This window comes from Epilithonimonas caeni DSM 17710, from assembly GCF_000426465.1.
GTDB classification, from domain to species: domain Bacteria; phylum Bacteroidota; class Bacteroidia; order Flavobacteriales; family Weeksellaceae; genus Epilithonimonas; species Epilithonimonas caeni.
The window spans coordinates 115,343-173,013 of the sequence record NZ_KE384527.1 but is presented as its reverse complement, the minus strand read 5'-3'; the positions used below and the strand labels follow the sequence as shown (position 1 = coordinate 173,013).

Genomic DNA, 57,671 nt, shown 5'->3' with positions numbered 1-57,671 from the left:
TTTTCTGTCTTCAAATCACAAAAATGTTATGATCTGAAAACGGTTCTGAAAGTAGAACCAACCGAACTATATAAACCTCATTTATTAGCTGCTCAAAATTTCGGGGTCAATATCTTGGAAAACACCAAAGCAGTGGACAAATATATTGCTAAAGGAAAATTTGTAAAAGTAAAAAAGAAATCCCGAGGTTACCGTCTGCAGCCTTTGGAATACAGCCGGCCTTATTTGGTGAAAAAAGCAAGAACAACACTGGAAAATATGGCAAATAAATTTGCAACCGAGACCAAGAGTTTCTTCGTTGTGTCATCTGTTACAAGAACTTTGGAAGACCAATGCCGATTAAGAAAAGTTAATGCCAATGCATCATTAGGGATAAGTTCTCATAATTACGGAGCTGCCTTTGATATTTCATATGTTCGATTTGACCATAAACTGAAGGTCAATACAAAACTTGAAAAAGAACTGGAGAAGATTCTTGAATATTACAAAAATCTTGGACGCATATTTTACATCAAAGAAAAGCAACAAAGCTGTTACCACGTTACGGTTCGGAAATATTAGAACATATCAGGGATGTTGAAAATAGAAGAACTTGTTCACAATTTTGTTAATGTCAATTGCGATTTTGATAAAGAGATCGTTTTGACCAATTTTTTCCATTCCGATTGGGAAGCTGATATTCTACTGATTGATAACTTAGGTTTCAGTCACGAGATAGAGATCAAATTATCCAGATCTGATTTTAAAAATGATTTTAAAAAGTTCTATACTAATCAAACAACTGGAGAGAAGTTTCTAAAGCATGATAAGATCGGTTGCGGAGATTATATCTGTAATTCGTTCAGCTTTCTTTTACCAATGGGAATGATTGATCACAATGTTATTCCCAAACACTGTGGAATCATAGAATTTTACCATAATGAGGATAATTGGGAAACAACTTTTTACAAGATCAGAGAACCTAAAACCATTCATGAAGATTCTTATTGGGCATTGTGTGATAAAGAACTTTTTATAAGGAATCTCGCTCGGAATCTCCTGGTTAAAAAATTTGAATTGAAAGGAAAACAAGAGGAATTAATATTCAAAAATAATTTCAATTCTAAAAAATAAAAACCTCGAAATGTATTTTTTCGAGGTTTTGTATTATTAATGTAAATATTATTATGCTACTTCAGCATCATTTCTTTGTAATAAGAATTTGTAGATCAGACCACCGGTGATTCCCCCTAAAATTGGAGCTACCCAAAATAACCAAACTTGTGATAGAGCAAAACTTCCTGCAAAAATAGCCTGAGAAAGGGATCTCGCTGGATTTACGGAAGTATTGGTGATTGGAATAGAGATCAAGTGTATCAAAGTTAAACCAAGACCAATAGCAATTCCTGCAAATTTTCCGTTGGCAAATTTATCTGTTGCTCCCAGGATAATAATCAAAAAGAATGTTGTCAAAAGAAACTCTGTCAAAAACGCAGCTCCCAAAGAATAACTTTTCCCAAAATATACTGCTTCTCCATAAAAATTAGAGGCAAAGGCACCTGCACTTCCGTCACCAGAACCACCGTTGATGAAACTTAAGGCTGCTGCTGCTGCAATAGCGCCAACACATTGTGCCACAATGTAAGGAAGTAAATCTTTTCCAGGAAATCTGCCACCGGCCAAAAGGCCAAAAGATACAGCCGGATTAAAATGCCCACCTGAAATATGCCCTACGGCATAAGCCATGGTAAGAACCGTAAGTCCGAATGCCAAAGCGACACCTAATAAAAGAATTCCCAATTGTCCATTAGAAGCTGGAGCGATCTGTGAAGCGAAGATCGCACTTCCGCAACCTCCGAAAACCAACCAAAATGTGCCGAAAAATTCAGCAAATAGTTTTTTAATCATTATGTTTTATTTTTTAATTGTTATATCAAATATAATATTTTAATTCTATTGTAACCATTTTTTTAATGAAATATGTTTTGGTTTAACTTTGTATGACCTATAAAGAAAAAAATATGGCTTTAAAATATTCAGTTCTGGATCTGGCAACTATTGTTAAAGGAGATGATATAAATAAAACGTTTCAAAAATCCGTTCAATCTGCACAATTGGCTGAAAAACTTGGGTTTACAAGATATTGGTTCTCAGAGCATCATAACTTTCCGAATGTTGCAAGTGCTTCAACTTCGATTTTAATTGGACACATTGCATCGCAAACGGAAACTTTGAGAGTTGGATCCGGTGGAATAATGCTCCCGAACCATTCAACCTTATCAGTTGCTGAACAGTTTGGAACACTGGACGGATTATTTCCGGGAAGAGTAGATCTTGGATTAGGAAGAGCTCCCGGAACTGATATGTTGACGGCTACGGCTTTGCGGGGAAATAATTTCAATCCCAATTATAATTTTGAATTTCATATCAAGGAACTTCAAAAATACATGTCCAAAGAAAATTCTGGATCTAAAGTAAGAGCGATTCCTGGAGAAGGTGCTGATGTTCCACTTTATATCTTGGGAAGCTCCACTGATTCGGCTTTTTTGGCGGCTAAATTAGGGTTGCCTTATGCATTTGCAGCACATTTTGCACCGTCACAGTTGGAGGTTGCTTTGGAAATTTACAGAGAACATTTTCAACCTTCAGAGTTTTTGGACAAACCTTATGTGATGGTTTGTATCAATATTATTGGCGCAGATTCTGTGGATGAGGCGCATTATTTATCAACATCACATTTTCAGGCCTTTGTTAATATTTTGACAGATCAAAGACAACCACTCTTGCCGCCAGAAGAAACAGAGTTGGCAGATATTTCTGATGAGGTTGCGCTTCATCTCAACAGAATGGCCGCCAAAACTTTTGTAGGAGATAAAGAAAGTCTGAAAGAGAAATTAAGCAAATTTGTAAAAGATCACAGACCTGATGAGATCATAGTTTCCGGAAATATTTATGATTTTGATAAGAAATTGAAATCCTACGAGATAGCTTCGGAAGTTATCAAATCACTATAATTAGAAAGCACAAACTTACGTTTGTGCTTTTGTTTTATTTTAGAACTTCAACTTCGATTGAACTGCTGTTGAAAACTTTGATATTTGCTTTTGTATAATCTTCCTTTGTTGCTTTATAAGGATTTTCAAGAAACTTTTGAGGATTGATCGCCATCAAAGGAAACCATGTACTTTGAACCTGCACCTGGATTTTATGTCCTTTTTTGAAAGTGTGTAAAACATCTTGTAATTTAACATTCACATTGGTTTCTTGATCAGGGACAAGAGCTTCCGGTTTTTCAAAACTATTACGGAATCTGGCAGGCATTATTTCGCTTCTTACCATCTGATGATAATTTCCATAAATAACATTAGGTTTGTCTGGATTTGCTTTTTCATCAGAAGGATATACATCTATTAATTTTACAACAAAATCCGCATCGGTAGATGTAGAAGCTATTTTCAATTTAGCCAAAATTTCTCCGGCCAATGTCAAATCATTTTCTAATACCTCGGTTGTAAATGTAAGCACATCTGGTCTGTAACTAGCAAAACGTTGGTCTTCACTCATATAATTCCTTGGTGTGAAAGCATTCATATCTTTATAGTTTTCACTACTTAAAACAGGTTTGTTAGGGTCAGAAGTGTATTCTGAAAAAGCAACCTGGTTTAAGATGTTTTTGGCTAAAGCTCCCGAGTTGTCAAGATAAAATGATACTTTCTGAGTCTGTTTCGGAGGCCAGTTTTCAAATTGTTCCCATTGTTTTTTTCCTGTGTCAAACATGTAAGCTTCCGGAAGTTTTGCTGCAGTTTTGGAATCTTCTTTCAAGTAATGATGAAAGAAAGGCTGCTCAATATTTTTCTGATAAAAAGTTGTAATGCTGTCTCCAAAGTAGATGTCATTATGAAAATGTTTTCCGTCTTCTCTGTTCCAACCACCGTGAGAGAAAGGCCCCATTACAATTGTATTTTTAGCTTTTGGACTTGTTTTTTCTATTGTTTTATAAATTTCTAATGGACCGCGTAAGTCTTCTGCATCAAACCAGCCACCGACGGTCATTACCGCATGATCGATATTTTTGAGATGAGGTAAAAGATCTCTTTTTTGCCAGAATTCATCATAGTTTGGATGTTCAACAACTTCCTGCATAAAGAAGTTGTCTTTGTAATACTTGTCAACACCATCTTTCAGGGTTCCCATATCTTTATAGAAAAGATAGCCATCATCAGAAGTTGGTTTGATCATTTTATCAGCGAACCAGCTTTTGTCTTCAGCTTTAGTTTTCTGAACTCCAAATACTGGAAATGTTTTGAAATAACTCATCAAAAAAGCTCCGTTATGATGGAAGTCATCAAACCAGAAATCTGAAATTGGTGCTTGAGGTGAAGATGCCACCAATGCCGGATGATTGGCCAAAGCCCCAACAGCAGTGTAAAATCCAGGATAAGATGTTCCGTATTGTCCTACTTTTCCATTGTTGTATTGTACATTTTTCACCAACCAGTCAACTGTATCATAAGTATCGATGCTTTCGTCCACTCCTTTCTTTGTTTTAGAGTCAACTTGTGGTGTCATATTCGTGAAAGTACCCTCGCTCATATATCTTCCCCGAACGTCCTGAAATACGAAAATATATTTTTCTTTTTCAATGAAAGGATTTGGGCTTAATTTTTTCCTGAAATTAGTTTCTCCATAAGGTGCAACACTGTAACAAGTCCTGTTCATAATGACAGGATATTTTTTGCTTTTTGAAATGTCCTTTGGTGTGTAAATAATGGTGAACAATTTGGTTCCATCTCGCATCGGGATATAAACTTCTTTTTTTGTGAAATTTTCTTCGACCGAATTGATCTGAGCAAAACTGAAACTAACTGTTATAATATAGAAAAACACTAAGAACTTTTTCATTGAAAATAAATATTTGAATAAAATTAGGTTTTTTGTACGAATTAATGATAATTCTATGGGATGTATATGAACCGATTATCTACAAATTAGAAACTTGATTTAATTTTCGAATGAATTCATCAAGGAGAGTTTATCAATTCATCGAGGAGAATTTATTAATTCATCAAGATGATAAATTTATATTATAATAATCAACATAAAAAAACCTGGCTCGATCTGAACCAGGTTTGTATTTTATATCATTTATTTTTTACAATCCAAAGATTTTAGCAAAAATATCAGGAACAATTCCCATTGAAACCAAAGCTAAAATGATAGCAACGGAAACAATATTGTAGGTAATGCTTGCTTTTTCTGTATTATGGAAGTTATCTTCTTTGTAGAAAAACATAGCGATGATCAACCTTAGATAATAAGCGATACTCAACGCTGAACCCAATACTGCAATCAAAACCAAGAATTCATAATGTCCTGCAATTGCCTGATTGAAAATTCCTAATTTCCCAATGAAACCGGCAGTCAAAGGAATTCCTGCCATTGATAACATAGAGATTGTAGAAACTACAGCCAATAGAGGTTCTTTTTTTCCAAGTCCGTTAAACGCTGCAAATGATGTTTCTTTTTTGATTTTCTCCACCCAGATCAAACTGATGAAAACTCCAACTGTTGCCAAAGAATATGCAAATAAATAGTATCCTAAGATATAGGTCGAAAAATTATTGATTCCGAAGAATATCAATGAGATATATCCAGCGTGGGAAACAGAAGAGTAGGCGAGCATTCTTTTCGCATTGGTCTGAACCAATCCCATTACGTTTGCCAAAAGCAAAGTCAGAATGATGAAAACACCTAATATATTGATCCAGTCTCCTGCAATTCCGCCGAAAGCAATCGTCATTAACTTGAACAAGGCAAAGAAGCCGGAGATCTTTACGACAGATGCCATGAAAGCAGTGATCAATGAAGGAGAACCTTGATAAACATCAGGACTCCACATATGGAACGGTGCTAATGATACTTTGAAAGCTAAGGCTGCCAACATCAAAATAGCTCCCATGATCAGCATCAAGTTCTTAGGATTGTTGTAAGCAAAATCGTGGATGGCATAAAGGTCAAAACTTCCAGCACTTCCATAAACCAAAGCTACACCAAACAAAAGAAATCCTGTTGCGAATGCTCCCATCAAGAAGTATTTCATAGAAGCTTCCGTAGAACGAAGGTCGGTTTTATTAGCTCCAGCCATTACATACAAAGGAATTGACAAAATTTCTATTCCGATGAATAATGTTACCAAGTTTTGGAATCCAAATAATACGATTCCTCCACAAAGTGCAAACAACATCAATGCATACAATTCTGACTGATGACTTCTGTGGTTACTGAATGCAAATCCTCCTAAAAAGAATAGAAGAGTAGTAACAACAATCGATACTTTTGTGAACAGAGCTGCGTTGTAACTGTAGTCATACATCGATTTGTACTGAGCGAAGAACTCACATTCTGGAAAGAAACTGACTACTAGGCCAACGACTAATCCTAAGATTCCGATGTATCTTGCATATTTGCCTTTCTCAAAAACACCGGAAAATAATACCAGAATTGCCGTAAGGAATAAAACTATTAAAACACTCATTTCTTTATTTATTTCGCCGGAAATCGGAAGACCGATATCCGTTTTGAATTTTATTATTTATTTTGAAACACTTCGACAAGCTCAGTGTGACACGTTTAATTTTTGTAAGGCTGAGCCTGTAGAAGCCTCTATTAATTCAGCATAGAAGAGTAGATGAATCTTACAGAACTTGTTACCATTTCTATAACGGGTTGTGGATAAACTCCCAAAACAATTACAAAAACTGCTAAGCTTGCCAATACTGTGAACTCCACTGAACTGATATCTTTCGTTGTTGCCAAAACACCTTCGTCTCCTTTTCCAAACATTGTTTTTCCGTAGAATCTCAACATATAAGCTGCAGCAAGAATCAATGTCAAACCTGCTAAAACTGTCATGATTAGATTGTATGAGAAAATAGATTTCAATAAGATAAATTCTCCAATGAATCCGTTGGTCAAAGGAACTCCTGTCGCACCAAGCAAGATGATCATAAACAAGATGGCGAATTTGGGAGCTACTTTTGCCAAACCTCCCATCTGACGGATGTCCCTGGTCTTGAATCTTTTATAAAGAATATCTGCACAGTAGAACAATCCTACAACGTTGATACCGTGAGCAAAACTTTGGATCATCGCACCTTGGGCACCTTCGAAGTCCAGTCCAACACGCATTGTTACAACAGCCGATGCAAATATTCCAGCAACTATTAGCCCAACGTGAGAAAGGGAAGAATAGGCGATCAATCGTTTGCTATCATTAGAGATCAATGCGATCAAAGCTCCATAAATAATTCCGATTACAGAAAGGATAATTACAATTTCCCCGGAAATTCCCCCAATTGCCAGAGGCGTGATAGGAAGTAAATATCTCATTACTCCGTAAACCGCCATTTTCAGCATAATTCCTGATAGCAACATTGACCCTTGCGTTGGAGAATAAGTATAAGTGTCAGGCTGCCAAGTATGGAAAGGAAATACCGGTAATTTAACTGCAAAAGCAAAGAAAATAAACCAGAATATTACTGTTTGTTCATTTACATTTAGGTTAGCATTGTATAAATCTGTCAAAGCGAATGATGCTGCGTGATTATAAACATAGATCAACCCGATCAGCATAAACAACGATCCTACGAATGTGTAAACGAAGAATTTAGTTGTAAATTTGATTCTTTTATCTTCTTGTCCCCAGATTCCGGCAATCAGCCAGATCGGAATCAATGTTACTTCCCAGAAAATATAGAATAGCAATCCGTCCAAAGAAGTGAAAACACCTAACAATCCGAATTGCATTAACAAAATCAGTGCATAGAAAGAATTAGGGTAGCCTTTTGACTCGTTGAAAGAAGATAAGGTAATGATTGGAACCAGGATGTTAGTCAATAGGACCATTAGCATACTCATCCCATCAATCCCGAAGTTGAAGCTGCTTTTTATATAGCTTGACCAAGGATAGGTGATCTCATATTGCAATGGCGCATCTACTGTTGGATTGAAATCGAAATTTCCCAACATATAAAATGCGACGAACATCTCTGCAAGAGCAAAAGCCAATGCGATATATTTACTGGAAGGATTCTTCCAGAAAAATAGTAAACCCGAACCTACGAGAGGTAAAAGTAATAATGTTAATAGTAAACAGGACATTATTATTTCAATATAAAGTTAACAATCAATACAATTCCTATCGCCAATGACATAATCAGCACATAGTTTTCCACGTTTCCGTTTTGGAGACGTTTGGCCGCTCTTCCAGAATCCTGTGCTCCTAAACCAATGAAATTTACAATCGGATCAAGAACTGCTTTATCGAACATAGCCGCCGCTTTTCCAGCTTCTTCAATTGGTCTTACGATACAGGCATTATAAATTTCATCCACGAACAACTTCTTGGCGGATAATTTTTCCCATCCAGAATATTGTTCTTCCGGAAGTGCTTTTTTCTGTTTCTTAACGTAAGTATTCTTAACAAAAAACCAAACTGTGAAGAACATCAATATCGTAGCACCCAAAAGAATCATTTCTGTGTTGAAATTAACTCCGGAAAGAGTTGCTTCCATTTCACTGAAACTCTGCTCTGTCAATACTGGTTTCAACCATTCCAATAATTTTGCATAATGACCATGTCCTATGAAGTGAGGAAGATTAATTAAACCTCCAATAACCGAAAGTACAGCCAAAACGATCAATGGCAAGGTCATATTCACAGGACTTTCGTGCAAGTGATGTTTTTGTTCTTCTGTGCCTCTGAACTGCCCGTGGAAAGTCAAATAGTACAATCTGAACATATAAGTTGCGGTAATAGCAGCTAGAATGAATAACATTACCCAATAGATAGGGTTTTTAGCATAAGCTGCAACCAAAATCTCGTCTTTGGAAATCATCCCGGATAATAACGGAAAACCAGATATTGCCAATGTTCCGATAAGAAAAGTAGCATGTGTGATAGGAATGTATTTTTTCAGACCACCCATAAAACGCATATCCTGTTCGTTGCTCATTGCGTGGATCACAGAACCTGCTCCTAAGAATAACAATGCTTTGAAGAAAGCGTGTGTCATTACGTGGAACATTGCTGTTGTATAAGCACCTAATCCTAAAGCGATGAACATAAATCCAAGTTGAGAAACCGTAGAATATGCCAGGACTTTTTTGATATCGTTTTGACGAAGTGCATAGAAGCCTGCTAAAGCTGCAGTCAAGAATCCGATTAATAAAATTCCGTCCTGAACAGTTGGTGCTAAAGTGAATAAGAAATTACTTCTAACAACTAAATAAATACCAGCTGTAACCATCGTTGCTGCGTGAATCAATGCGGAAACCGGGGTTGGTCCGGCCATTGCATCCGGTAACCAAGTGTATAAAGGAACCTGGGCAGATTTACCAGTTGCTCCGATGAACAAACTTGCTGTGATGAATATAATTGTTGTTCCGTCTAATTCAAAGCTTGAAGCATTTTGAGCGACAGAAAGATAATCGATAGCATTAACATTGGCAGCGATTGCGAAAATACCAATCAGCAATCCAAGGTCACCAATACGGTTCATAATGAAAGCCTTTCTTGCTGCTTTTCCGTAATCTTCGTTGGTGTACCAGAATCCAATCAATAGATAGGAACAAAGTCCTACACCTTCCCAACCGATGAAAAGAATCAGATAATTGCTTCCTAAAACCAAAAGCAGCATCGAGAAAATAAACAGGTTAAGGTATGTGAAGAATTTGTAGAAACCCTTATCGTGGCTCATATAGCCAATAGAGTAGAGGTGGATCAATGACCCGATCCCGGTAATAATCATTACCATCATCAATGACAATTGGTCAACTTGGAAACCAAAATTAACCTGAATCCCATTCACTCTAAACCATTCAAAAGCTTTTACGATAACTGGAGCGCTATCACTTTTAAATCCTAAAAATATACTTACGGTGATAACAAACGAAGCGAAAACTACCAATGTTGCTAAACCTCCAACCAATATTTTAGGAAGATTTTTCCCAAAAAGTCCATTGATGATGAATCCAATTAAAGGTAAAAGTACGATCGCATAAACTAAATTTTCCATTCCTTTTATTATCCTCTTAATTTATTAAAAATACTTACGTCCACGGATCTGGTATTTCTGTACATCATTGCGATGATTGCCAATCCTACAGCTACTTCTGCCGCTGCAACCACCATTATGAAGAAAACCAAAAGCTGACCGTTGCCATCTCCTTTGTAAGCAGAAAAAGCTGCTAATAAAAGATTCACAGAATTAAGCATCAATTCTACACATCCTAATATGACGATGGCGTTTTTGCGGATCAAAACTCCTAAAACACCAAGGCAGAACAAAACTGTACTCAGAATAATAAAATATTCTAAAGGTATCTGCTGTATAAATGTATTTACATCTCCTCCCATAATCTTATAAATCTTTTTTACCGATAAGAACCGCGCCTACAATCCCTGCTAAAATAAGGATAGAGGCCAATTCGAATGGTAATACATATTCGTTAAATAATAATCTTCCCAGATTTTTGGTCAAACCAACCGAATGGTCGATATTATCCGCCACAGTCGTTTTTCCGGAAAGACCTCTGTAAGCTCCCAGCATTCCTACAAATAAGATACAAACCGAGATAATCCCGATGAACTTCGGAAGGTTGGCCTTCTTACTTTCATCTTCTTTATTGAGGTTAAGCATCATCAGGATATAAAGGAACAATACCATAATGGCTCCCGTGTAAACGATAATCTGAACGATACCTAAAAACTGTGCATTAAGAAGTATGTACATTCCAGCAATGGAGAACATCGTCACGATCAAAGAAAGAATTGCATATAAAGGATTTCTCGCAAATACAAAGTAAACAGCACTTGCAATGGCGATAAACGCTACAATAAAGAATAAAATCTGGTCCATTATTTTACTGCCTTTTTTTGTTTCTCAGATTGTCTTTCTGTGATGTCAATCCTTGCATTAATTTTTTCAACCAATTTATCTTTTCCATAGATGAAAGAATTTCTATTTTGTTCCACATCTACCAATCTGTCCGTAAGATAGATTGCAGATTTTGGACAAGCTTCTTCACACATTCCACAGAAGATACATCTTAGCATATTGATCTCATAGATTTCAGCATATTTCTCTTCTCTGTAAAGATGCTTCTCGTCTTTGGTTCTTTCAGCGGCTGTCATTGTTATTGCTTCTGCAGGACAAGCTACGGCACAAAGTCCACAAGCCGTACATCTTTCTCTACCTTCCTCGTCTCTTTTCAAAACGTGCTGACCTCTCCAGATTTCGGCTCTTGGTTTCTGAACCTCAGGATAAGAATAAACTGCAGGTGCTCCTTTCATCACGGTTCTTACGGCGTGCTTAAAAGTGATTCCCATTCCTTTGAAGATCGCCGGAAGGTAGATCTTTTCCGCAATGGTCATTTCTTTATTCGAAACAACTTTTGATCTGTTAGTAAGTTTCATTTAATATAAGTTAGATGTTAGAAGTCAGATGTTAGATATTAGATTTTGAACCATATTATCACATCACCTCATTATCAAATTTTCAATTTTTTAATTTCCAAATGCTAAAATCACAGCACCTGTTACAATTAGATTTACCAATGCCAATGGAATCAAAGTTTTCCATCCAAGGTGCATTAGTTGGTCATATCTGAATCTCGGAAGTGTCCATCTGATCCACATGAAGATCAAAATTCCGATGATCGTTTTTGTTAAAAATGCAACAATACTTAATACTCCTGCAACATTTTCTCCCCAGTTATGGGTTACCCAATCGATTCCGGGATAATTATAACCTCCGAAGAAAAGAACCACCATGAATGCATTTGAAATAAACATGTTCACATATTCCCCGAACATATATAGTCCTAATTTCATTGATGAATATTCGGTAGAGTAACCCGTTACCAATTCAGATTCACATTCTGGCAAATCGAAAGGGTGACGATTGGTTTCCGCTAAAGCAGCAACAAAAAATATTAAGAAAGCTAGAGGTTGATAAAGAATATTCCAGTTGATTCCGGAAATAGCAGGAATGAATCCCCAAATTTTCCCGGTAGATTGAGCTTCAGAAATTGCTTTTAGATCAAGACTCCCTGTCATCATAATGATAGAAAGCAATGCTAATCCCATTGCTAATTCATAAGAGATCATCTGGGAAGAAGCTCTGATAGCGCCTAATAACGAATATTTGTTGTTGGAAGCCCAACCACCGATCATAATTCCATAAACTCCGATAGAAGCCATACCGATAATGAAAAGAACACCCACATCAATATTAGCAACTTGCAGATCGTAAGAAACGCCTCCGAAATTCAATGTTTTACCCCAAGGAATTACGGCTCCTGTGATCAATGAAATAAACATCACCAATGACGGTCCTAAGATGAAAAGGAATTTTTCAGCATTAGCCGGCGTAAAGTCTTCTTTGAAGAAAAATTTACCACCATCTGCCAACGGTTGTAATAACCCGAATGGTCCTGCTCTGTTTGGTCCGATACGGTCTTGCATTATCGACGCCACTTTTCTTTCTGCCCAAGTAGAATAGGCAGCAATAGTAAGTGCCAAAAGGAATAGCGCCAATACTAATATGATTTTAAAAGTCAGTAATTCCATATTTTAAAAGTTCAAAATTTAAAGTTCAAAGTTTTTGTAAAAGTTGAGTTTAAATTTTTATTAATTATCTAATTTTTCAATTTCTTTTTCGTCTGCTACACCGATCTCTTTGGCTTCCGGATTATCCAAAACATTGTAGCTGTCTGTTTTTTTCTCGTAATGGTTAAGAGAAATCACAGAATGTCTATCGATATGTCTTGGTCCTTCGATGTTCCAAAGTGCAGTATCTTTTTTGTGGAAACGACACTCATCACAGATCCATTCTTCCACTTCACCGTATTGGTCTTTTCTTGCGGTTACCCTTACCACTTCGTCTCCCTTCATCCAAAGTACAGCTTTTCCATTACATTTTGTGCAGGTACAAGTTGCATTGTAAGGTTTTGTAAACCAGACTCTGCTTGCAAATCTTGCCGTTCTATCTGTTAACGCGCCAACTGGACAAACGTCGATCACGTTTCCGATGAAATCATTGTCCAAAGCTTTGTTCAGCATTGTTGATATTTCTGCGTGGTCGCCTCTGTAAAGGATTCCGTGTTCTCTTTTTTCAGTTAACTGATTCGCTGCCAATACACATCTTGCGCAAAGGATACAACGATTCATATTTAATTTGATGTTTGGACCGATGTCGTCTGCATCATAGGTATTTCTCTCGAATTCTGTTCTGGTATTGGCTACACCGTGTTCATAACCCAGATCCTGAAGGTGACATTCTCCGGCCTGATCACAAATTGGACAATCCAAAGGGTGATTCACCAAAAGAAATTCGGTAACCGCTTTTCTACCTTCCTGCGCTTTTTCAGAAGTCAAATTTTTAACTTCCATTCCGTCCATTACGCCGGTTCTACAGCTTGCAACCAATTTAGGCATTGGTCTAGGGTCTGCTTCAGAACCTTTGGAAACTTCTACCAAACACGTTCTACATCTACCACCGCTGGTTTCCAATTTGCTGTAGTAGCACATTGCAGGAGGTACAGATTTTCCACCGATTTGTCTAGCTGCTTCCAAGATAGAAGTACCGGGCAAAACTTCGGTAGTTTGTCCGTCTATGGTTACTTTAAATTTTTTGACTTCTTCGCTCATATTTCAAGATTTTAGATTTTAGATTTTAGATTTTAGATGAAAATCCTTGTTCCAAATCTTATGTCAATTCTATTTATTTTCTAAGATATATTTAAAATACCTTAATTTTTTATTTTTCTATTAAATACATATCCAACACCAAAATTAACTTGATAGAATACGAAGTCCTGACTCGCTTTATCAGGTTTATTATTAAGAGTTGTTTTGATATCCGGCATATTGATATAACCGAATTTACCTTCTACTCTTGCCATCCAATGGTTCCAAAATACCAGATCGATGTTGGTCCTCGCATCCAGCCCGAATCCCGCCAAATGGTATCTGTCACTTCTCTCATTTCCAAAAAGTTTTACATTGCTTTTCGGCACCAGTGCACCAATTCCGCCTCCGTAAGCCCAAAAGATGTTAAAATCCTTTTTGGATAAAATGTTCTTGTATTTTTCCAGACCTAGATTGATATAATTAAGACCATCGGTATGCTCAAATGTCAAAAATTGTTCATCCGATAAATTAACTTCGCCATTATGAACCATTGCAGCATAAGTTGGATCTGAAATATGTCCGTTAATATCTACAGTCTGATTCTGGTCCATCACATATTTCATATGATCCTGCGCAATCACAACAGCTAGATTATCCTTAATAAAATAAGCCAGTCTAAAATTAAACTGTGGAGCCGATACCTCTGATGGATTAATATAGTCCCAGCTCAATTTAGAAGGTCTGTCATGAGCTACAACATTATTTAATGTGAAATCATAGCCATTCCCTCTAAATCTGATATCAGACTTACTGAATCCTGCTCTGTTCCAACCCCAAAAAACGAACATCGTTCCTTTGGAAAATTTGGATTGGTTATAACCAGAATTATTAACTGTGTCTTGATTTTGTCCGAATACAGTTGTTATCCCAACAAAAAATACAAAAACGAATTCAAAGAACTTCTTCATTATTTCTAGTGAATTTGAAAATACAAATTCTATTTAATCTTTTATCTAACTGTTACTAACAGCTGGAATAGGGTCTGCATAGTTTGCTATTCCGTAATTTTGAGTCTGGCTCAGCTCAGGATTGTTAACGTGCCATTCAAACTCATCTCTGAAGTGTCTGATGGCAGCAGCAACCGGCCAAGCTGCCGCATCTCCAAGAGGACAAATGGTATTCCCCTCGATTTTTCTCTGGATATCCCAAAGCAAATCGATATCTTCCATTTTTCCTTCTCCTTTTTCTATTTTTTTCAAGATTTTGTACATCCAGCCTGTTCCTTCACGGCAAGGTGTACATTGTCCACAACTCTCGTGGTTGTAGAATCTAGCTAAAGTCATTGTATGATTAACTACACACTGGTCTTCATCCAAAACAATGAATCCTCCTGAACCCATCATCGTTCCGGTAGCAAAACCACCGTCAGCCAGAGATTCATAATTCATATATCTTGGTTCACCATTGATTGTTTTCAGTAAAAGATTGGCTGGAACAATTGGAACAGAACTTCCTCCAGGAATACAAGCTTTCAGTTTTTTACCATTTGGGATTCCACCACAATATTCATCTGAGTAGATAAACTCTTCAACCGTGATGGTCATATCGATTTCGTAAACACCTGGTTTGTTGATGTTACCACAAGCAGAAATCAATTTAGTTCCTGTTGACCTTCCAACGCCGATTTTAGCATATTCAGCACCGCCAATTTCGATGATTGGAACAACAGCTGCTATAGATTCAACATTATTAACAACCGTTGGTCTTTCCCAAAGTCCTTTTACAGCAGGGAAAGGTGGTTTAAGTCTTGGGTTTCCTCTTCTGCCTTCAAGAGATTCCAGCAAAGCTGTTTCTTCACCGCAAATATAGGCTCCCGCACCCCTTTGAACATAGATTTCCAGATCGAAACCTGTTCCTAAGATATTTTTTCCAAGAAAGCCTGCTGCTTTAGCTTCATCGATTGCTTCCTCCAAAATATCCGGAATCCAGGAATATTCTCCTCTTATGTATATATAGGATGTATTAGAACCTAATGTGTAAGATGAAATCAACATTCCTTCAATCAAAAGATGAGGAAGAAATTCCATCAGGTATCTATCCTTGAAAGTTCCCGGTTCAGATTCGTCAGCATTAACAACCAAGTGTCTTGGAACGCCTTCTGGTTTTGCAAGAAAACTCCACTTCATTCCAGTCGGGAAACCAGCGCCACCACGACCACGAAGTCCGGAAGTTTTAACTTCTTCCAGGATTTCTTCAGGCTTCATTTTAAGAGCTTTTTCCGCAGCTTCATAACCACCGTGTTTACGGTAAGTTTCAAAGTAACGAATTCCCTCTATATGTGCATTTTTAAGTAAAAGTTTTTTACCCATTTCTTCAATATTAATCTAAAGCGATGGCTCCTTGTCTGCAAAGTTCAAGGATTTCATCAACTTTTTCTACTGTTAAATTTTCATGATAGAATTTTCCCAACTGCATCATTGGCGCATATCCACACGCTCCAAGACATTCAGCTGGTTTCAATGTGAATAATCCATCTTCAGAAGTTTCTCCGTCTTTAATATTCAATTTTTTTCGGATATGGTCTAGGATATTATCACTTCCGTTCAGCATACAAGGCCCCGTTCTGCAAACTTCCAAAACATATTTTCCAACCGGCTTCATATTGAACATCGTATAGAAAGTTGCTACTTCGTATACTTCAATAGGCGTGATACTCAATAATTCAGCCACATAATCCATCACCGGAACAGCCAGCCAACCATCGAATTCTTTTTGTGCCAAATGCAAAACAGGAATAAGAGCAGACTTTTGTCTTCCTTCCGGATATCTTGCGATAATTTTATGAACCTGTGCTAAGCTTTCAGGTTTAAAAGCAATTGTTTCGCTCATTTTATTTAAGATTAAAGAACCAAGAACAAAGAGTCAGGACTCGCAATTCTGAATTCTAAATTCAATTTTTATTTTGAAATGAAAGTCTTTTATCTTTCATCTTTTTTCTTAATGTCTTTCTATGCGTCTAATTCTCCCGCAATAATATTCATACTACACATCGTTACGATTGCATCAGAAATTACAGAACCCTGAATCATTTCCGGATACGCCTGATAATAGATGAAACAAGGTCTTCTGAAGTGCAGTCTGTAAGGACTTCTTCCGCCATCACTTACGAGATAGAAACCTAATTCTCCGTTTCCACCCTCAACAGCGTGGTAAACTTCGCCTTTAGGAACATCCGTTTCTCCCATTACAATTTTGAAATGGTAGATCAAAGCTTCCATTTTTTGATATACATCTGCCTTTTCAGGAAGATAAAATTCTGGAACGTCTGCATGGAAAGGACCTTCCGGCAGATTTTCGTAAGCTTGTTTGATGATTTTGATCGATTCCCAAACTTCCTGCTGACGAACCATAAAACGGTCGTAAGTATCTCCAGCAGTTCCTACCGGAATGATGAAATCGAAATCTTCATAAGAAGAATAAGGCTGCGCAACTCTCACATCATAATCAACACCGGCTGCACGCAGATTTGGACCAGTGAAACCATAGCTCAAAGCCCTCTCTGCTGAGATTGCTCCTGCGCCAATCGTTCTGTCCATAAAGATTCTGTTTCTCTCCAAAAGATTACAAAATTCTTGAAATCTTGGTGGGAAAGTTTTTAAGAAATCTTTTAATAACTCGTGAAACTTAGGCGTGAAATCTCTTTCGAATCCTCCGATTCTTCCCATATTGGTTGTCATTCTCGCTCCACAGATCTGCTCATACATATCGTAGATTCGCTCTCTTTCGATAAACATATAAGTAAGGCCTGTAATTGCTCCGGAGTCCATACCTGTTACACCATTACAAATCAAATGGTCACCAATTCTTGCCAATTCCATCAAAATAACACGCATATAATCTACACGTTTTGGAACTTTGACACCAATCAGTTTTTCTACTGTCATATGCCAACCCAAATTATTGATTGGCGCAGAACAATAGTTCATACGGTCTGTAAGCGTAGTAATCTGAGCAAAGTTTCTTCTTTCAGAAATCTTTTCAAATGCTCTATGGATATAACCAACGGTTTGCTCTGCGTGAAGGATTCTTTCCCCATCCATTGTAAGGACGTTCTGGAAAATCCCGTGAGTCGCAGGGTGAGTAGGACCAAGGTTCAATGTGTACAATTGTCCGTCGATTTGTTCCTTACTGTCGTATTGGTTAAGTATATTAGATAATGAGTTATCTTTCATAATTTTATAATTGATAATTGATAAGCGATGATTGATAAAATAAAAATCATTTATCAATTATCATTCATCAGTTATGTTTTATCTTCCGAACATACTATCGTTCTTGTCAGTTCTTGTTCCGTCTTCCAAACGATATTCCTTCAGCATTGGATGGTATCCAAGGTCTTCCATATTAAGGATAGGTCTCAAATCAGGATGCCCTTTGAATTTGATTCCGTAGAAATCATAAGTTTCTCTTTCCATCCAGTTGGCGCCAGCATATAATTCTACAAGAGAATCAACCTCAATGTTTTCTCTGGACATAAAAATTTTAAGACGTAATCTGAAATTCGCCATCAAATTATGCAAATGATAAACAACGCCTATTTCTTTCTCAGGAGTTTCAGGATAATGGATTCCACAGATATCTGTCAAAAAATTGAATTCCAAAGTTGAATCTTTCAAATAATGAATTACTTTCTTGATATCATCTTTTTTAATTTCAATCGTCAGCATTCCATAAGGTTCTGAACTTGAGATTACAGATTCAGGGAATTCTCTTGTGATAGCTTCTAATACAAATTCGTTTGTCATTTCTCTTAGTTGCTAATATTGTAAGAATCTAACAAATGCTGATATTCCGGCATATCTCTTCTTCTGATGCTTTCGCTTTCTACCAAAGCCTGCACTTGCATTACACCTTCGATGATTTGCTCAGGTCTTGGCGGACAGCCCGGAACGTAAACGTCAACAGGAATGATTTTGTCAATCCCCTGTAAAACTGAATAAGTATCAAAAATACCACCGCTGGAAGCACAGGCTCCAACAGCAACAACCCATTTTGGTTCAGCCATCTGGGTGTAAACTTCTTTCAAAACTGGTCCTAATTTCTTAGAAATAGTTCCGCAAACCATCAACATATCTGCCTGTCTTGGAGAGAAAGAGTTTCTTTCCATTCCAAATCTTGAAGCATCATAAGTTGGATTCAATGTCGCCATAAATTCGATACCACAACAAGAAGTTGCAAACGGTAAAGGCCAAAGTGAAAACTTTCTTGCCATCCCGATTACACTGCTCAGTTTAGTTGCGAAAAATCCTTCTCCTTCATATCCCTCAGGAGCTGGCGCATCTGTTATTATTACTGGTTTTTTATCTGACATTTTTTAGATTTTAGATTTTGAATTTTAAATTTTAGATTAAAAATCTTACTGAGTTTTAAACCTGCAATAAATCATCCAAAATTTATAATTTATAATTATTTTATTTATCCCAATCTAATGCGCCGCGTTTCCAAACATAGAAAAACGCTACAAAGAAAATAGCTACGAATGTAAGAACTGCTAAAAAGCCCTGCATTCCAAATTCTCTGAAGTTAACAGCATATGGATAAAAAAATACGATTTCTATATCGAATAGAACAAACAAAACCGCAGTCAAAAAGTATTTGATAGAAAAAGGTGTTCTGGCATTACCTTCTACAGCAACTCCACATTCCCAGCTCTGGTTTTTTACAGAATTTCCTTTCTTTTGCTGTGGTCCCAAGAAATGAGCGCCCAGCAAAGAAATGATGACGAAACCAAGACCAACTCCTGCCTGAATCAGTATAGGAATATAATTTTCGGGTAAATTCATAAAGTCTAAATTTAACTATGCAAAAATACTAAATAAAGATTTAATATATTAAATTATCGGCCTTATGTAGAGGAGACAAAAGTCTCTTTTTGAAAATTTAGAATTGTTATAAATAAGGACTTACTGATCTTTCTTGCTTATCTTCTTAAGAACAAGATAAGCAATGTATGCGATGTATAGAAATAATATGCTGGCAAAGAGGATGTTGATGACAGTATCTGATCTTTCATCTTTGATCGGTTTGTAAAAATTGTAAGCGACAAATAAAATGATAAGACCCGCGTATATGTAAAGTTGTTTTTTCAATTGAGAAGGATTTTAAAGGTCAGAAATGGGATTCGAAATATGATTTGGTTAAACAATTGTTTAACCAAATTGTTCATTGATGTTCAAAGAGTAGGTTCTTCTGCTTTTGTGATGTACGGGATGGTAATCCTGCCAAAGAACCTGTACGTTCTTATTTTCTTCCAGTTCCGGGTTGGTTTCCGCATATTTGATTCCCATTTTTGTGAATCTGTCAAAAATTTCTTTGAAAATGATAGAAGTTACACCACGTCTCTGATAATCAGGATGGATTCCTATCAGATAAAAATTAGCTCTGTCGTTTTTCTTCCCAGCTTGTAAAAAATGCCACCATCCAAAAGGAAATAATTTTCCTTTTGATTTCTGCAATGCTTTAGAATAGGAAGGCATTGTGATGGCAAATGATATTAATTCATTGTTCTCATCAGCCACACAGATGATGTAATTTTTGTCGATAAAAGGGAAGTATTTTTCTTTATAGGTTTCGATTTGCTCGTCAGAAATAGGCGTGTAGGTCGAAAGATGTTTATAAGTCTCGTCCAATAATTTGAACATAGGTTCTACAAAAGGCAAAATTTCTTTTTTTGACTTGAAATTAATGACTTTCAATTTGTATTTTTCAGCAATCAAACTGCTGAATTTTACCACTTTTTCTGGCAGGACCTCAGGGAAATTAATTTCAAATTCCACCCATTCCTTTTCTTTTGTTAAACCCAGATTTTCAAGATGTTTTGGGTAATAATCAAAGTTGTAGATGCCAATCATTGTGGCTAATTTATCAAACCCGAAAATCAGCATTCCTGCTTTGTCCAAGTTGGTAAATCCCATTGGTCCTTCAATTTTATTGATTCGATTTTCTCTGGCGTATTTAATAGCTTCATTGATCAAAGCTTTGGAAACTTCCTTGTCGTCAATGAAATCGATCCACCCAAATCTTACTTTTTTAATTCCCAATTCTTGGGCCTCTTTATGATTGATCATCACAGCGATTCTGCCAACGATTTTGTTGTTCTTATAAGCAAGGAACTGTTTTGCAGTAGAATATAATAACGCAGGGTTCTCATCCTTCTTCCAGATGTTTCTTTCGTCGTTGATCAATGGAGGGACAAAATTCGGGTTGTTCTTATATAGATCCATGGGGAATTTGATGAAGTTTGTCAGGTCGTTTTCCGTAACCACTTGCTTTATAATGACATTTTCCATATTCTTGCTTATCAATAGGACAAAGATAGTTTTTAAGGGAAAATGTGCAATGCTTTGGCATAATTTTTACATCAAAAGATGTAATTTATTTTAAGATAAATTATTACAAAATGACAGGTTATTATTTAATTATTGGGGTTTCCATGTTGTTTAGCTGGATTGTTTCTTCCAGGCTGAAATCAAAATTCGAATATTACTCCAAGGTCCACCTCAGAAACGGACTTTCCGGAAAAGAAGTTGCTGAAAAAATGTTGAGAGATAACGGCATCAATGATGTCCAGGTCATTTCGGTTCCGGGACAACTAACTGACCATTATAACCCTGAAACTAAAACTGTAAACCTCTCAGAAGCTGTTTATATGCAGAGAAATGCTGCTGCGGCTGCAGTAGCTGCTCACGAATGCGGACACGCTGTTCAACATGCTGTTGGTTATTCTATGTTACAATTGAGGTCAAAAATGGTTCCGATTGTCAATATCAGTTCCAATCTTTTACAATTTGTATTGTTTGCGGGTATTGCCATAATGGCAGCGACAAGAAGTATCGATAATCCCAATGGGAATACCACGGTTTTGGCGATTGGTGTTGCTCTTTTTGCAGTGACCACTTTATTTGCATTTGTCACTTTACCTGTGGAGTATGATGCCAGTAACCGAGCTTTGAAGTGGCTGGAATCCAGCGGAACAGTTTCAAGAGAAGAATATGCAGGTGCAGAAGATTCTTTAAAATGGGCAGCCAGAACTTATGTTGTTGCAGCGTTGGGCTCATTGGCGCAGCTACTTTATTTTGCATCTATGTTATTAGGGAATAGAAGGAATTAAATGTTATGAAAAATTAAATTCCAACAGCATCTCGGATAATTCGTCTGAGATGCTTTCTTTTTTAGAAGTTTTGAAGCTGGCTTTGATGGTGCAGATGTCTTCGGCCTCGAAAGAAATGATCTTCGCATCATATTTATTTAATAAAGTGAAGATGAGATTCTGCTGGGAGAATTTGAACTTAAGTTCAATTTTCGATTCTAATTCTTTTGTGATGATGTTGGCTTGATCCAAAGTATATTTTGCAGATTCCTTGTATGCCTTCACCAATCCGCCAACACCTAGTTTGGTTCCTCCGTAATATCTTATCACAACCACTAAAATATTCGTGATCTGGTGGGCAAGAAGCTGATTGTAAATTGGTAAGCCAGCACTTCCTGATGGTTCTCCGTCATCATTCGCACGGTAATTTTCTCCATTGATTCCAAGCCTGAAAGCATAGCAGTGATGTGTAGCTTTTGGGTGAATTGATTTTAATTCATTTAATGAATCTTTAATATCGGACTCGGAATTGACGGGATATGCAAAACCGATGAACTTGCTTCCTTTCTCTTTGAGCAGGATATTTTCAATCGGTTTTTCTATGGTCTGGAACTCAAACATTCGTCAAAAATATAAATTCCTGAGATTTTAAATTTATTTAAATTCAATTGTTATCTCAAAATTTGAGAATGCATTATTGTTTATTGGTATAGTATTGGAATTATTAAAGGCTGAATAGAATATTCTTAAAGAAATAAAATTCAGTGAATTAATTTTTGCGTAATTTTGCATTCAAATTTTTTTTAAATCAATGCCTAATACAATAATCATTGGCTCCGGAAGTTATATCCCGGATAACGTAATAGAAGGTTCTCATTTCAAGGACTCGGTTTTCTATGATGATAATAATCAATTGATTGAGAAACCTACTGGGGAAATCATCGAGAAGTTTGTAGATATTACAGAAATCGAAAGAAGGAGATATATCGATCCGGAAGATTTCAACTCGGATTTGGGTTACAGAGCTTCTGTCGAGGCTATTGAAGATGCTGGGATTGATAAAGAAGAGATTGATTATATTATCTATGCAACCAATTTTGGAGAAGTAGATGCGGAAGGTGTTCCTAATTTTATGCCGTCCCTTTCTGCAAGGTTGAAAGGAAAATTGGGAATCAAAAGAAGAGATTGTGTCAATTACGATATGATTTTCGGATGTCCGGGCTGGGTAGAGTCTTTGATTCTTGCCGATACGATGATAAAAGCCGGAAAAGCTAAAACTGTTTTGGTTGTTGGTGGTGAGACTTTGAGTAGGGTGACCGACCCTTATGACCGAAATAAAATGATCTTTGCAGATGGAGCGGGAGCGGTTGTGGTAACGGCAACCGATGATACTACGGTTGGAGTAATTGCAGACAACACACTTTGTGATAACGGCGAAGAACTTTGTTATCTGGAAAATGCACCTTCATTGAATTTAGATCATGACCAAAGCAAGCTTTACATCAGAATGAGAGGCCGTAAAATCTACGAATATGCTCTGAAAAATGTTCCTGATGCAATAAAAGCAACAATTGATAAAGCAGGTCTCGATATTTCTGATATCAAAAAAGTATTGATCCATCAGGCTAATGCAAAGATGGATTATGCGATGATTGGCAGACTTTTCAAATTATACGGGCAAAAAGATTATGACCATGTCATCTCCCCGATGACGATTCAGGAATTGGGTAATTCTTCTGTGGCAACGGTTCCGACTTTATTCGATTTGATTAGAAAAGGCAAAATGGAAGGTCAGGAATTTGTTGCTGGTTCTCATATCATATTTACGTCCGTAGGAGCAGGGATGAACATCAATTGTGTAGTTTACAGGTTTCCGGAAGGGAAAATTTAAAATAATATATCAATCGGATTAAGGTAAAATTCGATTTTAATCGTTTATAATACAAAAGGAATGAGTTTTTTATTCCTTTTGTTTTTTTATATCATTGTATGCAAAAGAATATTTTATTTCTCCTTGGGATTTTTTTAGTTCTGGAAACCTATGTTTATCAGGCTTTTAAAACGGTTTATACCAATCAAAATGCTAGATTTGTCTATTGGATTCCAACGATCCTGATCTATACTTTTCTGATTTATTCAGTGGTTACCTTTAACAGAGCTTCTCATAAATACTTGAATTTTCAGATTGTTTTTTCTGTAATTCTAATTTTTGTTTTGCCGAAGATTCTGGTCGCTGTTTTCCTTTTGATTGAAGATATTATCAGACTTTTTAATTTCGGTTACCATTATGTTGCGACGGAAAATCATAACTATCCTTCGAGAAGGAAGTTTATAAGTCTGGTTGGACTTGGTTCAGGAGCTATTTTAGCGGGAGTTCTTTTGGATGGGATTATCTTCGGGAAATATCGTCATAGAGCTAGAGTCGTAAGACTGAAACTGAAAAACCTGCCTGAGAGTTTCAAAGGTTATAAGATTGTTCAGATCTCTGATGTTCATAGTGGGAGCTTCCAAAATCCTAAGCATTTGCAACATGCTATTGATTTGATTAATGAGCAAAATGCAGACCTGGTTTTGTTTACTGGAGATATGGTGAACAATTATGCGGATGAGTTTATCCCATTCATCGATCTGTTTTCTCAAATCAAAGGAAAAGACGGGAAATTTGCAGTCCTAGGAAATCATGATTATGGTGAATATGGGGTGTGGAAAAATATTGATGAACAAAAGAATAACATTCCGAAGCTGATAGAAAACGAGCGAAAAGCAGGTTTCGAAATGCTGAGAAATGAACATAGAATCATTGAAAGAAATGGTGAAAAATTATACATTCTTGGTGTGGAAAACTGGGGTATTCCGCCGTTTCCGCAATTTGGCGATCTGGATAAAGCTTCCCAAAACGTACCTGCAGAAGCTTGTAAAATTCTGATGTCGCACGACCCGTCGCATTTTGATGCTGTGGTGAAAAATCATCCGAAAAACATCCAATTAACACTCTCTGGACACACGCATGGGATGCAATTCGGAATCGACCTGAAAAACTTCAAATGGTCGCCCGTAAAATATAAGTATCCCAAGTGGGCAGACTTATATCAAAGTGGAGATAAATATCTATATGTCAATCGCGGATTTGGTGTCATTGGTTATCCTGGTAGAGTGGGAATTCTGCCCGAGATCACTGTATTTGAATTGGGGTAAGCAATAAGGTTAAGGAGATAATGTTTTTATCTCCTTATTTATTTCAATACAGCATTTCTTATTTTTCAACTCTCACAGCACTTGGAACCATGATTTCATAGTTACCTCCGTAAGAAATGATTTCTCTCACGATACTACTGCTGATATAAGATTTTCCAGAAGACGTCAGAAGGAAAATAGTTTCAATCGTGTTTTCTCTGGTCAAAGCTCTGTTGGTTTGCGCAATTGACTTCTCAAATTCAAAATCGGCTGGATTTCTGAGCCCTCTCAAAATGAAATTCACATTTTTGCTTTTACAATAATCGATTGTAAGGCCTTCAAAATCATCAACTTCTACATTCGGGAATTTCTCAAATGTTTTTCTGATGAACTCTTTACGTTGTTCAAGCGAGAACATGTACTTTTTCTGAGAATTCTTTCCGATGGCGATAATGATCTTATCAAACAACGGGACAGCGCGTTCCACAATATCATAATGACCCAGGGTGATTGGGTCAAACGACCCGGGAAAAACAGCAATTTTCATAGAAATTTTAAATTTTAGATTCTGAATTTTAGATTTCTCAAATAATTTAAAAATCTAAAATTTATCATTTATAATTATTTGTTAAGTGCTTTTTCTACTTCGTTTCCACAAAGGTCTTTTATGGAGATTCCATAGATTTTTGCCTGTTGCGGAAGAATGCTTGCCGGGGAAAATCCGGGATTTGTATTCATTTCCAAAAGATGCGGGATCCCGTCAACAATGATGAATTCTGAACGGGAAAATCCGCTCATTCCAAGTGATTTGTAGGCTTTGATGGAAATTTCTTCTACCTTTTTTCTGGTTTCTTCATCAATTCTTGCGGGAGTAATTTCCTGGGAAGCACCTTCGTATTTGGCTTCATAATCAAAAAATTCTTTATCCGGAACTATTTCCGTGATTCCCAAAACGATCACTTCGCCTTTGTAATCCAAAACGCCAACTGAAACTTCCATTCCGACCAAAGCGCTTTCGATAAGGATTTCGTCATCTTCTTTATATGCTGATTCAAGCGCATTTTTAAGTTCGCTTTTTTCTTTCACTTTAGAAATTCCAAGAGAAGAACCACTTTGATTGGGTTTAACAAAAACGGGAAGTCCGAGTTTTTCTATAATTTCCTCGTCAGAGATAGCTTCTCCTTTTCTTAGATAAATACTTTTCGCAGAAGGGATCCCATATTTTGATAGAACGGCTAACGTGTCTTTTTTGTTGAATGTCAATGCACTTTGATAGAAGTCACATCCTGTATATTTTTGTCCGATGGCATCCCAGTAAGCTTGTAGGATCCCGTTTTCGCCAGGCGTCCCGTGAATGATGTTGAAACAAGCATCAAACCTCAAATTTTCGCCATTTCCTAAATCGGCGGAGAAATCTGCTTTGTTGATTGGTTTTTTGTTGTCATTTTCATCAAGAAAATACCATTCATCTTTCAGAATTACAACTTTGTAAACATTGTAAAGTCCACGGTCAAGCGAATCGAAAATCAGTTGTCCGCTTTTAAGGGAAACTTTGTATTCATCAGAATAACCGCCCATTACAACGGCTACATTTTTTTTACTCATTCTAAAATTTTCTTGAAAACAAATGTAGAGATTTTATGAAAAATATGGATTAGATCTTTCAATTATTTTAATAAAGAAATAATTTCAAATAAGGCCAGTAGATCAAAGCGCCAACACAAATCGAAACAATAACAGAAAGCAGAACCGCACCGCCTGCCAAATCTTTGATAATTCCAATTCTTTGATCAAATTCCGGTTGGATGTAATCACAGATTTTTTCGATACAAGTATTAACAGTTTCTGTAATTAAAACAACAAAACTTGTAATGAGAATCAGACAAGTCTCAAAAGAATTAAGTCCAAAAATAACGATCAAAAGAAGATTAATGATCAAACCGAAAACTTCGATTTGAAAATTGCGCTCATTTCGCAAAATCCACATCAGACCTTTGATTGTAAATTGTACACTTTTATAGAATGGAGGTTTTTTCATTATTAATTTTAATTCTACTTATTAAATAATCTGTAGATATTTGCTAAGTTTGAACCTTGAAAATATTTTTCAATATACTCAAAAAATCCTTATCGCATTTGCGTTTAAAAATTCAGCAATCATCAAATTTTCACAAAGTTATTCAAACTTATTTTACTCCAATTCAAAAATTGTTAATAACTAAATAAAATCAACTTTTACAATCGAACCGAAATCATTATATTTGTGGAATTGAAATAAATACAGTTTATGAGATTTATTGTTGCCAGTGGCGATTTGCAAAAAGCTTTACAGACGGTGAGTGGCGTGATTTCCGGTTCACAATCCAGACCAATTTTGGAGAATTTTCTTTTCGAGTTAGACCAGAACTTGTTGACAGTTACAGCTTCTGATGGTGAAACGACGTTGATCACTTCTCTTGAAGTGAAGTCGGATGACAAAGGAAAATTAGCAGTTCCGGGAAAGATTTTTCAGGATTTCCTGAAAACCTATGGCGAACAGCCTTTGACTTTGGCGGTTAAAGATTCTGAAGACGGAAACGGGAGCGTTTTGGAAATTTTGGATGAGAAAGACAATTTCGCAGTGGCTTTGGATAATGCTGACGATTATCCGGAATTGCCGGAATTTGACGCTTCTCAGAAAGTAACCATCGGAGGCGGGATTTTAGCAGAAGCTTTGGCAAATACATTATTTGCAACAAGCAACGATTCTCTTCGTCCTGTGATGACTGGTGTTTTGTTTCAGTTCAAAGAAGATGAGACCAATTTTGTTTCCACAGATTCTCACAGATTAGTGGTTTATAAGAGAACAGATATCGTACACCCGGAGACTTTGGAGTTCATTATGCCAAAGAAACCTTTGTCAATTTTCAAAAACATCCTGAACAATTCCAACGAAGATGTTGTGATTGAATTCAGTGATAATATGGCAAAATTCACTTTTGGAAATAACATCTGGATTTGTCGTTTGATTGACGGAAAATATCCGAACTACAATGCGGTAATTCCTAAAGAGAATCCAAACGTTTTGACAATCAACAGAAGTTTGCTTTTAAGCTCAATCAGAAGAGCATCTATTATGTCCAACAAATCTACGAATCAAGTAAGATTCAAATTGTCTGGCAACGTTCTTCATCTTCACGCGGAAGATACGGAATATGCAAACAAAGCGGATATGCAGATTCCTTGTGATTACAATGGCGATGATATCAACATCGGTTTCAGTTCAAAATTCCTGACAGAGATGTTATCCGTTTTAGCTTCTGATGATATTACAATGAAAATGTCTCAGCCAAACAGACCAGGAATTGTAGAGCCGGTTGACGGATTGGAAGACAACGAAAGTATCCTGATGCTGTCAATGCCTGTGATAGGTTTATAATTTTAAAATTAATTATATTTAAAATTTGAGATTTGAAATTCAGGTCTCAAATTTTAGTTTAAATTAATAACTATTTTTTAACATAAAAACAACGGAATATGACAACGTTCACATTTGAAGCGGATAAATCCGAAGTTGAGAAAATCCGCACAATTTTAAAAGCACTTGGTGTCAAAAAGCTCAAGGTAAAAGAAGATGCTTCTGAATCAGCTGAAAAAATAAAATATTCTCGCAAAGAATTTGATAAGATGCTTGATGAATCAAAGAAAAGCAAAAGTGAGAAAGTGCTGAACTCAAAAGATGATGTCAAAAATCTTTTTGATTCTTTATGAGTTTTTCTGTTAGTTATACGGAGAAATTTCTGGAGGATTTGAGAAAACATAAAAAATCCGGACAAAAACAATTGCTGTCAAAAGTAGAACGTTTCATTACGGAATGCTTAGAAAATCCGAGAATTGGAATTGGAAAACCAGAACAACTCAAACATCGAAAAATTGAAACTTGGTCTAGAGAAATCAACAAACAACACCGTTTGGTTTACGAAATAGAATCTGATAATGTTCTTATGCTTTCAGCTTGGGGACATTATGATGATAAATAAAATGCGATTTGAATTTTTAAGTCTCATTTTTTGTTCGATGCATTTAAAGTAATATTTGTCGTTCCGTAGGAATCTCAATCCAATTTTATTTTAAGTTTAAAAAGGATTGAATTCTAAATATAATTTTTCATCCTCGTCCTTAAAAAGAATTGAAAATCTAGGATTTAAGTGATAATTATCATAAATGTTTAGTTGTGTATAATCATCATAATATCCCCAATCCTGCTTTTCGAATTTGATTTCTTTAAATCCATCCTTCATCTCCAACTTTAGCATTTCAGATTTTAGAACTTCATAGAACTTTGTTTTATTCCAATAGTCAACTAAAACATTTTCTGAAAGTAGAAATGGAATAAAATATTTGGGGTCTTTTTCTATAAAGGATTTGATAATTGCATTTTTAATTTCTTTTTGTGAATACATACAATTCATCTAAGTTCCAATAGGCTGTTTCTGCATCATCTCCGAATTCTTCATTTAGCCAGTCGTTATAAGTTTGAATTTCATAATCTTCCGGGTGATTTTCTTGATAATTTTCAAGCCTAATTTTTTTTTCAAAATTTTCGTTTAAATAATATTGAAATTCTTGACTTTGGTTAATAGCATTATTATCATAAAATATTTCATTTTCAATTTCGTCAAAATATACTGAATAGCGTTTTTCATATTTCTCTTGATTTATTTTAAGAGTGTCAGATGGGAATTTATATGATTGATTGTCCAAAGTCACTGCCTTAATTTTAAATTGAATGTTACTAATTCTATCAATTTTGAAACCTGCAAGTTTTTTTAAGTTGAAGTTGTGTGTCAAAAGCGAAGGTGGATAACAAAAACTTGGTACATTTTTTATAGCCCAATTTAAATAGCCATCATCATTATCTAACAAAATAGAATCAGATACGATTTCAATATTTTGTTTTTTCATTTCTCTAAATTTAGTATTTGGCAGTAAAAAAACAGAGGGAATTACTTTTTCTAATAAAACAGAAAATTGTTCGGCAATTTCTTTTTCAGCGGAATTTGTTGTGATATTATTTTCGAATATCTCGTATGTGACTACATTTGTACTAATTTTTTCAAGTAACTCATAATCTTCATTAGTTATGTTTATAGTAGGAAGTATAACATTATTATTTTTTTCGATAAAACTATTAATTACTGCTTTTACGTAATTTATTGTTGTTTGATGAGTATTTAAAGTTATTTTACCGTAAATCAAACTTTTGACACTTTCATTTTTATATATGCCAAAATTCAAAATTTGTATATAATCATTATCTATTCCTTTCCTAATTCTTTTTTCAATTACGATTCCTTTATCAATTTTTATCCATAAATAATTTTCGTAATTTCCCCACCAATGATTTTCTTTAAAATACCCAAATCCAAATTGTAATGTACCTGAGAACCAATCTGCTAATATAGGTTCAGTTGAATTGAATATTTCTTCAAATGTATAATTAGCACTTTCTAGTTTTGTGAGATATAGTTTTTCGTTTTCAATTTTCCAATAGCCCTGATAACCTCGCCAGTGTGCTGTTGTAAATATTTCGAATTTTATATTTTTATTTTTTTTTAGGAAATCTTTCAAAGGAGCTCCTATTAATGAAAATTCTTCATTCTTATACTCTAATACTTCTTGTGCTTGAACTGTCATACTTATTGAAATTAATGAAAAGGGAAATTAGTTTTTTTAATGTAAAGCTTATACTTTTGCAATGAAACTAAATTATGAAAAAATATAATTCTATAAAATTGTTTAGAATAAGTTTTTTATTTACAGAAAATTTCTATTTCCCAGTCTCTCAAAAAATCACGATATTTGCAAACTTAAACTTTATTAAGTTTTACGCCTTTATGAACTTAAAATCGGTTTAAATTAAAAAAAATCTTTGTGCACTTTGTGTTCAAAAAATTAAATATAAAAAAGAATGAAAATTTCTAATAATTGGCTTAAAGATTATATCAAAACTGACCTTAATTCTGAAAAAATCAGTGCGTATCTTACCGATATCGGTCTGGAAGTGGAAGGTGTTGATAAATTCGAAAGCGTAAAAGGAAGTCTGGAAGGAATTGTTGTAGGTAAAGTTTTAACTTGCGAAAAACATCCGAATGCCGATAAATTGAGTAAAACAACAGTTGATGTTGGCAACGGGAAAATTCTGGAAATTGTTTGTGGAGCGCCGAATGTGGCTGCCGGGCAAATTGTTCCTGTTGCTGTTGTTGGAACAAAGATCTATGCAAAAGACGGAAGTTCCTTCGAAATCAAAAAAGCTAAGATCCGAGGCGAGGTTTCCGAAGGAATGATCTGTGCCGAAGATGAATTGGGTTTAAGCGATGACCACGCCGGAATTATGGTTTTGGACGAAACAAAATATGAAGTTGGAACACCGTTCGCCGATTATTTTGAATTGACAAACGATGAGGTTTATGAGATTGGATTGACGCCAAACAGAACCGATGCGATGTCGCATTACGGTGTTGCAAGAGATTTGCAGGCTTTTGTGTCTTCCAATAATCTTAAATCGGAATTCACAAAATTAGAATCAAAAATACTGACCATCGAAGGTTCCCACGCTTTCAAATTAGAGGTTGAAGATTCCGAACTTACACCAAGATATTTAGGTGCTGTTATCGAAAATGTAGAAATCAAAGATTCTCCGGATTGGTTGAAAGATAGGCTGAAAGCCATCGGACTTTCACCAATTAATAATGTTGTAGATATTACCAATTATATTCTCCACGGACTTGGACAGCCGCTTCACGCTTTTGATGCTGATAAAATTGCTGATAAAACGGTGAAAGTTGGAACTGTAAAAGCAGGGACTAAATTCAAAACACTTGATGGGGTTGAAAGAACTCTGAACGGTTCAGAAATCATGATCAAAGACGGCAAAAACAAGCCTATGTGTATCGCTGGAGTTTTCGGTGGGAGCGAAAGTGGTGTTTCATCTGAAACCAAGACTATTTTTCTGGAAAGTGCTTATTTCAATCCGGTTGCGATTAGAAAAGCCTCTAAATCTCACGGTTTGAATACGGATGCATCTTTCCGTTTCGAAAGAGGTGTTGACCCGAATAATGCAAGAACAGCTTTGACTCATGCCATCAATCTGATTCAGGAATTGGCTGACGGGAAGTTAGTTGGAGAGATCTTGGAACATTATCCGGAGAAAATCAAAGACCATTATGTGGTTTTCAGATATTCAAAATTAGACCAGATTTTGGGGACTAAAATCCATAGAGAAAAAATCAAAGAAATTTTAAAATCTCTTGATATCCAAATTCTTAATGAAATTCAGAACGGTCTTGAATTGTCTGTTCCGGTTTACAGAGCAGATGTGACCAGGGAAATTGATGTTATCGAAGAAGTGTTGAGGATCTACGGTTACAATAAGATCGATGCACCGAAAAAAATATCTTTCACACCTGTGAAACTGAGTTTTGATGACCAGGATGCTCTGGAGAATTCTTGGGCGAGAACATTACAATCCAATGGTTTCCACGAAGTGATGAACAACTCATTGACTTCTGTAAAAGATGAAACCAATGCTGTGAAATTGCTGAATCCTTTGAGTAATGATTTGGCATTTATGAGAAAGTCTCTATTAGAAGGACTTTTGGAAAACGCCATTTACAATATCAACAGAAAATCATCTGACATCAAGTTTTTCGAATTAGGGAAAATTTATCATAAGAAAGAGAAATACGAAGAAAGAAAGCAGTTAGCAATTTTGACTTCGGGAAGAGAGGTTGCGGAAAACTGGCTTCAGCCAAAAAGTGCAACAAATTTTTATTATCTGAATGCTTATGTAAAAATCCTTTTAGAAAAACTGAATCTTGAACTTCACGAATCAGCGTTGGAAGATGAACGTTTTTCCGATGCTTTGGAAATCAGGTCTGGGGGAAAAACTTTGGCAAGATTAGGAAAAGTTGCGCCTCAATTGCTGAAGGATTTCGATATCAGTCAGGAAGTTTTCTATGCAGAAATAGAATTGGAAACTTGCCAGGCTCTTAGAGCAAAGGAAAATTTGAAATTCATCGATATTCCGAAATTTAATAAGATCAGAAGAGATCTGGCTTTGTTGGTTGATAAAACCATTACTTACGCAGAATTGTACGAGTTGGCAAAATCCAATAAGTCACCTTTCTTGAAGAATATCAATTTGTTCGATGTTTACGAAGGCAAAAATCTTCCGGAAGGGAAAAAATCTTACGCATTGAGTTTTGAGCTTCTGAATGAAGAGAAAACTTTGGAGGACAAAGATATTACTGAAGTAATGAATTCACTTATCAAATCTTTTGAGAAAGAATTCAAAGCTGAGTTGAGATAATTAATTTGAAATTAAATAAATCAAAATCGGGAAATTTCTCCCGATTTTTTTATTTTTATGAAAAATTGAACTATGAAAAAACTATTGAATTCTCTTTTACTTATTACAAGTTTTACTTTTGCACAAACCTATAGCTGGGAAGCGTTGTCAGCTCCACCTTCCTTGACGGGAACTACGAGATATGATGATGTTTTTTTCCTTAACGAAAATCTTGGCTGGGCTGCAAGGGGAGGAAACGGGACAGTGTTCAAAACAACGGATGCCGGTGCTAATTGGACTGAGCAGATTGTAAGTTCACAGACTGGGCAATATTTTAGAAATATAGAATTTCTCAATGAGAATATCGGTTTTTTGGGAACACTCAATAATAATTTTTATAAAACCACAAATGGCGGAACAACCTGGACCCGAGTCAATAATATATCACCTTACCCACTGGCGATTTGTGGATTAGATACTGTCGGGGTATCTACTGTTTATGGTTGTGGCGCCTGGTTTTCTCCGGCTTACGTCATAAGGTCAACAGATTCTGGCAACACTTGGAAATACATAGATATGTCGGAATATGCTTCGGCACTTGTCGAGGTCCAGTTCATTGATGAAAATGTCGGTTTTGTTTCAGGAAGTGATGAACAAGGCGCTGTGATTTTAAAAACGACAAATGGGGGCGATTCCTGGACCAAAATATATAGTGCGGGAGATTATGGTGACTATGTATGGAAAATGCAGATTTTTCCGGATAATAAAACAATTTTCGGTTCGATCGAATCTGAAACTCAAGGAAAATTGCTGAAAACTTTTGACGGTGGATCAACCTGGCAGACCAAGGATTTCCCTGATCCTTATGTGCAGGCTGTTGGTTTTGTTTCTGCTACACACGGCTGGATGGGCGGACATTATTCAGGCTTTATGGAAACTTTTGATGGCGGAAATACTTGGGTCAATAATGATCTCGGCGGTTCACTCAACCGTATTTTTTTCGTTAATGAGACCACTGCTTTTGCATCTGGAAATCATATCTATAAAATGACAACCACAGGATTGGCTACAAATGAAGTGGGAAATGAAAAAGTTCAAAATCTCAAAATTGAGGTTGCTCCAAATCCGATAAAGGACCAACTGAATTTGAACATCCATTACATCCATTCAGACCATATTATTATAGGATTGTATGATTTGACAGGAAAATTTCTGGGCAATATTCTAAAAGATGATATCGGACAAAAAGGATTGAAAAAATATTCTATAGATTTCAGATATCCTGCTGGCGAATATCTTTTGGGAGTACATTCCAATCTTGGACGACAATCAATAAAGATCATCAAAAAATAATTTTCTTTAGGAGCTTAATCCCGCTATCCGCTATATCTTTTTCTTTTTTCTCGAAAAAAAGAAAAAGGATGTCGCTACTATCGGGGCTATAGGTTTTGTCGTTTTTTAGAAATTTTGATATTAATTATAGAAATCAACAATCAAAAGTCATCCTAATTCAAAATCATTCCAAACTAAGTTTTCGTAACTTTGCACCGATGAACTCGTTAGTTGATAAATACAATATTCCAGGTCCGCGTTACACGTCTTATCCAACAGTTCCTTATTGGAACGAAGCCGATTTTACGGCAGACCAATGGGAAAATTCCGTAATTAGATCCTTTTCAGAAAGCAATGCCGAAGAAGGGATTTCCATATATATTCATTTGCCTTTTTGTGAGGCACTTTGTACTTTTTGCGCCTGTCACAAAAGGATTACGAAGCAACATTCTGTAGAACTTCCCTATCTGGAAAGCGTATTGAAAGAATGGAAATTGTATTTGGAATTGTTCAATGAAAAACCAAAATTAAAGGAACTTCATTTAGGTGGCGGAACACCAACATTTTTTTCTCCTGAAAATTTGAAAACCATGCTGACTGGGATTTTTGATACGGTTGAAATTGCCGAAAATCAAGAATTCAGTTTCGAAGGCCATCCAAATAATACGACAAAAGAACATCTTCAGACTTTGTTTGATCTGGGCTTTAACAGGGTGAGTTTTGGTGTTCAGGATTATGACCCGAAAGTCCAGAAAGCCATCAACAGAATCCAACCTTTTGAAAATGTGAAAAACGTGACAGAGTGGGCGAGAGTAATCGGTTATAAAGGAATCAGCCACGATCTGGTTTTCGGATTGCCGCATCAGACTTGGGAAGCAACCGAATTTACCATAAGAAAAACTTTGGAACTGAAACCAGACCGATTAGCTTTCTATTCTTACGCACACGTTCCCTGGGTAAAAGGCGTTGGGCAAAGAGGTTTCGACGAAAATGATCTGCCAAGCGGCGATGAGAAACGGCGACTTTACGAAGACGGAAAAAAACTGTTGGAAGAACTCGGTTACATAGAGATTGGGATGGACCATTTTGCTTTGGAGCATGATGATTTGTATCAATCCTTGACCCAAAAGAAATTACATCGTAATTTTATGGGGTACACATCCAGTAAAACCCAGCTGATGGTAGGTTTGGGAATGTCTGCAATCTCAGATTCCTGGTATGCTTTTGCCCAGAATGTGAAAACCGTGGAGGAATATCAGAAGATTGTGGAAGAAGGTGAGATTCCTGTTTTCCGCGGTCATATTTTGGATGAAGAAGACCTGACCATCAGAAAACATATTCTGAATCTGATGTGTCAATTGGAAACGAGTTGGGACTTACAAACGTCTTTTCCGGAAATCGAAAATGCCATCGAAAAACTTAAAGAAATGGAATTTGACGGTTTGGTAGAAATCTCCGACAATCAAATTAAAATTACAGAAAAGGGAAGAGCGTTTACACGAAATGTAGCAATGGTTTTTGATCTCAGAATGATGAGAAACAAACCGGAAACACGGATTTTTTCGATGACGATATAGTTTTTTAGACTTTTAATAGAGAAAAAATGATTCTTTGCTTAACTTGTATTTTAATAGCGAATATTTGTCATTCTGAAAGAATCTCAACATTTGGATTCCTTCTGAATGACACCTTTAAGTTTTAGCAATTCTTCAATTATGAAATTGATTAAACAAAAAAATATCATTCTCAAAGGTCAAAAAGATTTTTTGGCTGATGTGATTTTTCCCGATTTGGATGAGAAATTGCCGCTGATTATTTTTGTTCATGGCTACAAAGGTTACAAAGATTGGGGCGCTTGGGAATTGATGGGAGAGAAAGTTGCAGAAGCAGGATCATATTTTGTTAAATTCAATTTTTCACATAACGGAACTACGATTGAGGATCCCAATGATTTTGCAGATCTGGAAGCTTTTGGAGAGAATAATTATTCCAAAGAATTGGATGATTTGGAAGTTGTGATCGATCATTTCAAAGGTCAAAAAGAAGTTGATCCTCAAAATATCATTTTATTGGGACACAGCAGAGGCGGTGGGATTTCTATTATCAAAGCTTCTGAAAATGAAAATATTTCGAAATTGATTACATTAGCAAGTGTTTCCACGCTTGACAGATTTCCAAAGAATGAAGCTTTTGAGAATTGGAAAAATGAAGGCGTCTATTTTGTGGAAAATGCAAGAACGAAACAAAAGATGCCTCATTATTTTCAGTTTTATAAAGATTTTGAAATTGATAAGGAAAGATATGATATAGAGAAAGCTTGCAAAAAGCTGACAATTCCAGCTTTATTTATTCATGGTTCTGATGATGAATCTGTTCCACTAGAGCATTCTCAGAAACTCAATCAATGGACAAAAAATTCTCAATTGAAAATCATAGAAAATGCTGGTCACACTTTTGGCGCAAAAGAACCCTGGAGAAATGATTTTCTTCCAAATGAATTGAATGAAGCCATTGAAGCTTGTTTAGATTTCTTAAAGTATGATAGATCTAACTAATTTTTCTTTTTCAGAAGGTTAGAATTCTCTATCCATCTTTTATTGGTATTGATGTCTTTCAGATACCAGATATTATTGGCATTCATCAGATACAGATTATGAGTGATTGGGATCGATATCTTTTTACCTTCCAGATGGTCAGCTCTTACAGAGATTGCATTTTTCTTACGAATATAATCGCCGCTGAAGATATTGGAATAGGTTTTATCCGTAGATTTATCATCGATGACCTCTATCAAAGTGAGGCTGTTATCATTCCTGAATTCTAAAATGTGACGCTCGGAATGGTCATCGAAATCTTCTATCAATACAAATTTTTTGTCCTTGATGTCAAAACCAGAAGCATCTTTCATCTTTTTGCTTCGGGTTTCCAATTTTTCCAGGATCTTATCCAGCGAAGAATAATTTTGAGAATAGAAGAAAACTGAAGATATCAGACTTAATACAAAAATTGTTTTTTTCATTTTATAATGTGTTTGATGCAAAAATAAGCTTTTGTAGAACTAGTGAGCAAATCTTTAACTAAAATTATAAAAACAGATTTTTAATTATCTTTGCATTATGATAAGAATTACCAAGATCTTCACTTTTGAAACTGCGCACGTGCTTTATAATTATGATGGCAAATGCAAAAATATGCACGGTCATTCATATAAATTATTCGTAACTGTAAAAGGTATTCCTATCAATGATCTGGACGACCATAAAAATGGTATGGTTGTAGACTTTGGAGATATCAAAAAAATCGTGAAAGAAGAAATAGTGGATGTCTGGGACCATGCGGTTTTGATCAACGGTGCTTCTCCTCACAGGTCGCTTGGGGAGAGTCTTCAAAATCAAGGGCACAAGGTTATTTTCTGCGATTATCAGCCGACCTGTGAAAATATGCTTTACGTTATGGCTTCCAAAATAAAATCAAAACTTCCCGGTCATGTTCAACTGTCTTACCTCAAACTTCACGAGACAGAGAATTCTTATGGAGAATGGTTAGCTGAGGAAAATTGACATTTCTTAATTAATAAAATTTATATTGTTTTTTTATATATAATTTGGGAGTTTATAAAATTTTAATATTTTTGCACCCTCAAATTTAATAAATTATGAAAAAACTATTACTAGTCGGTGCGTTGGCACTTTTCGGAGCTGTGAATGCTCAGACTCAAAAGGGAACTTGGATGCTTTCTGGAAAAACTGAATTATCTTTTAATTCTGCAAAAACAAAACTTGAAGTTCAAGGTAATAATTTCGGAGAGGCAAAAACAACTACCGTTTCTCTTTCTCCTGCTGCGAGTTATTTTGTGATTGACAATTTGGCTGTTGGTTTAGGATTAAGTTATACTAGCCAAAAAATCGAAGACCAAAAATCAAATACCTTTGCTATTCTTCCCCAAGCAACTTATTTCTTTCCTGTCAATGGTGAGGTAAAACCTTTTATTGAGGCTGGAATTGGATATGCTGCAAATAAAACAACAATTATGGACGAAGATGCCAACTTTAATGGACTTGCATATGGTTTTGGAGCTGGTGTAGCTTATTTTATTAATCCAAATGTTGCTTTTAACTTAGGAGTTAATTATAGTGCTGCAAATCTTAAGTATAAAGAAAATAGTGATTTGAAAAACAATACTAATAATATTGGTGTTGGTTTGGGTATTTCTGTTTTCCTGAAATAATTGAATTTAAAACTAAAAAAACCTCGCAACTCGCGAGGTTTTTTAGTTTGGATAAACAATATATTTCAGTCTTATTTTTTCAAAATTTTCCAGGTCTTTTTTCCAGCTTTCCTTGATTTCTTTTTCGGATTTTCCGGCGATGATCTGTTTTCTGAGTTCATCACTTCCAGCCAATTTATCAAAGAAGAGATTCTTCAGAAAGAAATCCTGCTGAGGATTTTTGTAATTCTTATAAGATCTCAACAGCCATTCCAAATTTATTTGTCTCAAATCCTGAGAATGTTGACTAAGGTTTTCCCCATAACATAGTTTTCCGTTCAGGAAAGGATCTTTTGCTCCTTCTGTCGGTTTTGGTGTGAATTGATATGGGAGATCTTTTGTCCAGGGCGAACCGTAGATCTGAAATGGAAGATTCGTCCCTCTTCCTACAGAGACCTGGGTTCCTTCGAAAAAGCAAAGGCTCGGATAGAGATTTATAGATTTGTCATTGGGCAGATTTGGGGACGGTTTGTCTGATACGCCGTAACGTTGTTGCTTATGATAATTCAGCATCGGAATCAAAGTGTATTTTGCTGTTACTCCATTTTTTAACCACTTTTCGCCGTTTACCATTTTGCCATATTCTCCTATTGTCAATCCGTAAACTACAGGCACATTGTGCAATCCGACAAAACTTTTCCATTGATCCATCATTATGGGGCCGTCTGTATAACCATCGTTGGGATTTGGTCTGTCCAGAACAATCACTTCAACATTATTTTCAGCCGCCGCCTCCATAATATAAGAAAGCGTTGAAATATAAGTATAGAATCTCACTCCAACATCCTGTATATCAAAAAGAATAATATCTGCACCTTTCAGATATTCCGCTTTGGGTTTTTTATTATCACCATAAAGGGAAACGATTGGTAATCCGGTTTTGTTATCGGTTCCATTTTTAACGTGTTCGCCCGCATCAGCAATCCCCCGGAATCCGTGTTCTGGTGCGAAAATAGATTTGATTTTTATATTATTTTCGACCAAGAAATCAACCAGGTGTTTTTTATTTTTTAGAATACTTGTCTGGTTAGCAGCAACAATGACATTTTTATTTTTGAGTAAGGGGAGATACAATTCCGATCTGTCAGCAGCAATTTCAAAACAATCTGATGGGTTGCTTTGTGTTTTAAAAAAAGTTAATGAGCTAAAATAAATTAGCAGGATAAAAACTAAAGTTTTATTTTTGAAGCTTAAAATCATTGATTTGAATTTTCCGTTATATTTCTCGAAAAAAATAGCGTTTTCCAAAGATAACAAAAATAACCTCTCCAAAGTGATCGTCTATATTGGTAGGCTTTCTGTTGCTTTGGGTATCATCGTTTCCCTGATCACGATTTCTACGGGACTTGGTTCCAAGAAAGCAATAGAAGACAGGATTTCCAATTTCAGCGGGGATATTTCTGTCAGATCGACACGTTCCAACTCTTCTTACAATTCATCTGTTTTGGACACGAAAGGTTTGGATATAAAAGCGATCAATTCTATTGCTGGGGTTGCCGGTTTGCAATCCTATGCTTCGGTCAGTGGTATCCTGAGAACCGAAAGTAATTTCGCAGGTGTTATTCTGAAGGGTGTTGGGAAAGATTTCGATAAAGAAAGGTTTCAGCCGTTTATGATTTCTGGCTCGATTCCCGATTATAAGGAGGATGGTTATAACAACGAGGTTATTTTATCAGAGAAAATAGCAAATGACCTTTCTCTTAAAGCGAATGACAGTATTGTCGCTATTTTTTCAAAAGAAGATCAGAAACCGATCTACAGAAAATTCCTCATCAAAGGGATCTATAAAACGGACATCAAATTAGTGGACGACCTTTATATGATCGGTGATATCAATCATGTTCGAAAGGTGATGAATATGAACGAGAAAGAGATTGGAGGTTTAGATATTTTTTTAGATGATACGGATAAGATCGGTCAGGTTTTCCCGCAGGTCGAAAAACATATTGGATATAAGAATTATGCCGAGAAAGTAACGGAAAAGTATCCGCAAATTTTGGATTGGATCAATATCTTCAATCAAAATATTTCGTTGATCATTGCGATCATGTTAATTGTCGTGGTGATCAACATTATAATGGTCTTGCTTATTCTAATTATCGAAAGAACCAATTCCATAGGGATTTTGAAAACGATGGGTGCGTCCAACGGGCAGATACGGTCCATTTTTATCAATTACACTTTGTTGATCATGGTTCCGGGCCTTTTTGCAGGCAATATCATTGGGATCGGATTATTGCTCATTCAAAAATATACAGGATTCATCAAGTTGGACCCCGAAAATTACTTTATCAGTACGGTTCCGGTGGATCTCAATCCTGTTTACATTATTGCGGTTTCTGTTGGGATCTTCATCGTTTCCGGGATAGCAATGATCTTCCCAAGTTATTTGATTAGTAAAATTTCACCCGTCAAAGCGATAAAATACAGTTAAAAAATTATTGTAATTTGGGCAGCTATTTCCGTCTTCCGCTCCCGCTTTTTTCTTCAAAAAAGAAAAAGAGCTCCGCTCAAGCCGGGCTGCGTGAGATTCGCCGTTTCAAAGAAATTAAAAATATAGATTATGAAATATTATAACAATATAGTCGAAACAATTGGTAACACGCCATTGGTAAAACTGAATAAAGTATTGGGAGAAGACTTTCCGGCTTTGGTTTTGGCAAAAGTGGAGACTACCAATCCTGGGAACTCTGTAAAAGACAGGATGGCGCTCAAAATGATTGAAGATGCAGAAAAAGACGGCCGTCTGAAACCTGGCGGAACGATCATAGAAGGAACTTCAGGAAACACAGGAATGGGACTGGCTTTGGTGGCTATCCAAAAAGGATACAAATGTATTTTCGTGACCAATTCCAAGCAATCCAAAGAAAAATGTGATATTCTTCGTGCTGTTGGGGCTGAAGTGATCGTTTGCCCGACGGATGTTAAGCCCACCGATCCACGTTCTTATTATTCGGTTTCCAAAAGATTGGCAACTGAAACAGAAAATGGGTGGTATGTGAACCAATATGATAACTTGTCGAACAGGCAGGCACATTACGAAAGTACAGCTCCCGAAATCTGGGAACAGACGGAAGGTAAATTAACACACTTTGTTGCCGGAGCAGGAACAGGCGGAACGATCACAGGCTGTGGAACATTCTTCAAAGAAAGAAATCCAAATATCAAGATCATAGGTGTTGATACTTATGGTTCGATCTTGAAGGAATTCCACGAGACTGGAGAATTGCATTATGATCATGCTTACACTTATATCACGGAAGGAATTGGGGAAGACATTATTCCTGAGAATTATGATATGAGCGTTATCGACCATTTCGAAAAAGTAACGGATAAAGATGGTGCGATCTACGCTAGAAAATTAGCTAAAGAAGAAGGAATCTTCTGTGGTTATTCTGCAGGAAGTGCGATTTCGTCTTTGGTTCAGATGAAAGACCAATTTACGAAAGATGATATCATTGTCGTTCTGCTTCACGACCACGGTTCCCGTTATGTTGGGAAAATCTACAACGATGAGTGGATGAAGGAAATGGGTTGGCTCGATTAAGTATAAATGATAAATTATCAATGATAAAAGATAAAAACCGCTTTCGAGAGATAGCGGTTTTAATTTATTTTCTACAGAAACAATTTGAACATAAATAATTCTGATTGTCCAGAAATTGTAACCAAAATCCAGTAATGATCGTTTTCTTTGCTGACAATTTCATAAACATATTTGTCACCAAGTTTGCTGAAGTTCTTTCTGCCATTATTATTACTTTCAATGAATTCTAATTCAAATTGATTGCTGGCCAGCCATCTAAAGTATAATTTTGAGTAAGTGCCATCAGAAAACGTTTCAGTCCAATATTTGTTGGTTATTTTAACAGTTGTTTTTTCTCCGTCCCATTCGAAATAATAGAAGTTTTGTTTTCTCTTTAGGAAGTCCAGCTCTTTCTTAGTAATCTTGATGTCCGGACGAGTGTCAAGTTTTATCCAATCATCTTTTCTTGGAGGGTCAATTCGATACAAATAATCTACAAATTCCTTGCAGTTTTTTTGGAATCTAAAGTACAATTTGTCTACTAAAGGTTCTTGTTCTGTCTCTGGAAACTGGCTCAAATAAGGAAAGATAAATTTTTCATTTAAAATTGTAATTCTTAAAGAATCGCTTAAACTTTCATTATTCTTGAAGCTTAGACACATTTCGTTGGTCAATTTATCAACACTGTCACTGTCATTCTGTGCAAAAGAAAAAGCCGAAATAAATAAAAAGAGGATTATATTAATTTTATTCATAATATTTTTACCCAAAAACCTCAAAATCCACCCCGTCAAAACTAGCAAAAACCATTGTAGGATAAGAATCCTGGTGGAAAATATTTCCTTCAGAATCAATCCCGATGGCGCCGGCAAAACCGTCAATTTCTTTCAACTCCTCAAAGGTTCTGTCAAAAGCATTTTCCATGGTTAAACCGTCAGTTACTCGGGTTACTATTTTAGCAGCGGTCGCATTGCTCACAATGTCTTCGCCAACGCCTGTGCAACTGACAGCACAAAATTTGTTGGCGAAATTCCCGGCAACCGTCGCAGAATCAGAGATTCTTCCGGGGATTTCAAAACCTTTTCCTCCAGTTGAAGTTGCAACGGCAAGTTTTCCGTGTTTGTCAATTGCAACAGCACCAACAGTTCCTTTTCCTCCGTTTTTTAGTTTCTCTTCATATTCTTTTCTACGCTGTGGGATTTCTGTTGAGAAATCTTCGAACCCATTTTCAGAAGCATAAATTTTCGCACCATTTCCACCCAAAATACGGTCGTCTTCTTTCATCAGTTCTTTGGCCACGAAAATCGGGTTTTTCACATCCTGGATATTGATCACACCACTCATTTTCTGAGTCTCACCATTCATAATAGCAGCGCTCATACGTATAATGCCGTCACTCTGGATCTGCGAACCAATTCCTGCATTGTACAATTCATCATCTTCCAAAAGCGAAACAGCATAAGCAACCGTATCAAAAGCTGAATTGTCTTTTAGAAACTCGTATGATTTTTTTGCAATTTCTTTCAGCGAGTTTTGTTTGGCCAGCTTAACTTCATTGCTTTGGCTGCTTTCGGAGAAAAATCCACCGTGAATGATTATTTTCATATTTAATATGGAAGTTTAGTATTATAGGTCTTCGAGGACCTCAGACTGACATTGTTGAAAGATAAAAATAATTAATTATAGAAATGCCACACAGAAATCAACATGTTATTAACTATTCGGAATAACCTGCGGAATCGGGTTGTACTGGGAATTAACAATCGTCATTTCTCTGGTTTTCAAATCGAAAGTATCATTCATAGACAGGACATCTACAATTAAGTTTTTGATAGAAATTGGCTGACCTAATTCTACATTTGTCAAGTTAGTATCTTTGATTTGAAGCCCATCAACGATGATTACCAGTCCGGAACCAATTGCTGTCATTGTATTATCTTCTATAAACAGGCCTGTATCTTCACCTAAGCCGATTCCCAGGGTTCTCGGGTTATTCACGACCGCTTGGAACAGTCTTCCGATTCTTCCCCTTTGAACAAAGTGTGTGTCTATGATCACATTTTCTATGAACCCAAGGCCTTGTGTTGTCTTGATCTCTCCCTTCAAAAGTGCTTCGGAGCTCGAACCTTGGTAGATCATATTTTCCGATGCAGCAGCTGCTCCGGCAGAAGTTCCTGCGTAGATAAAATCTTCGGTTTGATATTTAGTTAAAATCGCATCGTGGAATCTCGTTCCTCCAAGAATCGAGGTCAGACGAAGCTGGTCGCCACCCGTGAACATAACAACATCTGCAGCGTTGGCTCTTGCAACAATAGCATCGCTGTTTGCTTGTTCGCGGTTTTGGATGTCCAGAATATTACAGTTTTTAATGCCAAGATATTCGAAGGCCTTTTTATATTCCGGGCCTACAATGCCCGGGATCTGTGATGCGGTAGTGATGACTTCGATCACGGAGTCTTCTTTGTGTTTGGACTCGTCGATTATTTTTCTGAGGATTCCCCGTTCAAAAAAGTTGAGGTTTTTTTCAACATTTGGGTCAAAACTGGATTCCGTAAAACTTCCTTTATTTACGGCGCCTCCAATGATGACTAGTTTTCCTTTTGATTTCATGTTAACAAAAATAATAAATCATATCAGAAAAACTTCATTTTAACACGCCAAAAATTCCCTGAATAGATTTAAACTTTTAATTATTAATAACTTATTCCTATGAATTGGTGTGGCTGAATTAACAATTTGTTAATTATTTTGAGTAATTGATAACGAATTTATTTTATATCAAAATAATTATTTCTGATTTTTTTAAATTTAAATGCTTTTCTATTATCTTTGATAAAGTAGAAATGTGACATAGAGAATAAATTGATATGAAAATAGAAAAAATACAGGTTTTAAGAGGTCCTAATATCTGGAGCATTACCAGAAAAAAATTGATCCAGATGCGATTGGATCTGGAAGAAATAGAACATCTGCCAACCAATAAAATAGAAGGATTCCGGGAAAGGATCGAACAATTGTTGCCGTCTCTTTATTCCCACAGATGTTCAGAAGGTGTAGAAGGCGGTTTTTTCAAACGTGTGGAAATGGGGACGTGGATGGGACATGTCATTGAGCATATTGCATTGGAAATTCAGACACTTGCGGGAATGGATGTTGGATTTGGGAGAACCAGGGAAACCAAAACGCCCGGAACTTACAATGTTGTTTTCAATTATCTCGAGGAAAGGGCAGGGGTTTTCGCTGCTGAAGAATCTGTGAAGATTGCCCAATGCTTAATTGATGGAACTGATTATGATATCAGCGATTGTGTCCATAAACTAAAGGAAATTCGTGAAAGGGAAAGATTGGGACCTTCTACAGGAAGTATTGTGGAGGAAGCGGCTTCCAGAAGGATTCCTTGGATCAGGTTGGGGAAAAATTCGCTGGTCCAGTTGGGTTATGGAATTAATCAGCAGAGATTTCAAGCGACCATCACGGGAAATACAAGCAGCATTGCAGTTGATATTGCCTGCAACAAAGAGCTCACAAAAAAAATGCTGGAAGATGCCGCAATTCCTGTTCCGTCCGGAGGATTGGTTGTGGATGAAGAAGATTTGCAATATGTCATCAAGAAAATTGGTTATCCGTTGGTTCTGAAACCTTTGGATGGAAATCACGGTAAAGGTGCTTCTATCAATGTCAAGGATTATGAGACGGCGGTTATCGGCCTGGAACACGCTCAGAAATATTCCAGAAAAGTCATTGTAGAAAAATATATTACGGGTTTTGATTTCCGGGTTTTGGTCATCAATCACAAGATGGTTGCCGCAGCCAGAAGAGTTCCTGCTCACGTCGTCGGAGATGGTGAAATGAATATCCAGCAATTAATAGATAAAGAAAATCTTGACCCAAGAAGAGGTTACGGGCACGAAAATGTTTTGACGGAAATTGATGTTGATAAAGATACCAACGAACTTCTTGAAAAATTGAATTATACTCTTGAAACGATTCCACAAAAAGGAGAAATCGTTTATTTAAAATCGACGGCAAATCTTTCAACTGGAGGAACTTCGATTGATGTGACGGATATGATTCATCCGGAGAATATTCAGATGGCTGAACGTGTTTCCAGAATCATCGGATTGGATGTCTGCGGAATCGATATTATGGCAGAAAATCTCACGCAGCCTCTTAAAGAAAGTGGTGGTGCAATTTTGGAAGTGAATGCAGCTCCGGGATTCAGAATGCACCTTGCACCTAGTGAAGGTCTGCCGAGAAACGTAGCAGCTCCGGTTGTTGATATGTTATATCCTCAAGGAAAAGAATTCAGAATTCCAATCATTGCGGTGACAGGAACTAATGGGAAGACGACGACGACAAGATTGTTGGCTCACATCGTTAAAAATAATGGAAAAAGAGTAGGATTTACAACATCTGACGGGATTTATATTCAAAATACCTTATTGGAAAAAGGGGATACGACCGGACCAATGTCTGCGGAATTTATCCTGAAAGACCCGACTGTGGAATTTGCTGTCTTGGAAACGGCTAGAGGTGGAATTTTACGTTCCGGATTAGGATTTGGAAGTTGTGATATTGGTGTTTTAACCAATATTAAAGAAGATCATTTGGGATTGAGCGATATTCATAATCTTAAAGATCTCACCAGGGTTAAACGTGTGGTACTGGACAGCGTGAAAAAAGATGGTTGGTGTATCCTGAATGCCGATGACGAATATTCTATGAGACTGGCTGATGATCTACGCCCGAAAGTGGCACTTTTCAGTTTGGATGAAAATAATCTACATATCAAAAAATTTGCGAAAGAAGGAAAAATTACCTGTGTTTATGAGGAAGGTTTTGTGACCATCAAGAAAGGCGAGTGGAAGATCAGGATAGAGCGTGTCAAGAATATTCCGATCACGATGGAGGGCAAGGCGAAATTTATGATCGCGAATGTTCTTGCTGCTTCTTTGGCGGCTTATGTATATGGTTTCGAAATTCCTAATATTGCTTTGGCTTTGACGACATTTATCCCAAGTGCGCAGTTGACTCCGGGCAGGCTGAATGTCTTCAAGTTTAAGAACTTCAAAGTGATGATCGACTTTGCACACAATCCTGCAAGTTATGAGGCCATAGAAGATTATCTCAGAAATATAGAATCCAACAAGAAGATCGGGATCATTTCGGGCGTTGGAGACAGACGGGATAATGACATCCGGGAATGTGGGAAGATCGCAGCAAGAATGTTTGACCATATCATCATCAGAAATGAGAAGCATCTGCGGGGAAGAACTGAAGAAGAGATCAACGGATTAATAATGGAAGGTATCCAAAGTGTGGACAAAAGTGTCAGCTACGAATGTATCCCGAAAGAGATCGATGCATTGAAACACGCAATGAGCCTGGCCGAAGAAGGGACTTTTATCACGGCACTCAGCGATGTGATACACAATGCGATAGAATTGGTTCAGGAATATCAAGCAAAAGAGCTCCAGGACGAATAATTGTTAAAATTTTGCATCAAAACCGCTTCGGATTTCCAAGGCGGTTTCTTGTTTATGAGATAAATGATCCTTAAATTCAACAATTCATATTCCGATCAATGCAGACATTAAAAATCATAACAGCTGTTATCGCTTTAAGTAGTTCATCGATGTTATTTTCACAAAACTATAAAACCTCTTCAACAGCAAAAGCCGGAAAAGAGTTTCCAAAAATAGACAATGATAGAAAAGCGAAGTTCAGGGTTTATTTTCCTGAAGCAAAATCTGTGGTTCTGGAAGGTGGAGATGGAATGCAAACTGTAAAATCTACCATAACCAAAGATAAAGATGGCTTTTGGAATGTCTCAACTTCACCTTTGGCAATAGGTTTTCATTATTATTGGTTCAATGTGGATGGAAAACGGACTAATGACCCAAATACGGAATTATATTTTGGATATGGACAACCAACAAGCGGAATCGAAGTTCCTTCCGGCGAAGATTTCTTTTTTGAAAAAAATGTGAAGCACGGCAAAATAGTTGATGATAGTTTAAATTCAGAAATAACTAAAGGAAAAAGAAACTTCAAAGTTTATTTACCTCCAAATTATGGAACGAAGAAACTTCCGGTTTTATATCTCTATCACGGGACTGGCGAGAATATTACCGGCTGGGAAAAACAAGGCTTTGTCAGAAATATTCTCGACAATCTTTTTGCAGAAGGAAAAGCAAAAGAAATGATTGTTGTAATGGATCATGGTGTTGCGTTGGATCCTGAGCAAGAGAAATTGGCCGATGATTATCCCAGAACAGTTCTTTCTACCAAAAATCTGGAGAAGGTTGTGATTCAGGAGCTGATCCCTTACATCGATAAAAAATATAAAACAGACAGTAGAAAAGCCATTGCAGGACTTTCGCGTGGGAGTTACCAGGCGATGTTCATTGGAGCAGATTATCCGGAACTATTTTCAGCGATTGGTTCTTTCAGTCCGGTAATTTATGAAGGGACGGAAAGTCAGCCTTTCAAAGAACTGCCTGTTGATAATCTTTTGAAATCGAAATCAAAACCTTTCTTTTTTAGGGGGATTGGAGAGAAAGAAGACCAGCGTTTCATCAATTATAATAATTTATTGAGCAATTATTTTACTCAAAACAAATATCCATTTATCCGATACAAATCTGATGGAACTTACCACGAATGGCTTACCTGGAGGCGTTGCCTGTATGAGTTTGCTCAGAAGATTTTTAAATAATAAATTGATGATAACGAAAGAGGTTCGACATTCTCTTATTCATTTGGTATATTTGCATTCAAACTCACGCTCGTGAAGATCCATAACAGAAAAAAATATCTCAGCTTTTTAAAATTCAAAAGAGATTTCCAGCAGTTCGGACTGGAGAAAGTAAAGAGCTATGAACTTATTCTTCATTGGTTAAATAACCGATTGAGTAGAAATCAGTTTCTTCTCCTTTCGGGTATCTTGGTGGGTCTTACAGCGGGAATGGCAGGTGTCATTTTAAAGACCCTGGTTCATAATATCCATTACTTCATAACCCACAAAGTTCATTTCGAATACCAGATCCTGTTCTATATCGTATTTCCTTTTTTAGGAATTGTTTTGACGACCGTTACCGTTCAAACCTTATTTAAAGGTCAGGATAGAAAAGGAATTGGTGCCATTTTATACGAAATTGCACAAAACTCAAGTATTGTTTCCTCTGTCAAGATGTATTCCCAGATCGTACAAAGTGCAATTACTGTGGGACTAGGAGGCTCGGCCGGTCTGGAAAGTCCTATTGCTGTAACGGGTGCAGCGATTGGTTCCAATTATGCACAAACTTACAGACTTAGTTACAAAGAACGTACTTTGTTGCTGGCGGCAGGTGCAACGGCGGGAATCGCGTCGGCTTTCAATGCACCCATTGCCGGGATCATGTTCGCCTTTGAGATTTTGCTGACAGGGGTTGTTTTTACAGATTTTATTCCTTTGGTCGTGGCAGCGGTTTGTGGTAGTTTGTTGTCCAGAATATTGTTGCAGGAAGATGTCCTTTTTAGATTTTACACCAGGGAAGCTTTTAATTATAAAAATGTTCCTTATTATCTTATCCTGGGAGTAGTAACAGGTTTGTATGCCAGATATTTTGTGATCATCTCACAAAGAGTAGAACACTTTATAAAGAAACTCAAGATGTCGCCATTGAGAAGGGCGATGTTCGGCGGGGCGGTTTTGTCATTGCTTTGCGTGTTGTTTCCACCTTTGTTTGGAGAAGGTTATGATACGATCAAAGCTTTTACTAATGGTGATACTCTTGTGATTATCGAGAACAGCTTGTTCCGATATTTTGAGTTTAGAAATTTTACGATTATTATCTTCTTGATTTTAGTATTAATTCTGAAAGCTTTTGCTACACCTTTCACAATTTTCAGTGGTGGAAATGGCGGTAATTTCGCGCCGTCACTATTTGCGGGCGGAACAGCGGGTTTTCTGTTTGCAGTGGTTTGTCAGCAGATAGGTTTCAAAGAAGTTCCTGTGACAAATCTTGTTTTAGTAGGAATGGCAGGGGCAATGAGCGGAATCCTCTACGCGCCATTGACAGCGATATTTCTGATCGCCGAATCCAGTTTCGGGTATGACCTGTTTATCCCTTTGATGATCGTCTCGGTGATCTCTTATCTGATGGCGAAGCGTTTTTCCCCGATTTCTCCGGAGCTGAAATCTCTTGCAGACCAGGGAAAGATCTTTACCAATAAGCACGATAAGAATCTTTTATTTTCTTTGAATACTAAAGATTATATCGATTTCCAGTCTCAAACCATCAATGTAAATGCATCTGTCACAGAGTTGTTCGAAATGATAAAGAACGGGAACAAAAATACTTTTGCTGTTGTGGATGATATCGGGAAGCTCAAAGGTATTCTTAGCCTCGATGATATTCGGCCTTATCTTTTTTCCAAAGAAACCGACTCCCTGTCGATTGTTAAAATTATGAAAGCGCCACCGGCAGTAATATATCCGGATAAAAAGGCTTTGGAAATACTTCAGATCTTTGACGATACGGGATATTGGAATCTGCCGGTTGTAGATGAGAATAACAAATTCATTGGTTTTATATCAAAATCTGCAATACTCATCGGCTATAGACAATTACTCAAATTATACTCTGAATAAGAATTGATTTCTCTATAAAAGCATCTTCTAAAACACGATTTAATATAAAATTACGATTCAATTTTTTCTGGTATAGTGTCTTATCAGTACAACTGCAGCAAATATAAGGGTCACCGCATAGATTACAGATAATCCTTGTTTTTCGACAGTCATGGTTTTAAAGTCGATTTGTTTGTATAAGGCCGCCCCGACAATCAAAACAACAATCCACATCGTAAATACAGGTGCTTCTTTTTTCATAGAATAGTTTTTTTGTTGATATGGCTAAAATAAAGAAATTACCAATGCAATAGGATATCTGTTTAATGATTTCTCTTTTTATAATTGATAAAGAAATTGTCCTTTATCGTAACTTTTGGAGGAATTACTACTCAACTTCCACAGTGATCTTGCATTCGATCTCACATCTTCATTGGAAGAATTCTCACACAATCCTATAGATAGAACTGAATAATAGCGAACGCCCAACACCTAATCTCCACCACCACAACCACCACAACTGCTGCAAGAACTCCCGCAACTACTTCCACAGGACGATCCGCTGCTTCCATTGTCACTTCCCAAATGGTTATTCTTTTCTATATGGCTGATTACAGGGACTAAAGCTGCTGTCAAAACCGCCGAACCTAGCAGAAAATATTGCCATTGCCAATCATCCGCAACTTTTCTTGCGGGTAAAATATCTTTTTTATAAAGGTCGGGGATAGTTTGGGTGCAGAAAAGTTTTGTAAGCCTGTGCAAGTAATAGATGATGAAAACAATCAAAAAGACAGTTGTAAGCAGAATTTGAAAGATGGGTTTCTCTCTTAAAAGGCCACTCGTCATTCGTACGAAACTAAACATCAATAAAATGGTCAAAACAACAAAATTGATGTAAAATAGATTCCCGAATTTCTTGGATTTGTTAATATACTTTTTGAGCGCCTCCATACATTTGGCAGTATTGTAAAATATAGGTTTGTTCATCAGTCGTCTCAATAATTCAGAATAGTACGTTCTTCCTGATTCCTCAAGGGTTAAGATTATTTGTAACTCTTTTGGGGAATTTACCTTTTTTGATATTAGCAGATCAATTGTTTGATCTGAATTTATGAAGACCACATTTTTTTCAATTAGCTCGTTGACGGCTCCATTAATGATGTTTTCGAGTCTCTGCGTTTTTAGATAAACAAGCTCATAAGGTTCAAGCTGATAGATAAACGAGTCTTCATCAAATCCCTTTGCCAAATTCTTAAGTTTTTTTCGATTGTAATATTCAAGTCCTGTAAATACTAAAATGCATAAAACAATAAATCCAATAATGAAATAAGGATTATTGATCTGCATATAAATCGGTTTGAGCAAAAAATAACAAGGTGCTATAAGAGCAACAAAAGCAAGAATCCCGAATACAAGGAAAGTTCTTATTTTGAATTTGGCTTTGTCAAGGTTCAGGCTTTCAAACATACCTTGATAGCCCCAGACACTTTCCGGTTGTTTTCCAAAAATTGCTGAGTACAGTTTCTGGGTTCTTTCTTTGGCTTGACTGAATTTTTCAAACTCTTCCCTGTTATGCGTGGATGGGATATGCTGGATGGGTTTGCCGAGTAAAGTACAGAAACTTTGGTAAGATTGTGTGAAGATCAAATGCTGATGCCAGACAGTATCGACAATTTCTGACGGAGAAACCATCATTTCCGAAGTTGCGGCCAGATACATGAACTTCTTGTATTCCAGAATGGCAAGTTCCGCAAAGACATTTGTCAAGAAGTTCTCGTTGGCAAGCCGTATGGTAAATCCATATTCGCTGGGCGGGTCATCAAAATTGAACTGAAGTATTTTATCCCAAAGTTCAGTATTCATATGGTTCAGTAATTTATGGGTAATTTAAGATTATCGACCCAATTTCAAATTAGTTTATGCCACTAAAATAGTCATTATTTTTTTTAATAATTAATGGATGAGAATTTTCTGAATGTAAGGTTTCTTCTTATTCTTGTGAAACGAGATCTTTTTTCAATAAAAAGAATTTATAAATTAGGATTTTTAGAATTTGTATCATCCGATAAGGTGTTTTTATTATTTAATTTATTAATCGTTTGATAATGATGGTGTTCCGTTGAAATCAAGTTTCTTTTTAATATAGAGATAATAATTGGTCTTTATAAATTTAAAATAGAGATGTTATTTTCTGACTTCTGGATCATTTATTTAAGACTAAATTAAAGATTGTTTTTTTATAGATTCATATGGCAAGATTACTTTGGGTGCATAAAAAGTAATCTAAATGAAAAAGACATTTATCTTCTTGATCTTATTATTTTATAAGGTCATCTTTGCACAGGAACTGTTTCCTTACTTGCAGGCACCTTCTCAGACTTCCATGACGGTCAGCTGGAAAACCGAAAGCAACAATGAATCTGTTGTTGAGTACGGCAACTCCGAAACACAACTCGACAAAACTTCAAGCGCTACTGCCAGAGTGTTCTCGGACACAGGTTATAATGCCAACTATTATTACCATACTGTTAAGGTCAGTGGTCTGTCGGCTAACACCAAGTATTATTACAGGGTTAAAACAGGAAACAGAGTTTCTCAGGTTCATTCGTTCAGGACATTGCCGTTGCCCGGGCAGGCTGCAACTGCAGATGGACATTTGAGATTTTTGGTTTTGGGGGACAATCAGATGCGGGATGTGCCGAGATTTGACTCGTTGGTTTCTGCAGCCAAGAGAAAGATCGCTAAGCTTTGGGGTTATGGCAAAGATCCTTCCGATAATATCGCAATGACAGTGATGATGGGCGATCAGGTAGATGTTGGTACGCTGGACCATTATGAGAATGTCCACTTCAAAAAGAACAGAAAGCTTTCTGGATTGTTACCGACACAGACTTTGGTAGGAAATCATGAGACCTACGGAACACTTGGCATGCAGGCTTATTACGACCATTTTGTTCTGGATGATATTTCTTATAAAGGTGTTTCTTCCGGTTCAGAGGCATATTATGCAAGACAGGTTGGGAATGTCCTGTTTATTTGCTTTGATACGGAACACCCGAGTGCGGCTCAGTTAAATTGGCTCAATCAGATCTTGCCATTAGCGAATCAGGATTCTACAGTGGATTGGATCGTCTCTCAAGGGCACAGACCATATCAGGCAGAGCAATACGTTGGAGATATTTCTACTTGGATTCGTAATACGGTAATGCCTGTTTTGAATACATCTGGTAAGCACGTATTGCATATCGGGGCTCATCATCATTTGTATCACAGGGGACAGCTTAAAAATTTTCCTACCTATCAGATCATTTCAGGTGGCGTCGCCTGGGACCAGTATTGGGGAATGGCTACAGAGCAGGATTTTGATGATGTCCAGAAAACGATATCCAACTGGATGTATCAGATCATAGATGTGGATATTAATAAAGGGACATTCAATGTAGAATCTTACTCGATCGGAAGTATCTACGAATGGAAGGATAATGTCTTGATGGATTCTTTCCATTCTGCCAAGAACAAAACTAAACCTGACACACCATCGATTCTTAACAACTTTACAGGTCAGAATCTGGAACTGCCCTTAACTGTGGAAAGTAGTGCTTATAGTACAACTTCGGATGAATTGATGAACTCTACAGAGTTTGTATTTTCGAAAACACCGGATTTCAGTATTTTGGAAAAAGACATTTACAGGGATTATGAAAATCTTTACGGAAAAAAAGGAAGCCGTGTGGATGAATCCAAAGACCTGAACGAAGGTGTCGATATTACAAAAGCTACTTTGGAGGCAGGAACACTTACCAATGGAACATATTACACAAAAGTAAGACATAGGGACAGAAATTTGAGTTGGTCGGACTGGAGTGCTGTAAAATCTTTTAATATCATCAACAGTACCGCGGTCAATACAAAGATCGAAACCGATACGATTGCCTATAAGCCTAATACGCCGATAAAAGTGATCTATACGGATACACCGGGCAATGCAAAAGACTGGATCGGGCTTTATAAAAAATCACAGACACCTTCCGGTTCTTCGCCTTCACAGAAGTGGGGTTATACCAATGGACAGGTGAGTGGCACAATGACTTTCGGTACTGGACTTGCAACGCCGGGGATGTACTATGCTGCTATTTTCAGCAACGATTCTTATACCGAACTTGCTGATAGAAAATACTTCTACGTTGGTCCGTTTGTAGAGTTGTCGTCGGATAAGAATGTTTATGAGGTAGGAAATGCCGTTACTGTAAATTTTGCAAATGCACCTGCTTTGGCCAAAGACTGGGTTGGGATCTATAAAGTGGGACAAACGCCGGGAGAAGTTAACTCTGTACAATGGAAATATATTGACGGAAAAACGAACGGAACATTCACTTTCAGTGGTTTGGCAAAAGGTTATTATTATATCCAATATATGTTGGAGGATGGCTACCAGGCTGTGGGCAATAAATTGTTCTTCCAGGTGGGCGATGGTATCACGCAATTGATGATAAACAAAACGATGTTCAACCTGAACGAGAATATCATTGCAACATGGACAGATGCACCGGGAATCGTGAAAGACTGGATCGGGATCTATCACAAGAACGATGATCCCAATATCGACCCACTTGTAAGTTATACTTATTTCGATGGTAAACCAGGTGGAAGCCTTCAGATCCCTAGTGAAAATATGCCGAAGGAAGTAGGTGATTATTTTATAGTGATCTTTACCAATGATTCTTACAACGAGGTTTCCAACCGGGTACAATTCCAGATGATGGACAGTACACTGGGGACAACGGCTCCGGATGCTCACAACAATGAGCTGCAGGTATATCCGAATCCCGTGAACAAAGGTGATAAAACATTCCTGAGATCCAAATATCCGATCGATCAGATCGATATCTATGATATGACGGGAAGCTTGTTCTACACTTCCAAAAACATCAACAGTATGAATTACTCTATCATCAATCAAAGTCTCCCGACAGGGACTTACGTTATGAAAGTACATTCAAACAAATTGTATACAGTGAAGATAATAGTGAAGTAGTTCTCTTTTTTACTTTGAAAATTAGACAATAAAACCGCTCTCTTAAGGGCGGTTTTGTTGTATTGAGAACAGGGATGTTGAGAAAAGATACTATTTCAACAAATATCCGATTGCTCCACCATCAACCAATAACTCTGTACCCGTAATGAAACTTGCCTGATCGGAAGCTAAGAAAAGAACTGCCTTTGCGATTTCCGAAGGGTCACCCATTCTTCCCAGTGCGACAGATTTGGCAAACTCATTCTGCATTTCAAGACTTGGAACCGCTTTGTCAAAACCTTCCGTCTTTGTGGGGCCGGGACTTACAATATTAACTCGGATTTTCCTTTCTGCCAGTTCATTGGCTGCGATTTGCGCAATTTTATTGACGGCTCCTTTCGTTGCAGAATAAACGCTTCCGTACATCTGTGCAGTTGTAGCAACGGTTGAAGAATTGAATACCACCGAAGATCCTTCCGTAAAATAAGGGATCATTTTTTGTAAAGTGAAATAATAACCCTTGACATTTGTATTGAATTGATAATCGAAATCTTCTTCTGTAGTTTGCTCAATAGGGGTAAAAACCGCTGTTCCGGCATTTAGGAACAGGACATCTACTTTATTTCCGCTTTCGGCTACGTATTTTTCCAACACGGCAATTCCCGATAAATTTGAAGTGTCTGAAACCAGGGTCTTCAGTTTTGGATTGTCGATCCTTTCTTCCGCACTTTTAAGGTTGTCGGCATTTCTGCCAGTGATCAGAACGTTGGCTCCGGCTTCTAGAAAAGCTTTTGCTGTTGCAAACCCTATTCCTGTGCTTCCGCCTGTGATCACTACATTTTTGTCTGTAAAACTCATTGTAATTATTTTTATTGTTTTTTACTGAGCAAATGTATGGCTATTTAGTTACTTTTAGTAACTTTGTACCGAAAAATAACAGTAACAACGGTGTAACAAAGTAACAATATGGAGTGCAAGACAAAAGATTTTCAACAGGAATATAAAAAAGAAATGCGTGCAGTACAAGATTCTATGGATGTTCTCCATGGCAAATGGAAAATAGCGGTCTTATCCTCTATATGCTATTATAACAAACGTAGATTTTCAGATATTCTGAATGACATCGATGGTATATCCAACCGTATGCTCAGCAAGGAACTGAAAGAACTGGAATTTAACAAACTCATCCGCAGGAACGTACTGGACACCCAACCCGTAAGTATAGAATATACGCTTACCGATCACGGGAACACGTTGAAAACCATCATCAACAATCTTCACGAATGGGGAGTTGAGCACAGAAAAAAAATTGTGGAAGGATAATTTAAATGAATGGCCTTAATGCTATAAGCAAAAACCGCTCTTTAATGAGCGGTTTTTTATATTCTAATTACCAAGGGATTTCTCCCGTTTCCGGATTGGTTTCTTCACAGAAGAATTTTCCCGTAGGCCCATTTTGGTCGATGACAGCATATTTCACGATTCGTTTTCCTGCGTCTTCTACTGTGCCGGTTCCACGATTATTATTGAAATCGGTTTTAGTAAATCCAGGACTCACCGCATTGATCTTGAACTCGGTATCCCTGAATTCATA

The 57,671-nt window shown here is 36.8% G+C and carries 55 protein-coding genes (2 of these 55 running past the window's edge); 22 read left to right on the top strand and 33 right to left on the bottom strand.

Annotated elements, in window-relative coordinates; all coding sequences use genetic code 11:
* Window positions 1–561: the 3' portion of a DUF5715 family protein gene (locus K319_RS0115865; RefSeq protein ID WP_027384489.1), read on the top strand. Its footprint begins 33 nt before the window's first position; 561 of the gene's 594 nt are visible here — the last part of the coding sequence; the start codon falls outside the window, past its left edge; the stop codon is at window positions 559–561.
* A 12-nt stretch (window positions 562–573) separates the two neighbouring features.
* The gene (locus K319_RS0115860; protein ID WP_027384488.1) at window positions 574–1,113 is read left to right on the top strand and encodes a hypothetical protein; all 540 of its coding nucleotides are present in this window, start codon (window positions 574–576) and stop codon (window positions 1,111–1,113) included.
* Window positions 1,114–1,164: 51 nt separating this feature from the next.
* On the opposite strand, the gene aqpZ is transcribed toward K319_RS0115860, so the two are convergent.
* Window positions 1,165–1,884 (bottom strand): aquaporin Z, encoded by a 720-nt coding sequence (gene aqpZ / locus K319_RS0115855; RefSeq protein WP_027384487.1) that lies wholly within the window; start codon window positions 1,882–1,884, stop codon window positions 1,165–1,167.
* 116 nt (window positions 1,885–2,000) lie between these two features.
* Here aqpZ and K319_RS0115850 point away from each other — a divergent pair, with 116 nt between their 5' ends.
* Complete coding sequence (locus tag K319_RS0115850; RefSeq protein ID WP_156907116.1) at window positions 2,001–2,993, top strand: LLM class flavin-dependent oxidoreductase; 993 nt, start codon at window positions 2,001–2,003, stop codon at window positions 2,991–2,993.
* A 34-nt stretch (window positions 2,994–3,027) separates the two neighbouring features.
* Here the strand turns inward: K319_RS0115850 and K319_RS0115845 are convergent, their stop codons facing one another.
* From K319_RS0115845 to K319_RS0115765, 17 genes are all read right to left on the bottom strand, one after another.
* The gene (locus K319_RS0115845; RefSeq protein WP_027384485.1) at window positions 3,028–4,881 is read right to left on the bottom strand and encodes a CocE/NonD family hydrolase; all 1,854 of its coding nucleotides are present in this window, start codon (window positions 4,879–4,881) and stop codon (window positions 3,028–3,030) included.
* Window positions 4,882–5,131: 250 nt separating this feature from the next.
* Window positions 5,132–6,514, bottom strand: a complete 1,383-nt coding sequence (locus K319_RS0115840; protein WP_027384484.1) for an NADH-quinone oxidoreductase subunit N — start codon at window positions 6,512–6,514, stop codon at window positions 5,132–5,134.
* 131 nt (window positions 6,515–6,645) lie between these two features.
* Window positions 6,646–8,139, bottom strand: a complete 1,494-nt coding sequence (locus tag K319_RS0115835; protein ID WP_027384483.1) for a complex I subunit 4 family protein — start codon at window positions 8,137–8,139, stop codon at window positions 6,646–6,648.
* A 2-nt stretch (window positions 8,140–8,141) separates the two neighbouring features.
* A complete protein-coding gene (gene nuoL, locus K319_RS0115830; protein WP_027384482.1) occupies window positions 8,142–10,055 on the bottom strand; it encodes an NADH-quinone oxidoreductase subunit L in 1,914 nt (637 codons plus the stop codon).
* An 8-nt stretch (window positions 10,056–10,063) separates the two neighbouring features.
* Window positions 10,064–10,396: an NADH-quinone oxidoreductase subunit NuoK gene (nuoK, locus tag K319_RS0115825; RefSeq protein WP_027384481.1), complete on the bottom strand. Its 333-nt coding sequence runs from the start codon at window positions 10,394–10,396 to the stop codon at window positions 10,064–10,066.
* A gap of 4 nt (window positions 10,397–10,400) precedes the next feature.
* Window positions 10,401–10,898: an NADH-quinone oxidoreductase subunit J family protein gene (locus K319_RS0115820; protein ID WP_027384480.1), complete on the bottom strand. Its 498-nt coding sequence runs from the start codon at window positions 10,896–10,898 to the stop codon at window positions 10,401–10,403.
* On the bottom strand, window positions 10,898–11,455 hold the full coding sequence (locus K319_RS0115815) for a NuoI/complex I 23 kDa subunit family protein (RefSeq protein ID WP_027384479.1): 558 nt from the start codon (window positions 11,453–11,455) through the stop codon (window positions 10,898–10,900). Before K319_RS0115815 ends, K319_RS0115820 begins: the two co-directional genes overlap by 1 nt.
* 90 nt (window positions 11,456–11,545) lie before the next feature.
* Window positions 11,546–12,610: an NADH-quinone oxidoreductase subunit NuoH gene (nuoH, locus tag K319_RS0115810; protein WP_027384478.1), complete on the bottom strand. Its 1,065-nt coding sequence runs from the start codon at window positions 12,608–12,610 to the stop codon at window positions 11,546–11,548.
* A gap of 60 nt (window positions 12,611–12,670) precedes the next feature.
* Window positions 12,671–13,690 (bottom strand): 2Fe-2S iron-sulfur cluster-binding protein, encoded by a 1,020-nt coding sequence (locus K319_RS0115805; RefSeq protein ID WP_027384477.1) that lies wholly within the window; start codon window positions 13,688–13,690, stop codon window positions 12,671–12,673.
* A 101-nt stretch (window positions 13,691–13,791) separates the two neighbouring features.
* Window positions 13,792–14,640 (bottom strand): hypothetical protein, encoded by an 849-nt coding sequence (locus tag K319_RS0115800; RefSeq protein WP_027384476.1) that lies wholly within the window; start codon window positions 14,638–14,640, stop codon window positions 13,792–13,794.
* Window positions 14,641–14,685: 45 nt separating this feature from the next.
* Window positions 14,686–16,041 carry an NADH-quinone oxidoreductase subunit NuoF gene (gene nuoF, locus K319_RS0115795; protein WP_027384475.1) on the bottom strand — a complete coding sequence of 452 codons (1,356 nt, stop codon included), beginning with the start codon at window positions 16,039–16,041 and terminating at the stop codon, window positions 14,686–14,688.
* Between the two features lie 10 nt (window positions 16,042–16,051).
* Window positions 16,052–16,561 (bottom strand): NADH-quinone oxidoreductase subunit NuoE family protein, encoded by a 510-nt coding sequence (locus K319_RS0115790; RefSeq protein WP_027384474.1) that lies wholly within the window; start codon window positions 16,559–16,561, stop codon window positions 16,052–16,054.
* A gap of 119 nt (window positions 16,562–16,680) precedes the next feature.
* On the bottom strand, window positions 16,681–17,904 hold the full coding sequence (locus tag K319_RS0115785) for an NADH-quinone oxidoreductase subunit D (protein ID WP_027384473.1): 1,224 nt from the start codon (window positions 17,902–17,904) through the stop codon (window positions 16,681–16,683).
* A 78-nt stretch (window positions 17,905–17,982) separates the two neighbouring features.
* Entirely contained in the window at window positions 17,983–18,477 is a 495-nt protein-coding gene (locus K319_RS0115780) for an NADH-quinone oxidoreductase subunit C (protein ID WP_027384472.1), read from the bottom strand.
* A 5-nt stretch (window positions 18,478–18,482) separates the two neighbouring features.
* Window positions 18,483–19,043, bottom strand: a complete 561-nt coding sequence (locus K319_RS0115775; protein ID WP_027384471.1) for an NADH-quinone oxidoreductase subunit B — start codon at window positions 19,041–19,043, stop codon at window positions 18,483–18,485.
* 100 nt (window positions 19,044–19,143) lie between these two features.
* Window positions 19,144–19,515: an NADH-quinone oxidoreductase subunit A gene (locus K319_RS0115770; protein WP_027384470.1), complete on the bottom strand. Its 372-nt coding sequence runs from the start codon at window positions 19,513–19,515 to the stop codon at window positions 19,144–19,146.
* 366 nt (window positions 19,516–19,881) lie between these two features.
* Complete coding sequence (locus K319_RS0115765) at window positions 19,882–21,021, bottom strand: GNAT family N-acetyltransferase (protein WP_027384469.1); 1,140 nt, start codon at window positions 21,019–21,021, stop codon at window positions 19,882–19,884.
* A 110-nt stretch (window positions 21,022–21,131) separates the two neighbouring features.
* Between K319_RS0115765 and K319_RS0115760 the strand changes: the two genes are divergently transcribed.
* Window positions 21,132–21,842 (top strand): zinc metallopeptidase, encoded by a 711-nt coding sequence (locus K319_RS0115760; RefSeq protein WP_027384468.1) that lies wholly within the window; start codon window positions 21,132–21,134, stop codon window positions 21,840–21,842.
* 3 nt (window positions 21,843–21,845) lie between these two features.
* On the opposite strand, the gene K319_RS0115755 is transcribed toward K319_RS0115760, so the two are convergent.
* The gene (locus tag K319_RS0115755; protein WP_027384467.1) at window positions 21,846–22,442 is read right to left on the bottom strand and encodes an IMPACT family protein; all 597 of its coding nucleotides are present in this window, start codon (window positions 22,440–22,442) and stop codon (window positions 21,846–21,848) included.
* 190 nt (window positions 22,443–22,632) lie between these two features.
* Here K319_RS0115755 and K319_RS0115750 point away from each other — a divergent pair, with 190 nt between their 5' ends.
* Complete coding sequence (locus K319_RS0115750) at window positions 22,633–23,712, top strand: 3-oxoacyl-ACP synthase III family protein (protein ID WP_027384466.1); 1,080 nt, start codon at window positions 22,633–22,635, stop codon at window positions 23,710–23,712.
* A gap of 98 nt (window positions 23,713–23,810) precedes the next feature.
* A complete protein-coding gene (locus K319_RS0115745) occupies window positions 23,811–25,016 on the top strand; it encodes a metallophosphoesterase (protein ID WP_027384465.1) in 1,206 nt (401 codons plus the stop codon).
* Between the two features lie 58 nt (window positions 25,017–25,074).
* Here the strand turns inward: K319_RS0115745 and coaD are convergent, their stop codons facing one another.
* The 3 genes from coaD to K319_RS0115730 form a co-directional block, all read right to left on the bottom strand.
* On the bottom strand, window positions 25,075–25,542 hold the full coding sequence (gene coaD, locus K319_RS0115740) for a pantetheine-phosphate adenylyltransferase (RefSeq protein WP_027384464.1): 468 nt from the start codon (window positions 25,540–25,542) through the stop codon (window positions 25,075–25,077).
* A gap of 74 nt (window positions 25,543–25,616) precedes the next feature.
* Window positions 25,617–26,600, bottom strand: coding sequence for a D-alanine--D-alanine ligase (locus K319_RS0115735; RefSeq protein ID WP_027384463.1), 984 nt, complete (start codon window positions 26,598–26,600; stop codon window positions 25,617–25,619).
* 67 nt (window positions 26,601–26,667) lie between these two features.
* Window positions 26,668–27,033, bottom strand: coding sequence for a diacylglycerol kinase (locus tag K319_RS0115730; protein WP_027384462.1), 366 nt, complete (start codon window positions 27,031–27,033; stop codon window positions 26,668–26,670).
* Window positions 27,034–27,282: 249 nt separating this feature from the next.
* On the opposite strand from K319_RS0115730, the gene dnaN reads away from it, so the two are divergent.
* The 3 genes from dnaN (at window position 27,283) to K319_RS0115715 (ending at window position 29,014) form a co-directional block, all read left to right on the top strand.
* On the top strand, window positions 27,283–28,413 hold the full coding sequence (gene dnaN / locus K319_RS0115725) for a DNA polymerase III subunit beta (protein ID WP_027384461.1): 1,131 nt from the start codon (window positions 27,283–27,285) through the stop codon (window positions 28,411–28,413).
* 98 nt (window positions 28,414–28,511) lie between these two features.
* A complete protein-coding gene (locus K319_RS0115720) occupies window positions 28,512–28,745 on the top strand; it encodes a hypothetical protein (RefSeq protein ID WP_027384460.1) in 234 nt (77 codons plus the stop codon).
* On the top strand, window positions 28,742–29,014 hold the full coding sequence (locus K319_RS0115715; RefSeq protein WP_027384459.1) for a Txe/YoeB family addiction module toxin: 273 nt from the start codon (window positions 28,742–28,744) through the stop codon (window positions 29,012–29,014). The genes K319_RS0115720 and K319_RS0115715 overlap by 4 nt, the downstream gene beginning before the upstream one ends.
* Window positions 29,015–29,110: 96 nt before the next feature.
* Here K319_RS0115715 and K319_RS0115710 read toward each other — a convergent pair whose 3' ends face one another.
* The gene (locus K319_RS0115710) at window positions 29,111–29,437 is read right to left on the bottom strand and encodes a hypothetical protein (protein WP_027384458.1); all 327 of its coding nucleotides are present in this window, start codon (window positions 29,435–29,437) and stop codon (window positions 29,111–29,113) included.
* Complete coding sequence (locus K319_RS21160; RefSeq protein WP_027384457.1) at window positions 29,415–30,671, bottom strand: hypothetical protein; 1,257 nt, start codon at window positions 30,669–30,671, stop codon at window positions 29,415–29,417. Before K319_RS21160 ends, K319_RS0115710 begins: the two co-directional genes overlap by 23 nt.
* Window positions 30,672–30,945: 274 nt before the next feature.
* Between K319_RS21160 and pheT the strand changes: the two genes are divergently transcribed.
* The 4 genes from pheT to K319_RS0115685 all read left to right on the top strand — a co-directional run bounded on the left by pheT (window position 30,946) and on the right by K319_RS0115685 (window position 37,211).
* Window positions 30,946–33,345 carry a phenylalanine--tRNA ligase subunit beta gene (gene pheT / locus K319_RS0115700; RefSeq protein WP_027384456.1) on the top strand — a complete coding sequence of 800 codons (2,400 nt, stop codon included), beginning with the start codon at window positions 30,946–30,948 and terminating at the stop codon, window positions 33,343–33,345.
* A gap of 72 nt (window positions 33,346–33,417) precedes the next feature.
* Window positions 33,418–34,677, top strand: a complete 1,260-nt coding sequence (locus tag K319_RS0115695; RefSeq protein WP_027384455.1) for a YCF48-related protein — start codon at window positions 33,418–33,420, stop codon at window positions 34,675–34,677.
* Between the two features lie 197 nt (window positions 34,678–34,874).
* A complete protein-coding gene (gene hemN / locus K319_RS0115690) occupies window positions 34,875–36,233 on the top strand; it encodes an oxygen-independent coproporphyrinogen III oxidase (RefSeq protein ID WP_027384454.1) in 1,359 nt (452 codons plus the stop codon).
* 138 nt (window positions 36,234–36,371) lie between these two features.
* Window positions 36,372–37,211, top strand: coding sequence for an alpha/beta hydrolase family protein (locus K319_RS0115685; RefSeq protein WP_027384453.1), 840 nt, complete (start codon window positions 36,372–36,374; stop codon window positions 37,209–37,211).
* Here the strand turns inward: K319_RS0115685 and K319_RS0115680 are convergent.
* Window positions 37,208–37,675, bottom strand: a complete 468-nt coding sequence (locus K319_RS0115680; RefSeq protein ID WP_027384452.1) for a hypothetical protein — start codon at window positions 37,673–37,675, stop codon at window positions 37,208–37,210. The genes K319_RS0115685 and K319_RS0115680 overlap by 4 nt on opposite strands.
* A gap of 97 nt (window positions 37,676–37,772) precedes the next feature.
* Between K319_RS0115680 and queD the strand changes: the two genes are divergently transcribed.
* On the top strand, window positions 37,773–38,216 hold the full coding sequence (gene queD, locus K319_RS0115675; protein ID WP_027384451.1) for a 6-carboxytetrahydropterin synthase QueD: 444 nt from the start codon (window positions 37,773–37,775) through the stop codon (window positions 38,214–38,216).
* A gap of 95 nt (window positions 38,217–38,311) precedes the next feature.
* A complete protein-coding gene (locus K319_RS0115670) occupies window positions 38,312–38,884 on the top strand; it encodes a porin family protein (RefSeq protein ID WP_027384450.1) in 573 nt (190 codons plus the stop codon).
* A gap of 42 nt (window positions 38,885–38,926) precedes the next feature.
* On the opposite strand, the gene K319_RS0115665 is transcribed toward K319_RS0115670, so the two are convergent.
* Window positions 38,927–40,123, bottom strand: coding sequence for an exo-beta-N-acetylmuramidase NamZ family protein (locus K319_RS0115665; RefSeq protein WP_027384449.1), 1,197 nt, complete (start codon window positions 40,121–40,123; stop codon window positions 38,927–38,929).
* A 4-nt stretch (window positions 40,124–40,127) separates the two neighbouring features.
* Between K319_RS0115665 and K319_RS0115660 the strand changes: the two genes are divergently transcribed.
* Entirely contained in the window at window positions 40,128–41,357 is a 1,230-nt protein-coding gene (locus tag K319_RS0115660; protein WP_027384448.1) for an ABC transporter permease, read from the top strand.
* A gap of 129 nt (window positions 41,358–41,486) precedes the next feature.
* Window positions 41,487–42,470: a PLP-dependent cysteine synthase family protein gene (locus tag K319_RS0115655; protein WP_027384447.1), complete on the top strand. Its 984-nt coding sequence runs from the start codon at window positions 41,487–41,489 to the stop codon at window positions 42,468–42,470.
* Between the two features lie 71 nt (window positions 42,471–42,541).
* Here K319_RS0115655 and K319_RS0115650 read toward each other — a convergent pair whose 3' ends face one another.
* The 3 genes from K319_RS0115650 to K319_RS20620 all read right to left on the bottom strand — a co-directional run bounded on the left by K319_RS0115650 (window position 42,542) and on the right by K319_RS20620 (window position 45,059).
* Window positions 42,542–43,204: a hypothetical protein gene (locus K319_RS0115650; RefSeq protein ID WP_027384446.1), complete on the bottom strand. Its 663-nt coding sequence runs from the start codon at window positions 43,202–43,204 to the stop codon at window positions 42,542–42,544.
* A 7-nt stretch (window positions 43,205–43,211) separates the two neighbouring features.
* A complete protein-coding gene (locus K319_RS0115645) occupies window positions 43,212–44,054 on the bottom strand; it encodes an isoaspartyl peptidase/L-asparaginase (protein ID WP_027384445.1) in 843 nt (280 codons plus the stop codon).
* Between the two features lie 108 nt (window positions 44,055–44,162).
* Window positions 44,163–45,059: a cyanophycinase gene (locus K319_RS20620; RefSeq protein ID WP_034671977.1), complete on the bottom strand. Its 897-nt coding sequence runs from the start codon at window positions 45,057–45,059 to the stop codon at window positions 44,163–44,165.
* A 257-nt stretch (window positions 45,060–45,316) separates the two neighbouring features.
* Here K319_RS20620 and cphA point away from each other — a divergent pair, with 257 nt between their 5' ends.
* The 3 genes from cphA (at window position 45,317) to K319_RS0115625 (ending at window position 51,084) form a co-directional block, all read left to right on the top strand.
* Complete coding sequence (gene cphA, locus K319_RS0115635) at window positions 45,317–47,935, top strand: cyanophycin synthetase (RefSeq protein ID WP_027384444.1); 2,619 nt, start codon at window positions 45,317–45,319, stop codon at window positions 47,933–47,935.
* A gap of 98 nt (window positions 47,936–48,033) precedes the next feature.
* Window positions 48,034–49,167, top strand: coding sequence for an alpha/beta hydrolase-fold protein (locus K319_RS20615; protein WP_084403462.1), 1,134 nt, complete (start codon window positions 48,034–48,036; stop codon window positions 49,165–49,167).
* Window positions 49,168–49,239: 72 nt separating this feature from the next.
* Entirely contained in the window at window positions 49,240–51,084 is a 1,845-nt protein-coding gene (locus K319_RS0115625) for a chloride channel protein (protein WP_027384443.1), read from the top strand.
* 57 nt (window positions 51,085–51,141) lie between these two features.
* Here K319_RS0115625 and K319_RS20610 read toward each other — a convergent pair whose 3' ends face one another.
* Entirely contained in the window at window positions 51,142–51,324 is a 183-nt protein-coding gene (locus K319_RS20610) for a hypothetical protein (protein WP_034671973.1), read from the bottom strand.
* A gap of 231 nt (window positions 51,325–51,555) precedes the next feature.
* The gene (locus K319_RS0115615; protein WP_034671972.1) at window positions 51,556–52,926 is read right to left on the bottom strand and encodes a hypothetical protein; all 1,371 of its coding nucleotides are present in this window, start codon (window positions 52,924–52,926) and stop codon (window positions 51,556–51,558) included.
* 424 nt (window positions 52,927–53,350) lie between these two features.
* Here K319_RS0115615 and K319_RS0115610 point away from each other — a divergent pair, with 424 nt between their 5' ends.
* The gene (locus tag K319_RS0115610; RefSeq protein WP_027384441.1) at window positions 53,351–56,098 is read left to right on the top strand and encodes a fibronectin type III domain-containing protein; all 2,748 of its coding nucleotides are present in this window, start codon (window positions 53,351–53,353) and stop codon (window positions 56,096–56,098) included.
* 90 nt (window positions 56,099–56,188) lie between these two features.
* Here K319_RS0115610 and K319_RS0115605 read toward each other — a convergent pair whose 3' ends face one another.
* Window positions 56,189–56,935, bottom strand: a complete 747-nt coding sequence (locus K319_RS0115605) for an SDR family oxidoreductase (protein ID WP_027384440.1) — start codon at window positions 56,933–56,935, stop codon at window positions 56,189–56,191.
* A gap of 108 nt (window positions 56,936–57,043) precedes the next feature.
* Between K319_RS0115605 and K319_RS0115600 the strand changes: the two genes are divergently transcribed.
* The gene (locus K319_RS0115600; RefSeq protein WP_027384439.1) at window positions 57,044–57,400 is read left to right on the top strand and encodes a winged helix-turn-helix transcriptional regulator; all 357 of its coding nucleotides are present in this window, start codon (window positions 57,044–57,046) and stop codon (window positions 57,398–57,400) included.
* Between the two features lie 67 nt (window positions 57,401–57,467).
* Here the strand turns inward: K319_RS0115600 and K319_RS0115595 are convergent, their stop codons facing one another.
* A protein-coding gene (locus tag K319_RS0115595) for an SDR family oxidoreductase (RefSeq protein WP_027384438.1) crosses the window boundary here: on the bottom strand, window positions 57,468–57,671 show its final stretch. The gene runs 558 nt beyond the window's last position; 204 of the gene's 762 nt are visible here — the last part of the coding sequence; the start codon falls outside the window, past its right edge; it ends in the stop codon at window positions 57,468–57,470.

Excerpts from the sequence above, each read along its gene's own strand:
- K319_RS0115800 (WP_027384476.1), bottom strand. The coding sequence starts at position 14,640 with ATGAAGAAGTTCTTTGAATTCGTTTTTGTATTTTTTGTTGGGATAACA.
- K319_RS0115655 (WP_027384447.1), top strand. The coding sequence starts at position 41,487 with ATGAAATATTATAACAATATAGTCGAAACAATTGGTAACACGCCATTG.
- K319_RS0115695 (WP_027384455.1), top strand. The coding sequence starts at position 33,418 with ATGAAAAAACTATTGAATTCTCTTTTACTTATTACAAGTTTTACTTTT.
- K319_RS0115615 (WP_034671972.1), bottom strand. The coding sequence starts at position 52,926 with ATGAATACTGAACTTTGGGATAAAATACTTCAGTTCAATTTTGATGAC.
- K319_RS0115715 (WP_027384459.1), top strand. The coding sequence starts at position 28,742 with ATGAGTTTTTCTGTTAGTTATACGGAGAAATTTCTGGAGGATTTGAGA.
- K319_RS0115845 (WP_027384485.1), bottom strand. The coding sequence starts at position 4,881 with ATGAAAAAGTTCTTAGTGTTTTTCTATATTATAACAGTTAGTTTCAGT.
- K319_RS20615 (WP_084403462.1), top strand. The coding sequence starts at position 48,034 with ATGCAGACATTAAAAATCATAACAGCTGTTATCGCTTTAAGTAGTTCA.
- K319_RS0115680 (WP_027384452.1), bottom strand. The coding sequence starts at position 37,675 with ATGAAAAAAACAATTTTTGTATTAAGTCTGATATCTTCAGTTTTCTTC.
- K319_RS0115670 (WP_027384450.1), top strand. The coding sequence starts at position 38,312 with ATGAAAAAACTATTACTAGTCGGTGCGTTGGCACTTTTCGGAGCTGTG.
- nuoH (WP_027384478.1), bottom strand. The coding sequence starts at position 12,610 with ATGGAATTACTGACTTTTAAAATCATATTAGTATTGGCGCTATTCCTT.
- cphA (WP_027384444.1), top strand. The coding sequence starts at position 45,317 with ATGAAAATAGAAAAAATACAGGTTTTAAGAGGTCCTAATATCTGGAGC.
- K319_RS0115760 (WP_027384468.1), top strand. The coding sequence starts at position 21,132 with ATGACAGGTTATTATTTAATTATTGGGGTTTCCATGTTGTTTAGCTGG.
- K319_RS0115605 (WP_027384440.1), bottom strand. The coding sequence starts at position 56,935 with ATGAGTTTTACAGACAAAAATGTAGTGATCACAGGCGGAAGCACAGGA.
- K319_RS0115735 (WP_027384463.1), bottom strand. The coding sequence starts at position 26,600 with ATGAGTAAAAAAAATGTAGCCGTTGTAATGGGCGGTTATTCTGATGAA.
- K319_RS0115790 (WP_027384474.1), bottom strand. The coding sequence starts at position 16,561 with ATGAGCGAAACAATTGCTTTTAAACCTGAAAGCTTAGCACAGGTTCAT.
- K319_RS0115835 (WP_027384483.1), bottom strand. The coding sequence starts at position 8,139 with ATGTCCTGTTTACTATTAACATTATTACTTTTACCTCTCGTAGGTTCG.
- K319_RS0115770 (WP_027384470.1), bottom strand. The coding sequence starts at position 19,515 with ATGAATTTACCCGAAAATTATATTCCTATACTGATTCAGGCAGGAGTT.
- nuoL (WP_027384482.1), bottom strand. The coding sequence starts at position 10,055 with ATGGAAAATTTAGTTTATGCGATCGTACTTTTACCTTTAATTGGATTC.
- pheT (WP_027384456.1), top strand. The coding sequence starts at position 30,946 with ATGAAAATTTCTAATAATTGGCTTAAAGATTATATCAAAACTGACCTT.
- K319_RS0115780 (WP_027384472.1), bottom strand. The coding sequence starts at position 18,477 with ATGACAAACGAATTTGTATTAGAAGCTATCACAAGAGAATTCCCTGAA.
- K319_RS0115775 (WP_027384471.1), bottom strand. The coding sequence starts at position 19,043 with ATGTCAGATAAAAAACCAGTAATAATAACAGATGCGCCAGCTCCTGAG.
- K319_RS0115685 (WP_027384453.1), top strand. The coding sequence starts at position 36,372 with ATGAAATTGATTAAACAAAAAAATATCATTCTCAAAGGTCAAAAAGAT.
- K319_RS0115720 (WP_027384460.1), top strand. The coding sequence starts at position 28,512 with ATGACAACGTTCACATTTGAAGCGGATAAATCCGAAGTTGAGAAAATC.
- K319_RS0115600 (WP_027384439.1), top strand. The coding sequence starts at position 57,044 with ATGGAGTGCAAGACAAAAGATTTTCAACAGGAATATAAAAAAGAAATG.
- K319_RS0115665 (WP_027384449.1), bottom strand. The coding sequence starts at position 40,123 with ATGATTTTAAGCTTCAAAAATAAAACTTTAGTTTTTATCCTGCTAATT.
- K319_RS20620 (WP_034671977.1), bottom strand. The coding sequence starts at position 45,059 with ATGAAATCAAAAGGAAAACTAGTCATCATTGGAGGCGCCGTAAATAAA.
- dnaN (WP_027384461.1), top strand. The coding sequence starts at position 27,283 with ATGAGATTTATTGTTGCCAGTGGCGATTTGCAAAAAGCTTTACAGACG.
- K319_RS0115850 (WP_156907116.1), top strand. The coding sequence starts at position 2,001 with ATGGCTTTAAAATATTCAGTTCTGGATCTGGCAACTATTGTTAAAGGA.
- K319_RS0115840 (WP_027384484.1), bottom strand. The coding sequence starts at position 6,514 with ATGAGTGTTTTAATAGTTTTATTCCTTACGGCAATTCTGGTATTATTT.
- K319_RS0115730 (WP_027384462.1), bottom strand. The coding sequence starts at position 27,033 with ATGAAAAAACCTCCATTCTATAAAAGTGTACAATTTACAATCAAAGGT.
- K319_RS20610 (WP_034671973.1), bottom strand. The coding sequence starts at position 51,324 with ATGAAAAAAGAAGCACCTGTATTTACGATGTGGATTGTTGTTTTGATT.
- hemN (WP_027384454.1), top strand. The coding sequence starts at position 34,875 with ATGAACTCGTTAGTTGATAAATACAATATTCCAGGTCCGCGTTACACG.
- coaD (WP_027384464.1), bottom strand. The coding sequence starts at position 25,542 with ATGAAAATTGCTGTTTTTCCCGGGTCGTTTGACCCAATCACCCTGGGT.
- K319_RS0115745 (WP_027384465.1), top strand. The coding sequence starts at position 23,811 with ATGCAAAAGAATATTTTATTTCTCCTTGGGATTTTTTTAGTTCTGGAA.
- K319_RS0115820 (WP_027384480.1), bottom strand. The coding sequence starts at position 10,898 with ATGGACCAGATTTTATTCTTTATTGTAGCGTTTATCGCCATTGCAAGT.
- K319_RS0115785 (WP_027384473.1), bottom strand. The coding sequence starts at position 17,904 with ATGAAAGATAACTCATTATCTAATATACTTAACCAATACGACAGTAAG.
- nuoF (WP_027384475.1), bottom strand. The coding sequence starts at position 16,041 with ATGGGTAAAAAACTTTTACTTAAAAATGCACATATAGAGGGAATTCGT.
- K319_RS0115755 (WP_027384467.1), bottom strand. The coding sequence starts at position 22,442 with ATGTTTGAGTTCCAGACCATAGAAAAACCGATTGAAAATATCCTGCTC.
- K319_RS0115750 (WP_027384466.1), top strand. The coding sequence starts at position 22,633 with ATGCCTAATACAATAATCATTGGCTCCGGAAGTTATATCCCGGATAAC.
- K319_RS0115805 (WP_027384477.1), bottom strand. The coding sequence starts at position 13,690 with ATGAGCGAAGAAGTCAAAAAATTTAAAGTAACCATAGACGGACAAACT.
- K319_RS0115765 (WP_027384469.1), bottom strand. The coding sequence starts at position 21,021 with ATGGAAAATGTCATTATAAAGCAAGTGGTTACGGAAAACGACCTGACA.
- nuoK (WP_027384481.1), bottom strand. The coding sequence starts at position 10,396 with ATGGGAGGAGATGTAAATACATTTATACAGCAGATACCTTTAGAATAT.
- queD (WP_027384451.1), top strand. The coding sequence starts at position 37,773 with ATGATAAGAATTACCAAGATCTTCACTTTTGAAACTGCGCACGTGCTT.
- K319_RS0115860 (WP_027384488.1), top strand. The coding sequence starts at position 574 with ATGTTGAAAATAGAAGAACTTGTTCACAATTTTGTTAATGTCAATTGC.
- K319_RS0115710 (WP_027384458.1), bottom strand. The coding sequence starts at position 29,437 with ATGTATTCACAAAAAGAAATTAAAAATGCAATTATCAAATCCTTTATA.
- K319_RS0115645 (WP_027384445.1), bottom strand. The coding sequence starts at position 44,054 with ATGAAAATAATCATTCACGGTGGATTTTTCTCCGAAAGCAGCCAAAGC.
- K319_RS0115650 (WP_027384446.1), bottom strand. The coding sequence starts at position 43,204 with ATGAATAAAATTAATATAATCCTCTTTTTATTTATTTCGGCTTTTTCT.
- K319_RS21160 (WP_027384457.1), bottom strand. The coding sequence starts at position 30,671 with ATGACAGTTCAAGCACAAGAAGTATTAGAGTATAAGAATGAAGAATTT.
- K319_RS0115815 (WP_027384479.1), bottom strand. The coding sequence starts at position 11,455 with ATGAAACTTACTAACAGATCAAAAGTTGTTTCGAATAAAGAAATGACC.
- K319_RS0115610 (WP_027384441.1), top strand. The coding sequence starts at position 53,351 with ATGAAAAAGACATTTATCTTCTTGATCTTATTATTTTATAAGGTCATC.